Below are 57,671 nucleotides of genomic sequence, written 5' to 3'. Positions count from 1 at the left end.
TTTAGAACAGGATAACAGAGAAGACTGGGTAGAAGATGAGACAATCAGACATGTGATATTAGAAGCCGGTGAAGGTATCGGTCGTGTGACACAGAAAGGACTTGAACAGAGTATCGGAGATCCGGCGATTAATCTGGTGCCACGCAGGATGATCCGTGAGGCAGTAGAAGAAGAACTTCAGAAAGCCGGGATTGACCGTGGAGTCCGGGTGATGATATGGGTGCCGGACGGCGCGGAGATTGCGAAGAAGACATTTAATCCGAAGCTTGGTGTTGAGGGCGGTATTTCAATTCTGGGGACAACCGGAATCGTGGAACCTATGAGCGAGAAAGCTCTGACAGATACGATTTTTGTAGAAATGAAGGTGCGCAGAGAGAATGGCATGGATTATTGTTATGTAGTGCCGGGCAATTATGGATCAGATTTTCTGCATGATACGTTGGGGTATCAGGAAGATGCTGCAGTAAAATGCAGTAATTATGTAGGAGAAGTGATTGATGATGCGGTACGGCTTCAGATGAAAGGAATCCTGCTGGTAGGCCATATTGGCAAATTCATCAAGTTGGCTGCCGGGATCATGAATACACATTCTAGACAGGCAGATGGGCGTATGGAGATTCTTGCAGCGCATGCTGCAATGGCAGGAGGCTCCAGAGAACTGATCCGTCAGTTGATGGAATGTATTACCACCACGGCGGCATTGGAATTGTTGGAAAAAGAAGGTATACTAAAAGAAGTCATGTCTACAGTGATGATTAAGATAGAGGAACATCTGAAGCACCGGGCAGGAGACGGACTGGAGATTGGTGCAGTCATGTTTTCCAAAGAAATGGGAATTCTTGGCAAGACTTCTGATGCAGACAGACTTGCGCAGAAGATTCAGAGCAGAAAGAAGAAAGTATAATGGATAAAGGTATATTATACGGCGTAGGAGTCGGACCGGGGGATCCGGAACTGCTGACGATAAAAGCTTTAAAGGTGATAAAGGAGTGTGATGCAATTGCACTTCCAGTGTCTGGTACAGCAGATAAAACACAGATTACAGCATATCAGATTGTGTGGAAAATATATCCAGAGATTAACAAGAAAAGAATTATATTTCTTTCTATGCCGATGACAAAAGATAAGAAAGCATTACAGCAGGTGCATGCAGAAGGTGCAGAGCAGGTGTGCAGGAAATTAGACAAAGGAGAGAATGTTGCATTTCTTACATTGGGAGATGTAAGTATTTATTCAACGTTCCTGTATATACAGAAACTGGTGGAAGAATCTGGCTATGAGACGCGTGTGATACCGGGAGTACCGTCATTTTGCGCAGCGGCGGCAGTGCTTAAGACAGGACTTGGAGAAATGAGCGATTCAATTCATATTTTTCCGGGTTCTTATGATATCAGTGATGGACTAGAACTTTCAGGTACAAAGATTCTGATGAAGTCGGGAAGTAAGATTGGTCAGGTAAAAGAAGAACTGAAGAAGTATGACGGTCAGATACAGATGGTCACAAACTGTGGAATGAAAGAGGAACAGATATATTATTCACTGGATGAGATTCCGGAACAGGTGGGATATTATTCATTGATTATTGCAAAAGAAGGAGAAAAACGATGATTTGGTTTGTTGGGGCAGGACCGGGAGCAGAAGATCTGATTACTGTCCGGGGGCAGAGATTATTAATGGAAGCAGACCTGGTGATCTATGCAGGATCGCTGGTGAATCCTGAATTGTTAAAGTGCTGCAAAGATACCTGCGAGATTCGTAACAGTGCATTTATGACATTGGAGCAGGTGATTGATGCGATGGTACAGGCTGAGGAAGACGGTAAAAAGGTCGTACGTCTGCATACCGGAGATCCATCACTGTACGGCGCAATCAGAGAACAGATGGATCTGTTGGATGAAAAACGGATTACGTATCAGGTGTGTCCGGGAGTCAGTTCTTTTAGTGGAGCGGCAGCAGCATTACAGGCAGAATATACCCTGCCGGATGTATCCCAGTCGGTGGTTATCACCAGAATGGCGGGACGTACACCGGTTCCGGAGAAGGAATCTGTGAGAAGCTTTGCAGAGCATGGAGCAACCATGGTGTTGTTTTTAAGTACCGGATTGATTGGAAAGCTTACTGAAGAATTACTTGCCGGAGGATATACGGAAGATACCCCGGCAGCGATCGTATATAAAGCGACCTGGCCGGAAGAGAAAGTGTTCCGCTGTACGGTCGGGACGCTGAAGCAGACTGCGGATAAGAATCAGATTACCAGAACGGCATTGATCGTGGTGGGGAATGTATTGGATTGTGAATATCGGAGAAGTGATCTGTATCATCCGGAGTTTTCTACAGGATATCGGAGTGCACATGCGAAAAAAGAGGTATCAGGACATAAGCGGATCTATGTGATCGGTATGGGACCGGGGAATCGGAACAGCATGACCTATGAGGCTGCAGAGGTGATCGAGCGGTGTCAGGTGATTGCGGGCTATACGGTCTATGCAGACTTGTTAAAAAAAGAATATCCGGGCAAAGAATATCTGACAACGCCGATGCGTCAGGAGACACAGAGATGTCAGCTTGCATTTGAAGAGGCTGCAAAAGGAAAAGAAGTGGCAATGGTATGCAGTGGGGATGCCGGGGTATATGGCATGGCTGGTCTGATGTATCAGATTGGTCAGGAATACCCGAATGTCGAGATAGAGGTGGTTCCTGGTGTGACAGCGGCATTGTCCGGTGGTGCAGTACTTGGTGCGCCATTGATGCATGACTTTGCTGTGATCAGTCTGAGTGATCTGCTGACTCCTTGGGAGAAGATTGAGAAGCGTCTGCTTATGGCAGCGAAGGCGGATCTTGTAATCTGTCTCTATAATCCGTCCAGCAGAAAGCGTGCGGATTATCTGCAGAAAGCATGTGATCTGATGATGCAGCAGAAAGCACCGGAGACTGTGTGTGGAATCGTACGCAATATCGGACGTGACGGAGAGTCCGCTGAGATTATGAGTTTAGCGGAACTTAGAAATAAAAAAGTTGACATGTTCACGACTGTATATATTGGAAACCAGGAAACAATAGAATTAAATGGGAAAATGGTAACACCAAGAGGATATCGCAATGTGTGATAAAATATGTGAAAGCAGATGTAGTGCAGTACTTATCGGCGCCGGGATGGGAAATGAAAATATGCTGACTCTGGACGCAAGAACACAGATAGAGAAGGCGGATGCCTGTATCGGAGCAGTGCGCCTTCTGGAAGTATGTCCGAAAGAGAAACCGAAGTTTGCAGAGTATCGATCTGTGGAAATTATAAAGATTATAAAAGGACACCCGGAATACAGCAGATGGGCGGTTGTCTTGTCCGGTGATGTGGGATTCTACAGCGGTGCGAAGGCATTGACGAAGGCATGTAAGGAGGCAGGAATTTTAGTAGATATCGTACCGGGGATTGCATCCGTTGTCTATTTGGCGGCGAAGCTTGGCATATCCTGGGAAGATGCGGCTCTTCGCAGTATCCATGGCAGGAATCAGAATACGATCTATGCTATCGAGCATCATGCGAAGACATTTCTCTTGTTGGACAGGAAAAGCGGAACGGAGTTTTGCGAACAGATCAGGGAATACGCTATGGAAGATCTGATCTGTCATATAGGTGTCCGTCTGTCATATGAGGATGAAATGATACGAACGATATCTGCCGGAGAATTGACACCGGAGGATCTGGGAGAGCTTTCTACCATGTTAATTGAGAATCCGCATCCTGTGGAATCCGTATCGGCTCACTTGCCGGATGATGCATTTATCCGCAGTCAGGAAGGACATGTGGTACCGATGACAAAGGCAGAAGTCCGGGCAGTCAGTATGGCCAAGCTTGGGCTTACCAGAGAGGCAGTTTTTTATGACATCGGCGCGGGCACAGGTTCGGTGTCAATTGAAGCGGCACTTCACGGGGAGCAGGTGCAGGTGTATGCGATTGAACAGCGGGAAGATGCGTGTGATCTGATCCGGGCAAACAGACGGAAGTTTCGGGTGGCACAGGTTCAGGTAATCCATGGAAGTGCGCCGGAGGCAATGGAAGGACTTCCGGTACCTACACATGCATTTATCGGAGGAAGCACAGGACATCTCCATGACATTATCCGTATGTTGAAGGAGAAGAATCCGGAAGTGGCACTGGTGATTAATGCCATTTCCTTAGAGACGATAGAAGAAGTAATGTGTGCAGTCAGATCTGGTCTGCTGAGAGATCCGGAAATCATACAGATGAACGTGGCTGCATCCAGAGTATTGGGAAGATATCATATGATGACCGGACAGAATCCGGTATATATTATTACGGAGAGAAAACGATGACAAAGCTACCGGGAATCCTGCTGGCAGCTCCATCCAGTGGCAGCGGCAAGACAATTGCTGCCTGTGGACTGATGGCAGCATTCAGGCAGATGGGGAAAAATATCCGGGCATGCAAATGCGGACCGGATTATATTGATCCGATGTTTCACCGGACAGTACTTGGGATAGAATCTGAAAATCTGGATCTGTTTTTCAGTAGCAAAGAAGAGCTGCGGGAAATCTATCAGGCTCATGGAAGATGTGCGGATCTGGTTGTGACGGAAGGCGTTATGGGGTATTATGACGGTATTTCATTTGGAAGTATGAATGGCAGTGCATGGGATATTGCCGGGGTACTGGAGCTTCCGGTCATATTGGTTGTTCCATGCCGTGGGATGGCATCTTCTGTATTGGCACTGTTGAAAGGATTTCTGGAATATCAGAAGGACAGCCATATCAGAGGCATTATCCTGAACCGTATTTCGCCAATGCTTTATCCGCGGATGAAAGAGATGCTGGATCATGGACTTGCGGATATGGGACATCCGGAGGTGAAGATACTTGGGTATCTTCCAGAGAAAGAATGCTTTCGACTGGAGAGCAGACATCTGGGACTTGTGACACCGCAGGAGCTGACCGGATTAAAAAGTCAGCTTCAGGAAGTGGGAATGACAATTGCAGAGACAGTCGATCTGTCAGAGATTCTTAAAATTGCAGAACAGGCAGAGTGCCTGGAAGAAGAGAATCCGATAAAAAAAGAAGTGAATGGGAAGCAGAAGGTGCACGTGGCTGTTGCCAGAGACGAAGCATTTTGCTTTTACTATAAAGAGAATATGAAATTACTGGAACAGGCCGGATGTGAACTGGTGCCATTCAGTCCTTTGGAGGATGAGACATTGCCGGAAGGCTGTTGCGGATTGATTCTCGGGGGCGGTTATCCTGAACTATATGGTGCCAGACTGGAGGAAAATGAAGGCTTGCGCAGGGAAATACGGCAGAAGATCACAGACGGCATGCCATGTCTTGCAGAATGTGGTGGGTTTCAGTATTTGCAGGATGGACTGACGGATGCGGAAGGATACAGTTATCGTATGGCAGGAGCTATTCCGTCAGAGAGCAGTAATCAGGGGAGACTTGTGCGTTTCGGATATGCGACTATTGAGGCAGAGCAGGATGGCGCATTTTTAAAGAAAGGCGAACAGATACGGGCGCATGAATTTCATCACTGGGACAGTACAGATAATGGAGATAGCTGTCTGGCAGTGAAGCCGGATGGGAAGAGAAGATGGCAGTGTATACACATGAAAGGGAATCTGATGGCAGGCTATCCACACCTCTATTACCGCTCGCACCCGGAACTGGTGGAACGATATGTGAAAGCCTGCACAGAATATTCCAAAAAAGGAACCAGACGATAAAGGAAGCTAACTATGACATTAGAAGAATTACAAGAAGAGATACAGCCGGCTGATCAGGATGTGGTCAGACTGTCGAAAGAACGATGGATGAAGGTTGGGAAACCGCTGTTCAGCCTGGGTAAGCTGGAACAGCAGATTACCCGGATTGCCGGGATAAAACGGATTGCATGCTATGAAATTAAGAAGAAAGCATTGGTTGTCATGTGTGCCGATAATGGTGTGGTGGCAGAAGGCGTGACACAGACCGGGCAGGAGGTTACGGCAATTGTGGCAGAGAATTTCAGCCGTCATGAGACCAGTACCTGTCTGATGGCAGAGGTGGCTGGCGTGGACATTTATCCGGTAGATATCGGTATGATAACGGATGTAAAGAATGTAACCAGAAAAAATGAAAAGACTGCATATGGAACGAAGAACTTTGCAAAAGAGCCTGCTATGACACGAGAACAGCTCTGGCAGGCAATCGAGACCGGCATTCGTATCGCCGGAGAGAAGAAGCAGGAGGGATATGATATTCTGCTGACAGGCGAGATGGGGATTGGCAATACAACGACCAGCAGTGCAGTGGCATCAGTACTTCTTAACCGTGATCCGGCAGTGATGACCGGGAAGGGAGCCGGTCTGGATGATGAGGGTCTTAAGCGTAAGATTCATGTAATCGAGGATGCAATCGGACGATATAATCTCCGGCAAGCGGATGTGCTTACGGTGATGGCATCGGTTGGTGGATATGATATCGCAGGACTCTGCGGACTTTGTATTGGTGGAGCACGTTATCATATACCGGTCGTGCTGGATGGATTTATATCCGGGGTGGCAGCTCTTTGTGCAGTCCATTTGATTCCAGCTGTGGCGGATTATCTGATCCCATCGCATGTATCCAAAGAGCCGGCAGCTCATTATGTATTAGATGAGCTCGGACTGTCACCGCTTGTCACCTGTGATATGTGTCTTGGAGAAGGAAGCGGTGCAGTTGCTGTGATCCCCCTGTTGGAGATGGGATTGAAAGTCTACGGAGATATGGGGACATTTGAGGATATAAAGGTAGAGCAGTATAAGGTATTGTAATTCAGGAGAAATATATGAGTATTATAAATTCATTTTTTATCGCATTATCTATGTATTCCAGAATACCGGTTCCGAGAGTGGACTGGGAAAAAGAAAATATGCGATATGCCATGTGCTTTTTTCCCATGATTGGAGTTGTCATCGGGGCAGTTATGTATCTGGCAGGTTGGCTGCTGGATAAGACGTCTGTGGGCGGTCTGTTCCGTGGTGTGGTATTTACCTTGATTCCGATCATGATCACCGGAGGCATTCATATGGACGGTTTCATGGATACCATGGATGCGCTCGGATCCTGGGGAGACCGGGAAAAGAAGTTGGAGATTCTGAAGGATTCTCATGCGGGTGCATTTGCTATATTGGGAATGGGTTGTTATCTGATGTGGAGTATGGCAGTATGGAGTGAACTTCCGGCAGAAGTGCTGAGAGTGTGCTGTGTAAGTTTTGTCCTTTCCAGAGCACTCAGTGGGTTCAGCGTAGTTACATTTCCGGCGGCAAGAAATAGTGGGTTGTTGAAGATGTTTCAGGACGGAGCACAGAAAAAAGTTGTCAGGATTACGATGTGTCTGTATGTGGCAGCAGCAGTGATCATGATGGCAGTGATGAACGCACGGGCAATGACAGGAGCTGTTACTGGTGTGATGATCGCATTTCTATATTATATAGTGGTGAGCCGGAAGCAGTTTGGGGGCGTGACAGGAGATCTGGCAGGATTTTTTCTGGAGACGGCAGAGCTTGCAATGTTTACCGGAATTTTAGTGACCTGCATTGGGAGGTAGCAGATGGAGATTATATGGGTACGGCATTTTATGACACCAGGCAACCGTAAGAAACAATATATAGGAAGTACGGATGAACCACTGGATGAGGAAATGATTCCGCAGGATCTGAAAAACTATCCGCAGATTGATGCACTGACCGTCAGCCCGATGCTCCGATGCAGGCAGACAGCAGAAAGGATCTGGCCGAGTATGCCTTTTGAGACAGAACCGCTGATGCGAGAGTTGGATTTTGGCGAGTATGAGCGAAAGACATATGAAGAACTGAAGAACGAGCCGGTATATCAGGCTTGGCTTGATTCCGGTGGTGCAGGTGCATTCCCTGGAGGAGAAGACCGGGAAGATTTTCAGAAGCGCTGCGTACAGGGAGCAGAGAATATGATCAGCAGACTGATTGCGGAAGACTGTAAACGTGCAGGTGTGGTAGTGCACGGTGGGACAATTATGGCGGTGCTGTCTGCATTTGATCCCGAGAAAAGACCGTTTTACCACTGGCAGGTATGTAACGGCAATGGATATATAACTGATATTGATCCGGAAGAGTGGAAAAAGGGCGTACATCTTTTTTACAATGTCCGGATCCTACACGAGATAGATATAACAGATGGAGAAAAATTACGATGAAGATATTATGTGTCTGCCTGATCGGTATGATACTGGACTGGATATTTGGAGATCCGGTATGGCTGTATCATCCGGTGCGGATTATTGGCAAATGGATATCGTTTTTGGAAAAGATACTCCGGAAGTTTGCCGGAGATCAGGAGGGGAATGAGAAGAAACTATTGATCGCAGGAGGAATATTGTGGATACTTGTGATCCTGGCATCAGCAGCAGTGCCAATGGGGATTTTATATCTGGCAGAGAAGTTCAGCCCATGTGCGGCATTTGTGTTGGAGTGTTTCTGGTGCTATCAGCTATTGGCAGCAAGATCACTCGGAAAAGAAAGTAAAAAAGTATATAAGAAATTAATACAGGATGATTTGTCAGAAGCAAGGTTGGCAGTATCGATGATTGTCGGCAGGGATACGGAGAATCTGACAGTGGAAGGCGTGACGAAGGCGGCGGTGGAAACGGTGGCTGAGAATACCAATGATGGGGTGATTGCACCATTAATTTATATGCTGATCGGCGGTCCGATACTTGGATTTGTATATAAGGCAGTCAATACTATGGATTCTATGTTAGGATATAAGAATGAAAAATATTTGTATTTTGGCAGAGTAGCGGCGAAAATGGATGATGTGGCGGGATTTATTCCGGCAAGGATTTCAGCACTGCTTATGATTCTGGCATCCTGTCTGCTTGGGATGGACGGAAAGAATGCACTGTGGATCTGGAAGAGGGATCAAAGAAAACACGCAAGTCCAAATGCAGCGCAGACGGAAGCAGTATGTGCAGGCGCATTGCAGGTGCAGCTTGCGGGAGATGCCTGGTATTTTGGGAAAAAACATGAGAAAGATACAATCGGGGATCCAATCCGGGATATTGAGCCAAGGGATATTCTGCGGTCGGAGAAATTAATGATTGGAACAGAAGTGCTGACATTTTTGCTTTTCAGTGGCATCCGGCTGTTTTTCTAAAGAGTATTTTGACAATAGAGGTATGACATGAAATATACACACGGAGGAGATATCTACACAACTGAATACCGGCTGGATTTTTCAGCAAATATCTGTCCGTTCGGAGCCAATGAAGCAGTTCGCCAGGCAGCAATTCGTGGGATGGAAATGGTGACAGCTTATCCAGACAGTCAGTGTAGGAGATTGCGGCAGAAGCTAGCAGAGACACTGAAGATTCCGGTTGAGTGGATAATTGCGGGAAATGGCGCAGCAGATGTGTTATTTTCTCTGGTGCTGGCAGAGAAGCCGGGAAAGGGCATGATACTTGCTCCGGCATTTCAGGAGTATGAGCAGGCTCTGCGCAGTGTGGACAGTGAGGTGATTGTGTGGAAACGGAATCCGGAACAGGCTTTCAGGCTGGATGAGGAGTTTTTGGTGCGTCTGGAGAAGGAATTAAAAGAAGGGCTTGGAATAGTTTTCTTCTGTACGCCGGATAATCCGTCAGGAGCATTGATTTTAAAAGATATTCTGTTGCAATCGCTGGAACTGTGTGAGAAGTATTATGCACGTATGGTTGTGGATGAAAGCTTCTGGGAATTTGCGTTTGACCGGGAAGAGGAGACGATGCTGCCATATATCAGGCAGTTTCAATCACTTTTTTTGCTTCGTTCGTTTACAAAAATGTATGGCATTCCGGGACTCAGGCTTGGTTATGGATTATGTTCGGATACAGATCTCCTGGAACGCATGGAAGAAGTCAGACAGCCGTGGAGCGTATCGATCCCGGCGCAGGAAGCAGGAATTGCAGCGTTAGATGAGACTGGCTGGCGCAGAAAAGTGAAAAGTTATGTAGCAGAACAGAGAATCTGGCTTGCCGGAGAACTGGAAAGCATGGGATGTAAGGTATATCCGTCGTCAGCCAACTATCTGTTATTCTATCTGGATCAGGAGCTGATGGAACCATTGAAAAGAAAGGGTATCCTGATCCGGAATTGCAGTAATTACCGGGGACTTACAAAAGGTTATTATCGGATCGCAGTAAAGACAGAGGAAGAGAACAGACAGCTGATCGATGCGATACGTGATGTGATAGATAACACGGATTTGAGATAGGAGGATGACAGATGGCAAAGCCGATTATGATACAGGGAACCATGTCAAATGCCGGGAAAAGTGTGCTGACGGGAGGACTTCTGCGGGTGCTTGCGCAGGACGGTGTAAAGGCAGCTCCGTTCAAATCCCAGAACATGGCATTGAATTCATACATTACAGAAGACGGTCTGGAAATGGGAAGGGCGCAGGTAATGCAGGCAGAGGCGGCAGGTATTGAACCAATTGCGGCAATGAATCCAATCCTGTTGAAGCCGACCAATGATACAGGCTCACAGGTGATCATCAATGGAAAAGTGGAAGGCACTATGTCGGCCATGGAATATTACCGGAGAAAGACAGAGTATATTCCAGTGATCATGGAAGCATATGAAAAGCTGTCGAAGCAGTATGATATAATCGTAGTGGAAGGTGCAGGAAGCCCGGCGGAGATTAATCTGAAGACCAATGATATTGTTAATATGGGGTTGGCGAAAATGATCGACGCACCGGTGCTTTTGACCGGAGATATCGACAGAGGAGGTGTGTTTGCGCAGATTGTTGGAACCATTGTGCTGTTAGAGGAGGAAGAAAGGCGACGCATCAAGGGAACTATTATCAATAAATTCCGTGGAGATAAGGAAATCTTACGACCGGGACTGGATATGCTGGTAGAGCGAACTCATGTGCCAGTCTGTGGGGTAGTGCCGTACTTCTATCTGGATATTGACGATGAGGACAGCTTGTCTGAGCGTTTTGCAGGAAAGCAGGGAAATGGACCGATTGATATTGCGGTTATCCGTTTTCCGAGGATTTCGAATTTTACAGATCTGGCTGCGCTTGAATGCAGAGAAGAAGTATCGCTTCGTTATATCAGTCAGTCAGCAGATTTTGGCGAACCGGATCTGGTGATCCTTCCGGGAACTAAGAGTACGATCGCAGATCTTCTGTGGATGCGACAGAATGGATTAGAAGGAAAGATACTCCGCCATGCATCGGCAGGTGGTCTGGTATTTGGCATCTGTGGTGGATATCAGATGCTGGGAGCTGAAGTGCATGATCCTGACGGAGTGGAGGCTGGTGCTGGCAAATGTGTGCGCGGTATGGAACTTCTGCCTGCAAGAACAGTCTTTGAACCGGAAAAGCATCGGACACAGATAACCGGTCATTTTGGTATTGTACAAGGAGCATTTGCGGAACTTACGGATGTGCCGTTTGCCGGATATGAGATTCATATGGGCAAAACCGAATGTATGGGCGAGACGGAGCCACTTCTGCATCTGGACAGTGGTACTGCAGACGGTATGCAGCATGGTAATGTCTATGGCTGCTATATTCATGGCATTTTTGATCAGGCCGAGGTTGTAACGGCAGTTCTTAAGACAATCTTGAAACGTAAAGGATTGGATGCAGATCAGGTGAAGAATATTGACCGAAAACAGTATAAAGAAGAACAGTATGATAAACTGGCAGATATCATCCGAGAGAATTTGGATATGAAGATGGTCTATGAGATCATAGAACGCGGAGGAAAATAATGTTGCATGTAGTAACCGGAGGCAGCGGAAGTGGGAAATCCGCTTATGCGGAAACAGAACTCCTACGCCTGGCGAAACAAAATAATTGCAAAAAATATTATATTGCTACTATGGAACCCTTCGGGAACGAGACACTTAAGAAGATTGCACGTCATCGGGAAATGCGCAAGGATAAAGGTTTTGATACGTTGGAACGTTATGTGGATCTGAAGGGAACGGCAGAAATGTTGACAGACCGTCCGGCGGTTCTGCTGGAGTGCATGTCGAATCTGACGGCAAATGAGATTTATCGCCCGGATGGAGCAGGAGAGCAGACCGCGGACAGCATCGTGGACGGTGTGGAAGAACTCTGTAGCAGATGTGAACATGTGGTGATTGTTACCAATGAAGTGTGTTCGGAGTGTACCAGAGATTCAGCGGATATGATCCGGTATAAGAAGATTCTCTCGGAAGTGAACCGCAGGCTTGCACAGAAGGCAGATTGGGTAACGGAAGTGGTCTATGGAATACCAGTGGAGGTAAAACGATGAAGATGATAATCGGTGGAGCTTATCAGGGACAGCTTGCATGGGCGCAAGCACATTTTCCAGAGATTGCAGATGAAGATTGGATTGATGGAAAAGATTGTAAAGAAACAGATATATTTACATGCAAAGCTATTTATGGTTTCCATGAATATATACGAAATGTAAAAGAAGAACAGAGAGCTGTACTTGCAGACAAGCTGATCTATCAGAATCCGGGGATTGTTCTGGTCAGTGATGAGATTGGATATGGGCTGGTGCCGATTGATGCAGCCGATCGCTGCTACAGAGAACAGGTAGGGCGGATCTGTACAGAGCTGGCTGCTTTTTCGGATGAAGTGGTACGTGTGGTTATGGGGATTGGAACAAAGATAAAGGGGTAACGAAGATGAAGATGATGAAAGAGATTGAACTGGAACAGGTGCTCCCGCAAGAGATTGAGAAGAGGAGCTTCGAAATTATCACAGAAGAACTGGGAGACGTGAAGCTAGTGCCGGGAACCGAACCTGTGGTAAAACGCTGCATTCATACCAGTGCAGATTTTGACTATGCGAAGAACCTGGTGTTTTCCGATGGAGTGATTGAACATGCGCTGAAGGTACTGGGAAGCGGTGCAACCATCGTTACGGATACGCAGATGGCGATGGCGGGTGTTAATAAAAGAAAGCTTGCAGCACTTGGCTGTCAGATTCGGTGCTTCATGTCAGATCCGGATGTGGCAGAAGAAGCAAAAAAGAGAGGCGTTACGCGCGCGGTAGTCAGCATGGAGCATGCTGCGAAGCTTCCGGGTCCGTTGATCTTTGCAATCGGCAATGCTCCGACCGCTTTGGTGCATTTGTACGAACTTGTGAAGTCCGGGGCAGTGAAGCCGGAGCTTATTATCGGTGTGCCGGTAGGATTTGTGAATGTTGTGCCATCGAAGGAACTGATACTGACATTAGAAGATGTGCCGTATATCGTAGCAAGAGGAAGAAAAGGCGGCAGTAATATTGCAGCCTGCATCTGCAATGCGTTGCTGTATATGATGCCGGGAGGACGTTAGGATTGAAGCAGGATGCAAAACATAACACATTAGAACAAATTCATATAGCGGCAAAAAAGGAATTTCTGGAAAAAGGATTTAAGACAGCTTCGCTTCGGAATATTGTGAAAATGGCCGGAGTTACGACCGGTGCATTTTATGGATATTACAAGAGTAAGGAAGAATTGTTTGGAGCGCTGGTAGATGAGCAATATCATTATGTGATGGAACATTTCTGTCAGGCGCAGGATGAATTTGCGGAGCTTCCGGCAGAGGAACAGCCGGATCATGTGGGAGAGATATCCGTGGACTGTATGCTTGACGTGTTGCTCTATGCACAAAATTATCCGGAGGAATTTCAGCTTCTTTTGTGCTGCGCGGAAGGAACAAGATATGCGGGAATGATTGATGAAATGGTGGAAATTGAGGTAGAAGCGACACATCGCTATCAGGAGAGCCTTGACAGTGTGGGCAGACCGTCGCCGGAGATTGATTCTATGCTGGAACATATGCTGGCAACTGGAATGTTTAACACCTATTTTGAAATGTTTATTCATCAGATGCCACTTGATCAGGCGAAGATATATCTGAAAACTATGCACGAATTTTATACAGCTGGCTGGATGAAAATATTAAAACAGTAAGTTAAAACTAACGAAAATGCTTGACAAAAAAGGAATTTCTGGAGTATCTTTATAACAGTGTTATATATGACGACTGCGCTGCATGCAGTCTTTTCTTAAAATCGATAGTTAGTTGCAACTAATTATTGATAAGGAGAAAAATAGCATAATTTAAAGAAGAGGAAAAGAGGTTTTAAGATGAAGAAACAAAGTTCCTTAGCAAGGCTCTTTGCGTATGCAGGCAATTACAAATACCTGACAATTCTGTCATGGATACTGTCTGTGATCAGTGCATGGATTGCGCTCGTACCATTCTATTACATTTGGAAAATCATCAGAGAAGTGCTGAATGCAGCACCGGAGTACAGCCAGGTAGAGCATTTATCCAGCTATGGGTGGTCTGCTGTGCTTTCAGCATTATTATCTATGGTAATCTATATTGGTGCTTTGATGTGCTCTCATATTGCAGCGTTTCGCGTGCAGGCAAATATGAGATCAGAAATGATGCATCATATTGTGACATTGCCATTAGGCTTTATGGATAGTGAAGGAAGCGGAAAAATCCGTAAAACGGTAAATGAATGCAGTGCAGCAACGGAAGCATATCTGGCTCATCAGCTTCCGGATCAGGCAGGGGCCTATGCTACACCGGTGGGACTGCTGGTGTTGCTGCTGGTATTTGACTGGCGGCTTGGATTGTTAAGTCTTATTCCTGTAGGTCTTGCATTTCTTATCATGGGAAGCATGATGGGGAAGAAGATGGAACAGAAGATGAAGGAGTATCAGAATGCACTGGAGGAAATGTCCAGCGAAGCTGTGGAATACGTGCGTGGTATTCCTGTCGTTAAGACGTTTGGGCAGTCTGTGTTTTCGTTTAAACGCTTCCGTACATCCATTGAAAAATATGAAAAATGGACGATTGCATATACAGAGGATCTGAGGATACCGATGGTTGCCTATACAACAATCATCAATGCGGTATTTACCATATTGATCGCGGCTGCATTTTTCTTTACAGCAAGTAATACATTTCTTTTAAATCTATTGTTTTACATTATTATCACACCGATCATTACAGTGACACTGAATAAGATCATGTTCTTCAGTGAGAATAAAATGATCGTGGCAGATGCACTGGCACGTGTGGATGGAATCATGGATTGCAGACCACTGGAAGAGAGTGGACGGGAAGAGCAGCCAAAAGATCATTCGATTATCTTTGAACGTGTATCTTTCCGATATGAAGACACTGCGAAAGATGCATTGCATCAGATCAATCTCAAAATCGGAGAGGGAGAACATGTGGCATTTGTAGGACCGTCCGGCGGAGGGAAGACTACGCTGGCAAGCCTGATTGCAAGGTTCTTTGATGTGACGGAAGGCGCAGTGAAGATCGGCGGTGTGGATGTCAGAGATATTCCGTCAAAGGAGCTGCTGGAGCAGGTTTCATTTGTGTTTCAGGATAGTAAACTGTTGAAAATGTCTATTTATGATAATGTGCGTATGGGTAAGAAAGATGCTTCCAGAGAAGAAGTGATGGAAGCATTAAAGAATGCCCAGTGTGAAGATATTATAGAAAAACTTCCGGATGGTATGGATACGATTATTGGAACAAAAGGTACCTATGTATCCGGTGGTGAGGCACAGCGTCTGTCCATTGCACGGGCAATGCTTAAGAATGCACCGATTCTGATCCTCGATGAGGCGACAGCATTTGCAGATCCTGATAATGAGACAAAAGTACAGGAAGCGTTCAGCAGACTTTCTAAGGGCAAGACGGTTGTCATGATTGCACACAGATTGTCTTCTGTAACCAATGCCGATCGTATCTTCGTATTAAAAGATGGTGAGATCGAAGAATCAGGTACTCATGAAAGTCTGGAAAAAGCAAATGGATTATATGCTCACATGTGGGAAAAATATAATCAGTCTGTATGCTGGAAGGTAGGTGTGTAATATGACATTAAAAGAGAAATTACAACACAGATATGCGCTTTCAGAAAAAGGTGCGCAGGATATGATCCGTGCATTTATTTCTGTAACGATCTCAGATATTGTTCTGATGTTGCCGGTAGGAATGTTATATATGCTGGTGAAATACTATATGGCAGATGATCTGAACGGCAGAGGAGGTTTCTTTGCAATTGGATGTATTGCGTGTCTGATCCTGATTGCTGTGACAACTTATATTCAGTATAATGCAACATTCTTAAATACTTACATAGAAAGTGGAGTGCGAAGAACTACATTGGCAGAAAAGCTTAGAAAGATACCATTATCTTTTTTTGGAAAGAAAGATCTGTCAGACCTTACCAGTGCGATTATGGCAGACTGTGCCACCATGGAGACAGCATCTTCGCATTGGATTCCGGAACTGATCGGTGCGTGTATTTCTACAGTATTAGTGGCTGTGAGCCTTTTCTTTTTGAACTGGAGAATGGCAATCGCAGCTCTTTGGGTACTTCCGGTTTCATTTCTGATCGTGCTCTGTTCCGGTAGAGTACAGAAGAATATGGCAGCCAAACAGATGACTCTGAAGATGGCGTGTGTAGACGGGATTCAGGAGTGTCTGGAAACCGTACGTGATCTGCGCGCCAATAATTCAGAAGACGAGTATCTGAAAGGACTTGATGATAAAATCCATGCAGTGGAAAAGCATGCGATTTTTTCAGAATTAACTACAGCGGTATTTGTGGCAGGTGCACAGATGATCCTGAAGTTTGGTATTGCAACAACTGCTTTGTTGGGGGGTATGCTTCTGGCAAAAGGTGATATTGATGTGCTGACTTTCTTTATGTTTCTGCTGCTGGTATCCAGATTGTATGATCCGATGCAGATCTCATTACAGAATCTGGCAGCGATTATTGCAACTGATGTCCAGTGTGAACGTCTGGATGAGATATTGTCTCATAAAGTACAGAAAGGAAAAACCGAACTTACGAATAAAGGCTATGATATTGAATTTTCGCATGTGGGATTTGCTTATGACAGCGGAGAAACGGTGTTAAAAGATGTTTCATTTACAGCGAAACAGGGTGAGGTTACAGCTTTGATCGGACCTTCCGGTGGTGGAAAGACAACGGTATCCAGACTGGCATCCAGATTCTGGGACGCACAGAAAGGACGAATTACAGTTGGAGGTATGGATATACAGAATGTGGATCCGGAGACGCTGATGTCTCTGTATTCCATTGTCTTTCAGGATGTAACATTATTTAATAATTCGATTATGGAAAATATCCGAATCGGCAGACAGGATGCAACCGATGAAGAAGTTATTGCAGCTGCAAAGCTGGCACATTGTGATGAGTTCGCAGAAAAAATGCCGAATGGCTGGAATACGATGATCGGTGAAAACGGCTCCGAATTGTCTGGCGGTGAGCGGCAGAGAATTTCGATCGCCAGAGCATTCCTGAAGGATGCACCGATCATTCTGCTGGATGAAGCAACAGCATCACTGGATGTGGATAATGAGACGGTTATTCAGGAATCACTTTCAAAACTGATCAGGAATAAGACCGTTATGATTATTGCGCATCGCATGCGTACGGTAGCCGAGGCGGATAAGATTGTTGTATTAAAAGATGGCGTAGTGGCAGAGATTGGTATGCCGAAAGAACTGGAAGAGAAAGGCGGCATCTATCAGCATATGGCAGCAGTACAGATGCAGGCGGCAGGCTGGCAGCTGTAAACGAAATAGTGACTTAATAATGAGTCGTTAAGACAGAGCGTGGCTTAAGACAGAGTCATGGTCTGTCTTTTTATATAGCGTTGACAAGCAAAAATATATGGCTGTAACAGGCAGAAATACGTGGCTGCAACTGTCAGTTGACAAATTGTATGGTATACTTTATGGTAAGCAAAAGAGGAAAATGTTATGCTGTGTTCACAAGAAAAGAAACGTGAGTTTTAGTCAGGAGGATAGATATGATCTTAGCAGATAAAATCATATTATTGCGAAAAAGAAAAGGGTGGTCACAGGAAGAACTTGCAGAACAGCTCGGTGTGACGAGACAGTCTGTATCAAAATGGGAAGGAGCACAGTCAGTACCGGATATTCAGAAAATTATACAAATGAGTGAGATATTTGGAGTTACGACAGACTATCTGTTAAAAGATGAGATAGAAGATACAAAGACAGAAGATAAAGAGGTCATTAATAGAAAAGAATCAGAAGATAATCCGGAAGAACTGCGGGTACTTACAATGAATGAGGCATCAGAATATCTCAGACTCCGCAGGGAAGCGGCACCGAAGATGGCCGGTGCCACATTGTTATGCGTACTGTCTCCGATAGCACTTCTTATGCTCAGTGCACTCAGTGAACGCCCTGAGTTCTCTTTGTCGGAAAATATGGCTGCCGGAATCGGACTGTGCGTGCTGTTGCTTCTGGTTACGATTGCGGTGGTAGAGTTTATGTCCTGTTATCATAAAGTGAAACAGTATGATTATCTGGAAAATGAAGCAATTCAACTGGAGACCGGAGCAGCAGAGATGGTAAAGAAACAGAAAGAAGAGTTTCGACCGGCGTACAGCCGTATGAATATCACAGGAGTGGTGCTGTGCATCCTGTCAGTATTGCCGTTATTCATGTCAGTCTGTGTGGAGGGACCGGATATCCTATATGTTGGCATGGTAAGTCTGCTATTGATCATTGTCGGCTTAGGATGCTATGCATTTGTTTATGCAGGTACGATACAGAATGCCATGGATAAACTGTTGGAAGAGGGAGATTATTCACGAAAAAGTAAGGAAGAGAAAAGCGTGCGCGGAACGGTCAGCGTTGTATACTGGCTGATAGTGACAGCAATTTTTCTTTATTATACATTTGGACCGCAGGGAAATGGCCAGCCACAGTATAGCTGGTTTGTCTGGGCAGTCGCAGGTGTACTCTACGGTGCTTTGATGACGGTGTGGACTCTCTTGGAGAAACGAAATAATATAGAAAACTCCAGTAGAGGAATTCTGTGATGTTATCTCAGTCGAGAAGACTCCCACCTCTTCAGGTAATGAGTAATAGCAAATTTGTCTCAGTGGGAGTCCAATCTCCGACTGAGATAAACGCTCCGCGAGGATGCGCAGTGATTCTGATAGGAATATGTCAGCTTCGCTGACCAGAATCACGCGCCAAGTCTCATGGATGTTCGACTTGAATGTCGGAATAACAGGGAAATGGTATGGCATCTAAGATAGGGATGTGTTATACTAAGAATTACGCAGAAAGGACAGACTATATAAGTAAATGTCTGATCCAATAGTATAATTTAGGAGGTAGTGAAAAATGGAGAGAGCAAATGTATGGTCCTCATATAATCAGGATCAGATTGCTGAGTTAGAAGCTACAAATGCATTGTATAAACATTGCCTGGACGAAGGTAAGACAGAGCGTGAATGTGTGAAAGTCGCAGTTCGTATGGCAAAGGAAAAAGGATATCAGGATATCCGTGATCTGATTAAGAATCAGACACCTGTAAAGGCAGGAGATAAGATCTATGCAGTATGCATGGACAAGAGTGTATCTCTGTTCCAGATTGGTAAGAAGCCACTGGAAGAAGGTATGAATATTCTGGGAGCACACATCGATTCACCACGTATTGATGTAAAGCAGAATCCATTATATGAAAGTGAAGAATTTGCATATCTGGATACGCACTATTATGGTGGAATTAAGAAATATCAGTGGTTGACAATGCCGCTCGCAATTCATGGTGTGGTTGCTAAGACGAACGGAGAAGTCGTAGACGTATGCATCGGTGAGAGCGAGGAAGATCCGGTATTTGCAGTAACAGACCTGTTGCCACATCTGGCTGCCAAGCAGATGGAGCAGAAAGCCAATGCGATCATCGAAGGCGAGAAACTTGACGTGATCATTGGTAACCGTCCGCTCGAAGGAGTATCGGAAGATGAGAAAGAAGCAGTAAAGAAGAATATGCTTGCTATTCTGGAAGAGCGTTATGGAATGACAGAAGAAGATTTTGTTTCAGCAGAGTTAGAGATCGTTCCGGCTGGAAAGTCCAGAGACATGGGATTTGACAGAAGTATGGTAATGGGATACGGACAGGACGACAGAGTATGTGGATTTACATCTCTCTTTGCTATGCTGGATGTTGAAGCAGGAGACAGAACAACATGTTGTATCTTAGTAGATAAAGAAGAAATCGGAAGCGTTGGTGCAACAGGTATGCATTCAAGATTCTTCGAAAATGCAGTAGCAGAGATTCTTGCATTAATGGGTGAGACTGCTGATATTAAAGTAAGAAGAGCACTGCAGAACTCTAAGATGCTTTCTTCAGATGTAAGCGCAGCTTACGATCCGATGTTTGCAGAAGCCTTTGAGAAGAGAAGTTCAGCATTTTTCGGAAAAGGACTTGTATTCAATAAGTTCACAGGAAGCCGCGGAAAGAGCGGATCCAACGATGCCAATGCAGAATATCTTGCACAGATCCGCAAGGCATTAGATACGGATGGAGTAGCATACCAGTTCGCAGAGCTTGGTAAAGTTGATGTCGGTGGCGGTGGAACCATCGCATACATCATGGCAAACTACGGAATGGAAGTCATCGACAGCGGTGTAGCTATTCTGTGCATGCATGCTCCATGGGAAATTGCAAGCAAAGCCGATATCTACGAAGCATATAAAGGATATAAGGCATTTTTGAAAAATATGTAATACCAGGGTATAAAAGACAAGCCGTTCATGCTCGCATGAAACGGCTTGTCCTTTATACCCGCCAAAACATGAGGAAGCGCGGAGCAATCCGAGGTGTTACATAGAAGAGGAGTACATATGATAAAAGCTGTAATTTTTGATATTGATAATACGTTATATAGCTACGAACACAGTCATGAATACGGCATGAGATCATTAGCGGCTTATTGCAATCGCGTGTTTGGAGTATCGGAAGAAGAAACAGAAGAATGTTATAAAAGAGCTAACAAGATCATGATGGGCAGAATTGGCAGTGAGACAGCAGCTATGCACAATCGTCTGATGCGGATGCAGTGTATGTTGGAATTGTGGGACAAGCCATTATTTCCGCATACGGTGAATATGTATGACAGGTACTGGAATGCATCAATCGAGCATTCATTGATTTCGTCAGGAATCATCAGGTTTATGCAGAAATTGAAAGAACGTGGTATTCGTATTGGGATTGGAACGGATATGACTGCACATATTCAATACCGACGACTGGAATTTTTAAATCTTTCGCCATATATTGATTTTATTGTTACCAGTGAAGAAGCAGGAGTGGAGAAACCAACACCGCATCTGTTTGAATTATGTGTTGAAAAAGCAGGCGTACCTGCAGGTGAATGTGCATTTATCGGAGATAATCTTACAAAAGATGTAAAGGGTGCCTGGGATAACGGATTAAAAGGAATTTGGTATACGAAATGGATAGAACAGCAGGAAGAAACAGAATACCCGGTGATTCAGTCATTTGATGAGGTAGATGTAGAAGAGTTTTTGAAATAGAAAGAATGGTATATGTGATATGAAGTTCCTTTTGCGGTAATTAATAACTACAAAAAGGGACTTTTTTAAATGCGTTTATGTGACTTTTGTGGTAGGGCTAGGACATATAAAAAAGGTAAATGATACACAATGGATATATACAAAAATGATAAATTTGAATAAACATAAAAGTATATTGCGGAAGTATTGGAAGTAGGCATAGATATAGTACAAGAGTGGTTGTCTGAAGTCGTATACGAATAAAACAGGATCAAATACATGAAAGGATAGTACTTAATAAGAAAAGAAATGAGTCTAGAAGACGGCTGGTGAGTTGTTGACTTGCCGATCGTCAGATGCTATATTAACTAGGTAATTTTATAAAACGTTCGGTGCTGTTTAGCATGGCTGCGGAATATGCTTCTTTAAGCAGACTATGCCGGAACAGATAAAAGGGAAACAGGTGAGATGCCTGTACGAACTCGTCACTGTGAGTAAATGGCTATGGCTGGAATGCCACTGGGTAACTGGGAAGGCAGACATAGAGATACTTTACAAGTCAGGAAACCTGCCGGTCGTTGGTGCGGGGAATGCAGATTCCAGATCACGAGTAATTGATTGTACCGAAATGATCATGAATTCAAGGCTTCCTGTATTTCAGGTCAGGAAGGTTTGATTTTTGTAGAATTCTTTATTCTGATTATTTCCCCAGATAACAAAGACAACATGATATTGCAGAAGGAATGAGGAGAAAAATGAAGAGATATCATAAGCGTTTTCTTGCTCTTTGCTTGAGTGCGTCTATGCTTGTGTCGCCGCTTAGCTATACGAAAGCTTATGCATCATCGGATGAAGCCGGTGTCACAGAAAACAGCAGTCAGAATGAAACTGTAGCAGAGTCAGAAAACAAATCAGAGAGTCAGAGTCCGGCAGCAGAAGAAGCTGGCAACGCGTCGAGTCAGGAAAATGCGTTAAACAATAATAGCAATACAGCAAACGCAGAAAAATCCGGCAGTGTAGCTGAACAGCAGGAAAGTCAGCAAACAGCAGAGACAGGTCAGGTACAGAGTGAAGCATCAGATGGAGAGAATGTTGTAGTACAGACAGCGAATGCACCGACTGTAACGGGTAATACCGTTCAGGTAGTAAAAGAAGATGGAAAAGTATTTGCGATGTTCAAAATTACCACTTCGACGGTTAAGAAAAACGGAGAACTGTATGATGTGTCATTTACTACAAGCAGCAACAGTTATGATAAGATTTATCTGGGATCCAAAAACGATGAAGCAAAAGAACCTGTAATTAAAAGAAGTGCAGATGGAACCAATACATTCACATTTAAAGTAGATGCATCTAAAGTTGGAAAAGTGCAGTCTGTAGCACTGGGAAAGCCAGATGGAAGCTGGTATACCAAGGCTGATCTGTGGATTTATATTCCGGAGGAAACAGTGACGGAACCGGGAACGAATCCAACACCGGAGCCAGAACCGACTCCGAGACCAGAACCAACTCCGACTACCCCGGAAGATGGAAGCTATAATAACATAGGCGTAACATCCAGTGCGTCCATGTTTAAAGTTGTAGATTGTAAGCTAGTGGTAAAAGATGGAAAACTGACAGCGGTACTTACTTTAAGTGGAACTGGGTATGGATATTTATATAAGGGAACAAAAGAAGAAGCAGCAGTTGCAGATAAGAGCACATGGATTCCATTTGTGGAAGATGTAAATGGAAAGTATACCTATAGCCTGCCATTAAATTCTCTTGCAGAAAACAAAGTTAAGTTAGCGGCGTATTCTACAAAATATGCAAAATGGTATGACCGTGAATTAACATTTGATTTTTCTAACATGGACAGAATATATCCGACAGCAGCGGATGGCATATACTCTATTGAAGTGGAAACTGGCGCGGCTATGTTTAAAGTAGTTGACTGTAAGCTGACAGTTAAGAATGGCTTGATGTCAGCGGTAATTACTTTGAGTGGTACAGGGTATGATTATCTTTATATGGGAACGGGAGCAGATGCTGAGAAAGCAGATCGTAAATCATGGGTTCCATATGTGGTAGATGCAAATGGCAAGTATACCTATACCATTCCGGTAGAGGCGTTGGATAAGGAAATTGCAGTAGCCTCTCATTCTATTAAAAAGAATCAGTGGTATGCTCGTACTCTTACATTCAAATATGACACGTTACAGAAGATAAGTGATGACAGCAATACAAATCCATCCAACCCATCTACTCCGTCTAAGCCGTCGGATAATAATGGTAATGGTAATTCTGGTGCATCAAAGCCAAATGACGGCAAAGCGGACAATGAATCCAAGTGGGAGGCAGATACCAGTGGATCTACATCTGCTGTCAATAGTTCTACTACATTAGCTGATGGCGTATATACGCCAGACAGATTTAGCTGGTCAGGTGGAACCGGTAAGGTAAAGATTACGTGTAATAAGGTTACCATTCAGAATGGTCAGGCATATGCTACGCTGGTATTTGACAGTGATCATTATCAATATGTAAAAGCAGACGGAAAGACTTACTATACGACCAAAGGCGGTGGAATGGCAACAGTTGTAATTCCGATTGCACTGAATCAGAATAATACCATCCTTGGTATGACGGACAAAATGTCAGTGGCACATGAGATTGCATATACAATTTTTGTATATCTGGCGGCAGCCGGTAATGGAAAAGGTGCAGGAACTGTTCAGAATAAGACACTGGATGACAAAGCACCGGAGATCATGGGACTGAATTATGAGTCTGAGACGAAGCTGGAACATGCAGAGTACTTTAAAATCTATCATTATGATAAGGGCATTACACTTCTGGAAGTAGATGTGACAAAGGACACCATTCGTGATCCGGAAAAGAAAGACCCTGATAAAAAAGAAACCGATGCGAACAAAGATTCTGATAAGTCAGAAGAGACTTCGAAGGATCAGAGCTCGGAGGCAGTAGATTCTGCGGAAGATGGTGAGGCTGTAGTCGGTGAAACGGAACAGGCGGCAGAACTTTATAAAGGAAATGTCATCAAATATCTTCTTGTACCGGAGAATACTGTGATTCCTGTGGGACTCAGTGAGGATATGATCGTAGTACAGATGCCAACAGACCAAGCGTATGTATCCGATAATGAGATACTGAAGCAGATGGAAGAGATGGACCTGCTAGATCAGGTGGCAGCAGTCGGTATGAAAAAAAAGAACTGTGAAGTCTCTGATATTGCGGATAAGATGTCAAAGAAAAAAGATGAAAAACAGGCAGAAGTTATCTACGGTGGTAAAGAGAGAGACCCGAAGTATCGAGACCTGGTAAAACAGGAAATAAATCTCGCGCTGGTATCCGGTGATCTGCTTCCGGCAGAGGATAAGACCACGAAGAAGGGCAAGACCATTACGGAAGAAGACCAGATTGAGCAGTGGGAGAAGATTACTGAAAAGTATGCACTTCTTGGAATCCCGATGATCGTGGATCGTTCGGAAGATGAAAAGGATGATCTGGCAAAAGCAGAATGGATCAAGGTGTATGGTGTGATCTTCGGATGCGAGGATCAGGCAAATGCTCTGTATAACAAAGCCGTACAGCAGGCAGGAGAAAAGTAAATGAAGAAAAAGTTATTATATCAGGTGTTTGCGGTAATAATGATGGCGACATTTTTGGTAACAGGATGTGGTCAGAGCGGAAATGACAGTAAAGCTAGTAAAAGCAGTCAGCGAAGCGAGGCAAAAGCTTCTGATAAAGAGAAAGGGGATGCTCCGGAGATTCCGGAGCTGACTTTCGAAAGGGCAATGGATCTGACTTATGCAAAAGAATTTGATGTGTATTATTATAAGGATGGATATAAGCTGATTGATGTACATGAGGACAGACAGCATCTTATTGTTCCAGAGGGCAAGGAAGCACCGGAAGGATTGGATGAGGATATTGTGGTGATCAAACAGCCGGTACAGAACATCTACATGGCAGCAACGGCAACCATGTCGCTTTTTGACAGACTGGATGCATTGGATACTATCAGTTTTTCCGGACTGGAAGCTTCGGGCTGGTATGTGGAGAATGCTAAAGAAGCAATGGAGTCAGGAGATATTACCTATGCTGGTAAATATAGCGAGCCGGATTATGAGAAGATCGTAGACGGAGACTGTAATCTGGCAATTGAGTCTACCATGATCCTGCATACACCAAAGGTACAGGAGATGATCGAAGAACTTGGGATTCCGGTATTTGTGGACTATTCCAGTTATGAAGCACATCCGCTTGGCAGAACAGAGTGGATCAAGCTGTATGGCGCAATGCTGAATAAAGAAGATCTGGCAGAATCATTTTTTGAAGATCAGGCGAAAGTAATCGAAGAACTGAAAGATTTCAAAAATACAGAGAAGACAGTTGCATACTTCTATATGAATTCTGATGGCTCTGTCGTGGTACGTAAGTCAGATGACTACATTCCGTCAATGATCGAGATTGCAGGCGGCAGATACATTTTCACAGACCTGAAGAATGCAGACAGCAATGCACCTTCTGTAAAGCTGACGATGGAAGAATTCTATGCGACAGCAGTAGATACGGATTATCTGATCTATAATGGAACCATTGACGGGCAGGTCAGCAGTATTGCGGATCTGGAGTCCAAGAGTGATCTCTTTGCGGAGTTCAAGGCCGTCAAAGACGGAAATGTATGGTATACTGGAAAAAATCTGTATCAGGCGACAGATACAGTTGGAGAACTGATCGGGGACATTCATCATATGCTGACGGATGGGGATGCGAGTCAGATGACATTTCTTGAGAAAATGAATTAGGTGAGGTACTATGCAGAAAGAACAGAAGCAGACAGAGAGCGTAAGCTTTCACAGTGAAAATTTCAGAAGGCGTTCCAGATATACAGTGGTATTTCTGGGGCTTCTGGCAGCATTTTTCGTGATCATTGTGTTGAATATTAACACGGGAAATGTACATATTTCTGTACCGAAGATATTGAGAATATTATTCATGAGAGATGGGGATGCCGTAGAGTACAGTATTATCTGGAAAATACGGCTGCCCCGCATTCTTATGGCAGCGATACTGGGCGGAGCATTGTCTCTGTCCGGTTTCTTATTACAGACCTTTTTCTCAAATCCTATAGCGGGACCGTTTGTGCTGGGTATTTCTTCAGGAGCCAAGATGGTAGTGGCATTGGCAATGATTATATTTCTGAAACATATCGGACATTTTTCATCAGGGGTGCTTGTGCTGGCGGCATTTACCGGATCTTTGTTATCGACCGGATTTATCTTACTGATGTCGCGAAAGATTCAGCATATGGCAGCACTTCTGGTAGGTGGTATCATGATCGGATATATCTGCTCGGCGATTACTGATTTTGTAGTGACATTTGCAGACGATTCCGATATTGTCAATCTTCACGGCTGGTCATTGGGAAGCTTTTCAGGTTCCAGCTGGAGTAATATCAGGGTGGCAGCAGTCATTGTAGCCGTGGCGGCTATATGGACATTTTTACTTTCCAAGCCTATTGGAGCTTACCAGCTGGGAGAGCATTATGCACAGAGTATGGGTGTTAATATTCAATTGTTCCGTATATTGATTATTTTGTTGTCCAGTATATTGTCTGCATGCGTGACAGCATTTGCGGGGCCGATTTCATTTGTAGGAATCGCGGTTCCATTTCTGACCAGAAAGGCATTTGGGACATCGAAACCTATTGTAATCATACCGGGTACATTTTTTGCGGGAGCTGTATTCTGCATGAGCTGTGACCTGATCGCGAGAATGGCACTGGCACCGGTAGAACTGAATATCAGCACGGTGACATCCATTGTGGGTGCGCCGATTGTCATCTATATGATGGTGAAACGTGAGAAAGGACGATAGAGATATGGCTGAGTATTATTTGCTGACCAAAGACCTGGCCGTGGGTTATCAGGGAAAGGCACTGATCCATGATATTAATTTTGGCATCTGCAAGGGCGAGATCGTAACATTGATAGGACCAAATGGTTCCGGGAAGTCTACAATCCTTAAAAGTATTACCAGGCAGCTCAGACTGGTGGGCGGTAAGGTGTTTTTTGATGATACGTCTCTGACGAACATTTCTTATAAAGAGCTGTCGTCCAGGATGGCAGTGGTATTAACAGAACGAATCCGGACAGAGCTTATGACCTGTCACGATATTGTGGCAACGGGACGGTATCCGTATACCGGAAGACTCGGTATCCTGACCGCAGAGGATGAACGGATCGTAGATGAAGCAATGGCAGCAGTTCACGCACAGGAGATCGGCAATCGGGATTTTAATGCGATCAGCGATGGGCAGAAGCAGCGAATTATGCTGGCGAGAGCCATCTGTCAGGAGCCGGAGATCATTGTGCTGGACGAACCGACTTCATATCTTGACATCCGGTATAAGCTGGAACTTCTGGATATTCTGAAACGTATGGCAAAGAAAAAGGGCATTACGGTGCTTATGTCTTTGCACGAGATTGATCTGGCTCAGAAATGTGCGGATAAGATCGTCTGTGTGCGCGGGGAAGAGATTATGGCGTATGGAACGCCGGAAGAGGTGTTTCACGAAGAGACCATAGAAAAACTATATGATCTGGACAATGGTTCCTATAATCCATTGTCCGGCAGTCTGGAACTTAAGAAGACAGAAGGAGAGCCGGAAGTCTTTGTCATTTCTTCCGGTGGCAATGGAACACCGATCTATCGGAAGCTTCAGCGGGAAGGCAGACCATTTGCGGCAGGTATATTGTATACCAATGATGTGGATTATCAGGCAGCAAGAGTACTGGCATCGAAAATCATTACAGAAGAACCGTTTGAAGAGATTAGCGACAATACATATAAAAATGCAGAAAATATGATTGATCGATGCCAAATTGTCGTGGATGCCGGAGTACATATAGGAAGCTGTAACCACAGAATGAGAAATCTATTGCAGTATGCACAAGAAAAAGGAAAATTAAAACGGGATTATTTATAAAAAACTGACAATTTATGACAGTCAAATACTTGACGTATATGGTCAAAACCATTAAAATTATAAGAGCGACTTGACATGCAAATTATTATTTAGGAGGTCATTTAAAAATGGCAAGAAAATGGGTTTATTTGTTTAGTGAAGGTAACGCAAGCATGCGTGAGCTGCTTGGTGGTAAGGGAGCTAACCTGGCTGAGATGACAAGCCTCGGACTTCCGGTACCGCAGGGATTTACTATCACTACTGAAGCTTGTACTCAGTACTACGAAGATGGCAGAGAGATCAATGAAGAGATCCAGGCACAGATCAATGAGTACATTGTTAAAATGGAAGAGATTACAGGTAAGAAGTTTGGCGACAGCGAGAATCCGCTTCTCGTATCTGTTCGTTCAGGAGCAAGAGCTTCTATGCCTGGTATGATGGATACAATCCTGAACCTTGGATTGAATGAGACAGTTGTTGAGACAATTGCAAAACAGTCTGGTAATCCGCGTTGGGCTTGGGACTGCTACAGAAGATTTATTCAGATGTATTCTGACGTAGTTATGGAAGTAGGCAAGAAGTACTTCGAAGAGCTGATCGACAAGATGAAAGCTGACAGAGGAGTTAAGCAGGATGTAGATCTGACTGCTGACGATCTGAAAGAGCTGGCTAATCAGTTCAAGGCTGAATACAAAGAGAAGATTGGTGCTGACTTCCCGGATGAGCCGAAGGAACAGCTGATGGGAGCTATCAAAGCCGTATTCCGTTCATGGGACAACCCGCGTGCGAATGTATACCGTCGTGACAACGATATCCCATATTCTTGGGGAACAGCTGTTAACGTACAGTCTATGGCATTCGGTAACATGGGTGATGACTGTGGTACAGGTGTTGCATTTACACGTGACCCTGCTACAGGAGAGAACGGACTGTTCGGTGAGTTCCTGACCAATGCACAGGGCGAGGATGTAGTTGCCGGTGTTCGTACACCAATGCACATTTCTGAGATGGAAGACAAGTTCCCGGAAGCATTCGTAGAATTCAAGAAAGTATGCGAGACTCTGGAGAACCACTATAGAGACATGCAGGATATGGAGTTTACTGTAGAGCACGGTAAGCTGTACATGCTTCAGACACGTAACGGTAAGAGAACTGCTCAGGCAGCTCTGAAGATCGCTTGTGATCTGGTAGATGAAGGCATGAGAACAGAAGAAGAAGCAGTTGCTATGATCGATCCACGTAACCTGGATACACTGCTTCACCCACAGTTCGATGCTGCAGCACTGAAAGCTGCTACACCGATGGGTAAAGGTCTTGGAGCTTCTCCGGGAGCAGCCTGCGGTAAGATCGTATTCACAGCTGATGATGCTGTAGAATGGGCAGCTAAGGGAGAAAAGGTTGTTCTGGTTCGTCTGGAGACATCTCCGGAAGATATCACAGGTATGAAGTCTGCGCAGGGTATCCTGACAGTTCGTGGTGGTATGACATCTCACGCAGCCGTAGTTGCCCGTGGTATGGGTACATGCTGTGTATCTGGTTGTGGCGACATCGCAATGGATGAAGAGAATAAGAAGTTTACATTAGCAGGAAAAGAATTCCACGAAGGAGATGCAATCTCTATTGATGGTACTACAGGTAACATCTATGATGGAATCATTCCTACTGTTGATGCTCAGATTGCCGGTGAGTTCGGAAGAATCATGGCTTGGGCTGACAAATACAGAACTATGAAAGTTCGTACTAACGCAGATACACCTGCAGATGCTAAGAAAGCACGTGAGCTTGGTGCAGAAGGTATCGGACTTTGCCGTACAGAGCATATGTTCTTCGAGGAAGACAGAATTGCTGCATTCCGTGAGATGATCTGTGCTGATACTGTAGAAGAAAGAGAAGCTGCACTGGAGAAGATCCTGCCATACCAGCAGGGAGACTTCGAGGCTCTGTATGAAGCACTGGAAGGTAATCCGGTAACTATCCGTTTCCTGGATCCACCGCTTCATGAGTTCGTTCCTACAGAGGAAGAAGATATTAAGAAACTGGCAGAAGCGCAGGGCAAGACTGTAGAAGAGATCAAGACTATTATCGACAGTCTGCATGAGTTCAACCCAATGATGGGACATCGTGGATGCCGTCTTGCAGTTACTTATCCAGAGATTGCCAAGATGCAGACAAAGGCTGTTATCCGTGCAGCTATCAATGTTAAGAAGGCTCATCCGGATTGGGATCTTGTACCAGAGATTATGATTCCGTTGATCGGTGATGTAAAAGAGCTGAAATATGTTAAGAAGTTTGTAGTAGAGACAGCAGATGCTGAGATCGCAGCAGCAGGCGCAGATCTTAAGTACGAAGTTGGTACTATGATCGAGATCCCAAGAGCTGCTCTGACCGCTGATGAGATCGCTGAGGAAGCTGACTTCTTCTGCTTCGGTACGAATGACCTTACACAGATGGCATTCGGCTTCTCTCGTGATGATGCCGGTAAGTTCCTTGATGCTTACTATGATGCTAAGATCTACGAGAACGATCCATTCGCTAAGCTCGACCAGAATGGTGTCGGCAAGCTGATGGAGACTGCTATTAAGTTAGGTAAGCCGGTTAATCCAAAGCTTCACATCGGTATCTGTGGAGAGCACGGTGGAGATCCAAGTTCAGTAGAATTCTGCAACAAGATCGGACTGGACTATGTATCTTGCTCACCATTCCGTGTACCGATTGCTCGACTGGCAGCAGCTCAGGCAGCAATTAACCAGAAATAGTACACTGTAGGTGACTAACATAGAACGTTAATTAGCTTATATAGAAAACCCCTTACATCAATTATGGTGTGAGGGGTTTTTTACGTGAAAAATGTACAAAAGTTCTTGGGTGTGGTAGTATGATGATAAAAATAAATCGGGAGTTGTAGTAAAGGAGGTTTACAATGGGGTTTTGGATTTTTATGTTGATTATGGATTTGCTTCTTCCATTTACGATGATTGGTTTTGGAAGATATTTTATGAAAAAGGCTCCAAAGGAAATAAATTCAGTATTTGGATATCGGACTTCGATGTCTATGAAGAACAAAGACACATGGGAATTTGCTCATAAATATTGTGGTAAAGTCTGGTATGTCTGTGGAATGGTTATGTTGCCGATAACAGTAATATTCATGCTTTTAGTGATTGGAAAAAATGAAGATTGTGTTGGGAGTATAGGAGGAATTATCTGTGGTGTTCAACTTATTCCTTTAATTGGGTCTATTCTCCCAACAGAAATAGCATTAAAAAAGAATTTTGATAAGAATGGAACAAGACGATAAATTCCAGTATGTAGAGAATAAGTAGTAATAAAAATCTGTAAACCCCTTACGCCACCCAAGAGCGTAAGGGGATACAGATTTTTTTGATGGAAAGATAAGAAAGTTTATACAAAAATTGAATAATTTTTTATGAAAATATTATTCGTTCAAACTACATTCCATACGTAATTTTGTGGTTTCAAAATTTGAATTTTTATATAGTGACTGTGCAATTTCGTTATTAGATAATACATATAAAGAGATTTTGGTATAACCTAATTGCTTAGCAGTATTTTTAGCTTCGGATAATAGGTGTTTTCCGATGCCCTTTTGCCGGTAATATTCGTCTACATATAAATAAATTAAACGACATTCATGTTTACTGATTCCTTTGATAACAATAAATCCTCTTTTTTCTGATAATATAAACCAATTAAAATAATTGAAAAAGCTGGTTGCTTCAAACGGAAAAAGTAGCAATTCCTCCGGAACTGTGATATACTGTGATCGTTTGGAAGATTAGTGGACTGAAATGTAAGATCCCCAGAGCATGAAGTATAAAGAGGGCAGAAACGGGGCTCGCAGATATATGGCAGAAGAGCTGTATGTCGAGAACACCGGGTATCCGTATCTGACTTCATGTCCTGGGGATTTTTTATATTCTGTACGCGGATTTTCCAAATGTATGCAAAAGAAAAACAATAAAAAGGATAGGAGAGGAAAAGATGTTTGAATTATTTGAAAATCTGACCAACTGGCTCTGGGGACTGCCGCTGCTGATCACGATTCTCGCTACAGGCGTATATCTGACAGTACGTTCCGGTTTCTTCCAGTTCCGCCATTTTGGTTACATTTTGAAAAACATGTTCAGTAAAGAACGCCGTCAGGAAGGCGGAGACGACGGAAAGAGCCTGACACCGTTCCAGGCTATTTCCATTGCGATCGGCGGTACCGTTGGAGTATCCAACATGTCCGGTGTTGCAACAGCCATTGCAACAGGAGGACCTGGTGCATTATTCTGGCTCTGGATCGCGGCGCTTCTTGCTATGGTCATCAAGATGGCAGAGGTAACACTTGCTGTGTACTACAGAGAAAAACAGCCAAACGGTGAGTACCAGGGAGGCCCGACCTACTACATGCAGAAGGGTCTTGGCGGAGAGAAAAAGCTTCCCTTCTGGAAACTTTTTGCAGTACTGTTCGGCGGCTGTATTTTTATGACATGGTTCATCACCTTACAGAATTATACAGTATCAGAGGCTGTCGGAAGTACCTTCCACCTGCCGTACATCGTGCCGTCACTTCTGTATGTGGCAGCGATCTACCTGATCATCATTGGCGGTGTAAAGAAAGTCGGTGTGATCTCTTCCTATATGACACCGATCATGTGCATGCTTTACATTGTAGGATCTCTTGCAATACTGGTAGTGAATTTTGACAAGCTGCCGGAAACCTTTGGACTGATCTTCAAGGGTGCATTTACAACACAGGCAGCAGTCGGCGGATTTATGGGAGCCGGTGTTGCAACAGCTATGCGTCTTGGATTTGCCCGTTCTGTATACAGCAACGAGGCAGGCTGGGGAACCTCACCTATGATCCATGCTTCCGCAAATACAGACCATCCTGTAAAACAGGGACTGATGGGAGCATTTGAGGTATTTGCAGACACCATCGTAGTCTGCTCCATGACAGGTCTTGTTGTTATCATCACAGGCTACTGGAATTCAGGACTTCAGGGATCAGAGCTGACACTGACAGCATTTGAGTCCGGAATGGGCTCTGTTGCGAGAGCACTGATCGCGATCAGTATTTTCCTTTTCGGACTGACAACATCAACCGGATGGTTCACCTATTACAGCGTGATCCTGAAGCACTGGCTGAAAAACAATCAGAAGGTTCTGAAGATCGCAGAGAAGGTTTTTATTCTTGGAACGCCATTATGGGGTCTTCTGGTCACAGTGCTTACTCTTTACGGAAACGGAACACCGGCACAGCTGTGGGTAATTGCAGACTTTACAACCGTATTCCCTACATTTGTAAATGTTGCCACATTATTTATCTTAAGTGGTACCTTCTTTAAGCTGCTGAAGGATTATAAGGCGCGTTACATGGGAATCGGAAAAGTAGACAAGGATATGGCACTTTTCTACGAGGATAAAAAAGAAAAAGAAAAAGAGGAAAAATAAACAGTGGATACGATTTTTTTTAACGGATGTATAAGAACACTGGATAACAGTGAAAAAGTGGCAGAGGCTGTGGGAATCGAAAATGGCCGGATCGTTTTTGTGGGAACTGATAAAGAGGCGGAAGCTTTTTCCTGCAAAAAACGGATTGACCTTAAGGGAAGGCTGATGCTGCCCGGTTTTGTGGATACACATATGCATATGCTGCATTATGCATTTGTGGAAAGATCTGTGAAACTGTTTGACTGCACAAGTGTTGAGGAAATGCTTGCAGCAGCAAAAAAAAGATTGGAGGAGAGTAAAGGTCAGAAGCTGACCTGGCTCTATTGCAGAGGCTGGAATGAGGAGCATTTTGATAAGCCGCGCTATCCGCATAAGGATGAGCTGGATGCACTCTCAACAGAAATCCCCATCATTATGGTGCGTGTCTGCGGGCATGTGGCTGTGTGCAACAGCTGTGGTCTGGAGCTTCTGAAAAAAATCCCGGAGTTTCCGGAGATTGAGAAGGAGGTTGATCTGGATACCGGACTTCTGAAGGAGAATGCAGTACAGTTTTATTCTTCCGTATTGGAAGCGCCATCCCAGGAAGAAGTGGAAGGCTACATCAGATACAGTGCGAAGAAGCTGAATGAATGTGGATTTACAGGTGTACAGTCCGATGATCTTGCCTCCCTTCCGGGAAAAAACTGGCGTCGGATCATGGCCTCCTACAAGGCACTGGATGCCAGAGGAGAGCTGAGTATCCGCCATTATGAGCAGTGCCTTTTTGAGCGGGCGGAGGATGCGAAGGCTTTTATCGAGGAAGGATATCGTACCGGGCAGAGGGGAGATCACTTTACTGTTGGACCGATGAAGCTGATCCAGGATGGTTCCCTTGGTGCAAGAACAGCGGCCATGAATGAGCCTTACGAGGATTCGCCGGAAAATACCGGGATCATCACATTCAGTCAGGATGAGCTTGACGATCTGTTTGCTTTTTTTGACCGGCATCAGATGCAGGCGGCGGTACACTGTATAGGCGATCGTGCCATGGATATGGTCATTGAGGCAGCTGCGAAATCTCCTTACCGGAAGGATAACAAAAAGGGCAGACATGGTATCGTGCATTGCCAGATCACCAATCCGCGTATTTTGCAGGGGATGAAAGACCAGGATCTGCTGGCATATATCCAGCCGGTATTTATCGATCTGGATATGAACACAGTGGAACCTGCCATCGGCGCACAACGTATGGATAAGGTGTATGCATGGAAGAGTATGCTGGATATGGGAATCCATACGTCCGGCGGCTCGGATGCTCCTGTGGTAAGCTTTGATGCAATGGAGAATATTTATTTTGCAGTTACCCGCAAAAATATCAGCGGTCAGCCACAGGAAGGCTGGATCCCATCCGAAAAAATATCCGTAGACGAAGCGGTGAAGCTTTTCACAAAAAACGCAGCTTACGCTTCCTATACAGAAGACGAGAACGGAACCATCGAAGTGGGAAAAAATGCGGACTTCGTAGTTCTCGAGAAGAATATCTATGAGATCGACCCGGATGAGATCAAGGCCACGAAAGTGGATATGACAGTTCTTGGCGGTGAGATCGTTTATGAGAGAGAAGTAGAAGAATAGAGATCTTATACAATTTTACAAAGGATATTAAAAAATATATTTGGGAAGACTCCTGGAACTTTGGAGAGTAAACTCTGAAGTTCCAAGAGTCTTTTTTTGGGTATATCAGCAGCCTGCAAGGATAAAGTAATCCGCGATATCTGCGGGGAAGCTTACGGTGAACTTGACCCGATGAACCATGTCGACTTAAAGTATTTTCCACCGAAGGTTCACATTGACTAACTTGCATGACAACTGGTAAAATAATTATTAGATTACTGCATCTGATTCATGCATCTGCAGAGCATTTGGTGAAGAAGATAGGGCAGCAATTAATGAGAATGATTTAAGACAAACGAATAAGACAACTCTGACGGCAAGGATGATCCGAGCAGGAATAGTTACGAGATAAGAATTTACAGAACCATTTTTCTGACAGATTGCCGGAAAGATGGTTCTTTTTCTGTTTGTTAATTATATGCCGATTTCAGGAGGAAAGTATGTTAAAGGTAGCGATTTACGGAAAGGGCGGTATCGGAAAGTCCACAGTGACTTCTAATCTGGCAGCCGCTTTTGCAAACATGGGAAAACGTGTCATTCAGATCGGATGTGATCCGAAGGCGGATTCTACGATCAATCTGCTTGGCGGCGAGCCGCTTCGCCCGGTGATGAATTATATGAGGGAGGAAGATGAGGAACCGGATGAGCTGGCACAGATCTCGAAGGAAGGTTATGGAGGAATCCTCTGTATCGAGACCGGCGGACCGACACCGGGACTTGGCTGTGCAGGTCGAGGCATTATTGCAACATTCCAGCTTTTGGAAGATATGGAATTGTTCGAACACTATAAGCCGGATGTGGTGTTGTATGACGTATTGGGCGATGTGGTCTGTGGCGGTTTTGCGGCACCGATCCGTGAGGGATATGCAGAGAAAGTTCTGATCGTTACGTCCGGAGAAAAAATGGCACTGTACGCTGCCAATAATATTTCCAGTGCGGTGCGCAACTTTGAGGATCGCAGCTATGCCCGTGTATTTGGTATCGTGCTGAATCATCGAAATGTGGAAAATGAGACAGAAAAAGTGCAGGCATTTTCTGAAAAAATCGGTGTGCCAATCGTAGGAGAAGTGCCGCGGAGTGATGAAATCATCCGTTGGGAAGATCAGGGAAAAACAGTGATTGAGGGTGATCCGGATTCTGAGATCAGCAGATGTTTCTTTGATCTGGCGGAATTATTATTGAAAGAAGAGGAAAATGCATGAGACAGGAAGCATATTTTTGTACAGTAGAAGAACTGAACAGTCGTGGAAAAGATAATATTCCACAGCAGCTTATTTCCCATACACATCTGATCTACAGTTCGCCGGCGACGCTGGCGTTTAACTCACCGGGAGCGGAGGGCTTTGGTGTCAAACGTGCGGGACTGGCGGTTCCGGATTCCATCATGCTGATCGTGGCACCGGGATGCTGCGGACGTAATACATCGGTTTTGAGTTCTATGCGGGCTTATCACGACCGTTTTTACTATCTGCTGATGGACGAGACAGATATCGTTACAGGACGTCATTTAAAAAAAATTCCAAAGGCGGTGGCAGAGATCTGTGAGGGGTTGGAGAAAAAACCGTCCGTTGTAATGATCTGCATTACCTGTGTGGACGCGCTGCTTGGAACGGATATGGAGCGTATCTGTCGCAAGGCGGAGGAAGCCACTGGACTTCCGGTAAAACCGTGTTATATGTATGCTCTGACGAGAGAAGGACGAAAGCCACCGATGGTGCACGTGCGTCAGTCGATTTATTCTTTGCTTGAGCCGAGAAAGAAAAAAGGAAATGTGGTGAATTTATTAGGGTATTTTTCTCCGCTGGTGGATGACTGTGAGCTGTACGATCTGCTTCATGGTGTTGGCGTAAAGACAATTCATGAGATTTCCAGATGCAAGGATTATGAAGAATATCAGACGATGTCTGAGGCGAATTTTAATCTTGTGCTTCATCCGGAAGCAAGATTTGCGGCAGAGGATTTTCATGATCGGTTGAAGATCCCGTATATCGAGCTGCGCAGACTATATCAGATCGATAAAATTGCCAGTCAGTATCGTGCATTTGGCGTAGCACTTGGTGTGGAATTTGATGATGAGGAACCGCGGAAAACAGCAGAAGCTGCGGTAGCAAAATTTAAAGAACTTCATCCGGATGCATCTTTTGCAGTTGGTGAGTGGATGAACGGAGATCCATTTGAACTGGCGCTTGCTCTTGTGCGTTACGGTTTTCGAGTGCCGGAGATTTACGGAACGTTATCTGGTGAGAATTTTATCTATATAAAACAGCTGGCGGCACTGAGCCCGGAGACGAAAGTATTTTCCAATTTGGAACCGACGATGCTGTATTATGACGGAACGGATTCCGGGGTAAATCTAACCATCGGAAAAGATGCCGGTTATTATCATAAAAACTGTCCAAACGTGCTCTGGAACGGGGAACGGCAGCCGTACGGTTATGCCGGCGTCCGCAGACTGTTTGAGGCACTGGCGGAGGTATAGAGTAATGAGAGGACTGAGAAAATATCTGACACCTTTTGCACCGGATCAGTCCGGCGCGGTGTCTGTGTTATATGAATTTGGCGGGATCATCGTGATCTGTGATGCCGGTGGCTGTACCGGAAATATCTGTGGATTTGATGAGCCGCGCTGGTTTGAGAGCAAAAGTGCACTGTTCAGTGCAGGGCTTCGCGATATGGATGCAATCCTCGGACGGGATGACCGTCTGGTGGCAAAACTTGCGGATGCGGTGACAAAACTGGATGCAAAATTTGCGGCGATCATTGGAACACCGGTTCCGGCTGTCATCGGAACGGATTACCATGCGTTGAAGCGCATGACGGAGAAAAAAGTAGATCTGCCGATTTTGACGGTGGACACCGATGGCATGGAGCTGTATGACAAAGGTGAGGAAAAAGCATGGTTGGAATTGTTCCGGGTGTTTGCAGGAGAAAAGGAAGACGTGATTCCGGGAAATATCGGAATCCTTGGCATGACACCGCAGGATATCAGTGACTTGCGGGCGGCAGACCGAATCCGGGGGCATTTTGCGGCAGAAGGGAAACATGCTATCTGTTATGGCATGGGGAACGGATTGGATGATGTGAAATCTGTATCTAATGTGGAAAAACATATCGTGGTGGCACCGGCAGCACTGGAAGCTGCAAAATATCTGGAGAGAACTTTCGGAACGCCGTATGAGATTGCTTATCCGCTGGTGGATGAATTGGTTTACGATATGGATTACAGCGGGAAAAAGGTACTGGTTGTGCAGCAACAGGTGATCGGAAATGCAATCCGTGAGGAAATTTTGAAAAAAGCGCCGGATGTGCAGGTGACGGTGGCAAGCTGGTTTATGATGAAGTCGGGACTTCGACAGGATGGAGATCTGCATCTGCGGGATGAGGATGATTATATGGAACTTGTGGAAAACGGTGATTTTGATGTGATCTATGCGGATCACTGTATGGAACGGATGACACCGAAATTTGCCGGAATATTCGTGGATACCGTGCATTTTGCAGTGTCGGGACGATTGAAATAAGATCAGGAGAAAATGGGGTATGAGCGAGGTTACGAAGAGGATCAGGGTATACGGTATCGTTCAGGGTGTCGGCTTTCGACCGACGGTGAGCCGCCATGCTGTGTCAAATGGGATTTGCGGAAATGTCTGTAATAAGGGACCATATGTAGAAATTTACGCACAGGGTTCCGGGGCGCAGGTCGATGGATTTCTCAAAGACCTTGAGGAACGTCCACCGAAGCGTGCGGCTATTTTGAAAATAAATACAGAAGATATTCCTGCAGAGAATGCGCCGCAGTTTGGGGCATTTGATATTATCGAGAGTGAGAAAACGAAGGGTGAGATATTTGTTTCCCCGGATATTGCGATCTGTGACGAGTGCAAAGAAGAAATGTACAATTCAAAGGATCGGCGGTATCTGCATCCGTTTATCAACTGCACCTGTTGCGGGCCGCGGATGACGATTCTGGATTCACTGCCTTACGACAGAGAGCGTACCAGCATGAAGGAGTTTCCGATGTGTCCGGATTGTGCGGAGGAATATGACGATCCGAAGACAAGGCGTTACGATGCGCAGCCGGTGTGCTGCAATGCGTGCGGACCGGAGGTGTATCTGATTGGTAGAGGCGAGCGAGGCAGAGATGCTATCACGTATACAAGGAAGGTGATTCATGATGGTGGAATCGTGGCGATCAAAGGTATCGGAGGTTTTCATTTGTGTTGCGATGCAACAAATGAAGAGACAGTGAGCCGTCTGCGGATGTTAAAGCATCGACCGGCAAAACCATTTGCGGTTATGGCGAAAGATGAAACTGTAGTAAAACGGGAATGCATCGTGACACCGGAGCAGGAGCAGATTTTGACCGGGCATCAGAAACCGATCCTGTTATTAGACAGACGGTCAAATGGGGGACAGACAGAGAAACTGGCTCCATCTGTGGCACCGGGAAATCCCAAAGTTGGCGTGATGCTTCCGTATGCACCGGTTCAGTTATTGTTGTTTCAGTATGATGATGGAATCGAAATGCCGGATCTGCTGGTGATGACAAGCGGCAATACTTCCGGTGCGCCGATCTGCCGGGATGATGAGGAAGCAATCACAGAGTTATCCCATTTGTGTGATGCAATTTTATCTCATAATCGAAAAATACGGATTCGAGCCGACGATACGGTGATGGATTTTTATAAAAACGAGCCATATATGATCCGGCGTTCCAGAGGTTACGCACCGCTTCCATTTATGACATCAACAGACTGGAAGGGGCAGGTACTTGCGGTTGGCGGAGAACTTAAAAATACATTCTGTATCGGTGTGGACAGCCGTTTTTATCCGTCACCGTATGTGGGCGATCTGGAAGATCTGCGGACGGTAAAAGCCTTGCAGGAGACGATTCATCGGTTTCAGACGTTATTGGAGGTAGAGCCGCAGGTGGTGGTTTGTGATCTGCATCCGAAATATAATTCCACGGTTGTGGCAGAGAACCTCGGGTTTCCGGTGATTCAGGTGCAGCATCATTATGCGCATGTTTTATCCTGTATGACGGAAAATGACTGTCAGGAACCGGTCATCGGAGTATCATTTGACGGAACCGGATACGGAACAGACGAAACCATCTGGGGCGGCGAGATTCTGCTGGCAGATTATCAGAATTTTATAAGATTTGGCAGCATAACACCGTTTTTGCAGATTGGCGGAGATGCGTCTGCAAAAGAAGGATGGCGTATCGCTGTGTCGATGATCTACGGATATACAAAAAACCGGGAAAAAGCATGGGAGATCATTGAAAAACTGGGACTTTGCAGCGAGCAGGAAAGTAAAGTACAGTTTACTATGGCAGATCGGAAGATCAATGCGGTAATGTCAACCAGTGCAGGACGGCTGTTTGATGCGGTCAGCGCGATTCTTGGAATCCGACGGCAGTCAAGCTTTGAGGGTGAAGCGTCTACAGCATTGCAGTTCGCGGCAGAGGAGTTTGAGCAGAAAGGCAAACTGAAGGGAAATGAGATATGGGATAATGTTCAGCCTGTGATATCAGAATTAGAAGAACGATGCTTGTTGAATACAGAAGCACTGGTGAAGCAGATCGTAGAGGCAAAACTGCAAGGCACTGACAGCGGAGAACTGGCTTATCTGTTTCACCAGACACTGGCGGAACAGATTGTGGTAGCCTGTATAGAAGCGCGTAAGAGCTCTGGCAGGAATAAAACAGCATTGAGTGGCGGCGTATTCCAGAACCGATTACTGCTTCATTTGACAGAAGAACGATTGGGGCAGGAAGGATTTGAAGTGCTGTGTCATCACATGATCCCTCCGAATGACGGGGGAATTGCAATCGGACAGGCGGCTTATGGGATGAACCGATTACAAATAGCGGAAAAAGAGATATAGCATTTGACATAGATTAAGCGTTTTTAGGAGGAAAGATAAATGTGTGTAGGTTTATCAGCAAAGGTAGTAAAGATCAGTAATGGCACAGCGGTGATTGATGCCGGCGGTGCCAAAAGAGAGGTTTCATCTCAGTTGTTGGAAGATCTGGAACCGGGAGATTATGTTATGGTTCACGCCGGTGTGGCAATTGCCAAGATCACAGATGAGGATGACAGCGAGACAGATCAGCTCATGGAGGAATTTTTGTAATGGGGGATACAAACAGCGAAGATAAAAAGAAAACCGCAAGAGAAATTATTGAAAATTATAATGGACCGAAGGTGCGGATCATGGAAGTATGTGGCACGCATACCCATGAGATATTCCGTCTGGGAATCCGTAAATTGCTGCCGGGGCAGGTAGAATTGATCTCGGGACCTGGATGTCCGGTCTGTGTAACACCGGTCAGTTTTATTGATGAGGCGATCTATCTGGCTCTGGAAAAAGGTGTGACCATCTGTACGTTTGGAGATCTGGTGCGCGTGCCGGGGACAAAAATGAGCCTCGCGGGAGCAAGGGAACAGGGCGCAAAAATCCGCATCGTATATTCTCCGGCAGATGCTGAAAAATATGCAAAGGAACATCCGGACGAGCAGGTGACATTTTTGTCGGTTGGATTTGAGACAACGACACCGGCGGGGTGCCTGTCTGTGAAAGCGGCAAAAGAAGATGGACTGGATAATTATTCTTTATTAGTTGCGAATAAAACCATGCCACAGGCTTATGAGGCATTAAAGGGCAGCGCAGATGTATTTTTATATCCGGGACATGTCAATGCCATCACAGGAACACGTTTATGCGAAGCACTGACAGAGGAAGGCGTCAGCGGTGTTGTGGCAGGATTTACCGCAAGGGAACTGATGACAGCACTGGCAGTTGCACTGGTGAAATTCCAGGAAGGGAAGCCGTTTTTTGTAAATTGTTATCCGCGTGTGGTAACACAGGATGGAAGCAAAGAAGCGCAGGAACTGGTAGATGAGATGATGGAAGCGTGCGATTCTGAATGGCGCGGTCTGGGTATGATTCCTGCGTCCGGCCTGCAGTTGAGACCAGAGTGGAAGAACTTTGATGCCCGTATCAAATATCAGGTGCCGAAGATGGAAGGAAAGCCGAATCCGGCCTGTCGCTGCGGGGATGTATTGCAGGGTAAATGTAAGCCGTCCGATTGCAAAGTATTCGGAAAAGGCTGTACACCGCAGCATCCGATCGGAGCCTGCATGGTATCCGGTGAGGGAGCCTGTTCTGCATATTATCAGTATTCATAAGAAAGAAGGAAAACAGCATGGAAAATAAAACAGTAACGATGGCACATGGTGCCGGGGGAAAACAGACTTCCGAATTGATTGATCAGGTGTTTAAGGCACATTTTGCAAACGCAGATCTGACAGCTGACGATGCGGCAGTATTGACTCCACCGGTCGGAAGAATGGCAGTGTCCACAGATGGATTTATCGTGTCACCTGCATTTTTCCCTGGAGGAAATATTGGCAAATTGTCAATCTGCGGAACTGTAAATGACCTTGCCTGCATGGGTGCAAAACCGCTGTATCTGACCTGCGCATTCGTCATTGAAGAAGGATTCCCGATGGAAAAGTTGGAAGAGATTGCATCGGCTATGGAGAAAACGGCAAAAGAGGCTGGTGTACATATTGTATCCGGAGATACGAAGGTCGCCGGAAAAGGACAGGTGGACGGTGTATTTATTACTACCACGGGAATCGGCGAGATTCAGGATGGCGTAACGGTTGGCGGAGAGCTTGCAAAACCGGGCGATGCAATCATTGTGACCGGTGATATCGGACGTCACGGATGCACTATTTTATTAGAAAGAGAAGATTTTGGAATTGAAGCGGATGTAACCAGTGACTGTGCACCGCTGTGGGGAACCGTAAAAGCGGTGATGGATACCACACACAATCTGCATGTGATCCGTGATGCAACAAGAGGCGGTGTCGGAACAGTTCTGTATGAGATTGCAGGGCAGAGCAACGTGGGAATCCGTCTGAATGCTGCAGCAGTTCCGGTACAACCAGAGGTAAAGGGAGTCTGTGGTATGCTCGGATTGGAACCGTTATACCTTGCATGCGAGGGAAGACTTGTGATCATGGCTCCGAAGGAAGAGGCGGAAGATATTGTAGAAACATTACGCAAATGTCCGTATTCCGCAGAGGCAGCTATTATTGGAGAAGTCATTGCAGACGAACCGGGCAGAGTCGTAATGGAGACAGAGATTGGCACACAGGCACTGCTTCCACAGCCGGGCGGAGAACTGCTGCCAAGGATCTGCTAATGTATGAGTGGGGGCTGAATCAATATATCAGCTGGGAGTCAATCCCCCAGCTGATATAGCCTCCGGCAGGATTGCAGAGGTGCGCAGTAGAAGTATGTCATGCAATTGCATGACGCGCACCTCGCAGCAAGAATGCCGAGGCATTCTTGAAATGAAAAAGGAGACAGAACATGGATAACAGAGTGGCAGTTATTTCAATTATTGTAGAGAGGGAAGACGCCATTGAAGAATTGAACAATTTGCTTCATGAAGCGCGTCAGTACATTATCGGAAGAATGGGTATCCCATATCGCTTAAAGGGAATCAGTATTATCAGCATTGCTATTGATGCACCGCAGGATAAGATCAGTGCGCTTTCTGGAAAAATCGGACATTTGAAAGGAATATCTGCGAAGACGGCATATTCCAATGTTATAACTCCGGCAGAAGGGGGAGCAGACGATTGATCAGGATAGCAGTATATGGAAAAGGCGGAATCGGTAAATCTACGACCGTTTCCAATGTGACAGCAGCTTTGGCAGAGACGGGGCTTAAGGTGATGCAGATTGGCTGTGATCCGAAAGCAGATTCTACGATATTGCTCCGTCATGGGGAAGCAGTTCCGGCAGTGCTTGATCTGTATAATGAGAAAAAACAGGCATTGCAGTTGGAGGATATGATCCGCATCGGATATAACGGTGTCATCTGCGTGGAGGCCGGCGGACCGACACCGGGACTTGGCTGTGCCGGCCGCGGGATTATCACGGCACTGGAAAAGCTAAAAGAACTGGGTGCATATGATGTGTATAAGCCGGATGTGGTTATATATGACGTACTCGGTGATGTGGTCTGCGGTGGATTTTCCATGCCGATGCGGAATGGTTACGCTGATAAAGTATTTATCATTACGTCCGGAGAAAATATGGCAATTCACGCAGCTGCGAATATCGCGATGGCAGTGGATAATTTTAAAAACCGTGGATATGCGGAACTTGGCGGATTCATTTTAAACCGCAGAGATGTTCCGAGAGAAGAGGAGAAAGTGGAAGAACTGGCAGAAGACTTCTGTACATCTGTCATTGGCACGTTGTCTTACAGTGAGCAGGTGCCACTTTCTGAGGAACAGAAAAAGACATTAATGGAATGCTATCCGGACAGTGCTATGGCAGGGGAATACCGCACTCTTGCAAAACAGATGTATGCCATCTGCAGGGAGGATGTATAGATGTTGCAACGAGCAGGGGAAAAAATAGATTCAAAAGAGGCTGTGTTAAAAATCAAAGACGCATCATATCCGGCGCCATTTGCTTCGGAACTGGAATATAATTCTCCGGTGCATGGTAACTGGAACATCGTACACACCGGAATGCAGGTACCGGAATCTATTCAGATCTATGTCTGTGCAGACAATTGTATGCGTGGTGTTGTGCTGACAGCGGCGGAGATGAATGCGGCAGATCGTTTTTCATTTGTTATTCTGGAAGAGCAGGACCTGCTGAACAGTAATCTGGAGGATATTACCGTTGAGGGTGTGACGGATGTGTTGAACAAACGTGGAGATCATCCAAAAGCGGTGCTGCTGTTTACGGTATGTCTGCATCATTTTGTGGGAAGCAATCTGGATTATATTTACAGTGAATTGGAGCATCGTTTCCCGGATATCTGCTTTATTCGATGTTATATGGATCCAATCATGCAAAAGCATGGGCTAACGCCGGATCAGAAGCTGCGGAAAGCCGTGTATGATCCATTGCCGGAGTGTGAGCCGGATGAAAGGGCGGTATCCGTATTGGGCAGTGACTTTGCATTGAATGAGAGCAGTGATATCAAGCGTTTATTAAAACGATATGGTTATACTGTGCGGGAACTTCCAACGTGCGACACGTGGCAGGATCTATTGGATATGAGCAAAGGCAAGATATTTCTTGATATTTATCCGGCTGGCAAATACGGGATGGAGACACAGGCGCGCAGGCTGAATCGGGAGCATCTGTATCTGCCGGGAAGTTTCAATTATGAAGAGATCGAGCAACAGTTAAAGCAGCTTACGGATGCATTGGAACTTCCGGAGCTGACAGAAGTGGAACTGACACGCGAGAAGGAATCCTGTGAGGCTGTGTTGACAGCAGCAAAGGATCTGATCGGAGACATGCCGGTCGTGCTGGATTATCTATATCATCCGAGACCCCTTGGACTGGCGAAACTGCTTCTAATACATGGATTTAACGTCAAAGCGGTGTATCTGGACGGTATCAGTCCGGAGGAAAAAGACGCATTTGACTGGCTGCAGGAGTGTGCACCGGAACTGGAACTGATCGCAACAATCCAGGTGAAAATGCGGGTGCTGCCAAGAGGCGGAGAAGAGGAAGTGCTTGCCATCGGACAGAAGGCAGCGTATTTTAGCAGAAGCTGTCATTTTGTTAATCTGGTGCAGGGAGAAGGCCTGTATGGATTTGACGGTATCCGCAGGACAGCAGAACTGATGATGGAGGCATACCGCGAAGAAAAAGATACAGAACAACTTGTAGTACAAAAGGGATGGGGGTGCGAGTGCTGCCTATGAGACAATCATATCGAATCATACCGATTTATACGGCAGATGTGTCCGGCGTATGTTCCGCACTGTACGAGCTGGGTGGAATGACCGTGATGCATGATCCATCCGGATGTAACTCTACTTATAATACGCATGACGAGATCCGCTGGTACGATCAGGACAGCCTGATCTTTATCTCAGGCCTGACAGAGATCGATGCAATCCTTGGAAATGACCGGAAATTCATTGATGATATCGAGCATGCGGTCAGAGAACTGCATCCCAAATTCATCGCACTGGCAGGTTCTCCGATCCCATTTATGAACGGTACGGATTTTCCGGCAATTGCAAAAGTTATTGAGACAGAAACCGGGATCCCCGCATTTTCTGTGCCGACGAATGGCATGCATGACTATGTGTATGGTGCGGGGATTGCGCTGGAAGAAATTGCAAAGCGGTTTGTTGAAGTGCCCGATAGCAAGAAAGACGGTTCTTTCCGCAGTGTTAACCTGTTAGGCGTGACACCACTGGATTTTGGGCCACAGGAAAATGTTGAATCATTAAAAGCTAATCTGGAGCAGTACGGATGGAAGGTTATCTCAACGTGGGCAATGGGAGATGAACTTGAGATGCTGCAGCGATCTGCGGAAGCGGATGTGAACCTGGTGGTATCAGCTGTGGGACTGCGCGCAGCGAAAGTGCTTTGGGAAAAATTCGGAACGCCATATGTAATCGGAACACCGAACCAATGGATGGCAGAAGATATTTCGAACGCACTGGACAAGGCTGTAATCGGAGAGTCAGAACAGCCGGCGGTATATTTGCAGAACCGCATGCAGCAGGATGCAGACATTACACTGATCGGTGAACCTGTTACGATGGGATCTTTAGCAGCGGGTATCGAGAAAAAGTATGGATGTGCAGTCCGCGTCTTGTGTCCGTTGAAAGAATGTGAAGCATTACTTGGTGGAAAAGATAAAGTATTGCTTGGAGAAGAAGCAATGGAAGAGGCATTGAAAGATGCAAAGATCATTGTGGCAGATCCGCTGTATCGCCCGATCTGTCCAAAGAACAGCAGCTTTTATGAACTTCCGCATGTGGCATTTTCCGGAAGGATATATATCAGATGAGAGATTAACGAACCTCTTGATTGCAGTACTGTTTGTAATTGGAATTTATTTCTTCCGCAAAGCGGCAGTATTAGAATAGAAAATAAATAGTTATAAGTATTCTTAAATTGTGTTTTAAAAACTTTGATGCTATACTGACTGCATTGAATATAAGGTGTTAGCGAATCTCCTGCTATCGGCATACCGGGAAAGCCGAGCTTTGGAAAAAGTGTAAGGAAGATTCGTTAACGCCTTTTCTGTTGTTCTGAACAGTTATATCAACAGGGCAGCAGTTCATTTGGCCAGATGAAATAGTAACAAATAATTGTATAAAATGAATGGAGATTACTATGGAAAAGAAAAAAGCATCCCTTGCTCTTTCGTCCCTGGCAATCGTATTGATTGTCGCATTTATTGCGGTAGGGATTGGCGTATTTAATGTAAATATTGCGATACTATTGTTTTTATGCTGGATGATTATGTGGCCATTTGCAGCGCATCTGGGTTACAGCTTCTCAGAAATGGAAGGCTTTGCATATGAGATGGCACAGAAATGTATTGCTCCGGCAGCGATCATCCTTGCGGTTGGCATGATGATCGCGTCATTTATGGCTGCCGGAACGGTTCCGACCATCTTAGTAGCCGGATTGAAACTGATCACTCCTAAATTCTTCCTTGCACTTACATTCGTCATGTGCTGTATCATGTCAGTAATCATGGGAACCTCATGGGGAACCCTTGGAACGGTAGGTATTGCGATGATGGGTGTTGGCGCTGGACTTGGCGTGAATCCTGCAATTACAGCAGGTGCGGTAGTCAGCGGCGCGTGGTTTGGTGATAAGATGTCACCGATGTCAGACAGCACGATTATGTGTTCTACGATTACAGAGACTTACATTATGGATCATATCAAAGCCATGATGCAGACTACAATTCCTGCAGCAGTTGTATCGTTAGTTATTTATCTGGGAATCGGTATCGGTATTTCCGGCGATAGCTACGAGGCAAGTACTGTCGACAGTATTATGAACGGATTAAAGGGAATGTTTCACATCAATTTGATTCCGGTTATTCCGATTGTAGTTGTAATTGTGATGATTCTGATGAAAAAGGGAACCATCGTGTCTATGATGTCAGGAACCGTGGTTGCGATTCTGATCGCAGTGTTCTATCAGGGCTATTCTGTAGCTGATATGGGAACATTTTTATATAGCGGATTTACCTGTGAGACCAAGAATGAGATTTTGATCAGCCTGTTGAACCGTGGCGGTATGACAAGTATGCTGAGTCTGCTTGCAGTATTCGTAGGAGGACTTGGACTTGGTGGAATCCTGGATAAGACAGGAATGCTGGAACCTATTTTCCATTACATTACGGAGAAATACAAATCACCAAGAGGTATTATGCTGATGGCATGGTGTGCAACACTGCTGTGTATTCTGGTTATTGCGGATAATAACTTTGCTTTTGTCATGGTTGCAACCTTATTTGGAAGTGCATTCCAGAAATACAATTTGAAGAGCCAGAACTTATCCAGAATCCTGGAGGATGTAGGTACGCTTGGTAGTGCATTGGTACCATGGAATGTAGGCGCACAGTTTGCAGCAGGAGTATTAGGCGTATCGACACTGGCTTATATGCCGTATGCATTCCTGAACTGGATGACACCGATTCTTTCACTGGCATTTATCATTTTGCAGGTAAAGATAAAGAAGATTGAGGAATAAGAATGAAATATAATTTTGATGAAACAGGGGATCACAGGCAGGATGGATCGATCCGATGGGAACAGCCGAAAGGCAGAGACGATATCATTGGAATGGGAACCGCAGATATGGATTTTACCTGTGCACCGTGTATACGGAAAGTACTGCAGCCAATCTGCGAGGAGAATACATATAATTACCGATTCAAGCCGGAGAGTTATTTTCAGTCTGTGATACGATGGTTTCGAGAAAACTATCAGTTAGATGTGAAGAAAGACTGGATGAGCAATGTGCCGGGAACGATCGGAGCGGTTCGTCTGGTTATGGAGAAATTCAGTGAAAAAGGCGATTATGTATTGATGCATACACCTTACTTCACTCCGCTCAGAAGCGCGATAGAGGCATCCGGAAGAAAGTTTCTGGGAAACGCTATGAAGCTTCAGGGTGGAAGATATGAGATTGACTTTGATGATTTTGAAAAAAAGATCAAGGAGTACAAGCCTTCGATATTTCTGCTTGTGAATCCGCAGAATCCGACTGGGCGTGTATTTACACAGGATGAGCTGAAAATAATGGTAGATATCTGTGCGGCAAATCAGGTGCGGATTATATCCGATGAAGTACATTTTCTGATTACGTATGAAGATTATAAGCACATTCCGATTCTTGCTGTATCAGAGAAAGCCAGAGAGATTGCGATTCAGGTATTCAGCTTCAGTAAAGGCTTTAACATCATGAGCCTTCCACATGGAATTGTGTTTATTGCAAATGAGAAAATGCAGAAGGAATGGATGGATTATCTGATTCCATATAGTTTTGCATATGCATCCAATTCTTATGCGATTGCAGCAGTAACAGCAGTGACTGGTGGAGAAGCGGATGACTGGCTGGAGCAGGTAACCGTATACCTGACTGCCAACAGAGATTACTTTATCGAAGAAGTGAAACGAAGAAAACTGCCGATCACACCATTAAAGCCGGAAGCCAGTTTCCTGTTTTGGATTGATTGTAGAGAATCTGGTATTGATCCGGAGAAAGTAGATGAAGTATTCATGGAGCAGGCAGGAATTCAGCTGAATAATGGTCTGGAACATGGCGAAGAAGGACGTGGATTTGTCCGCATGAATTTTGCAGTGACCAGAGCAACACTGGATGCTGCTCTGGATAGAATAGAAAAAATATTTTTATAGATTCTTATTGGTTCTGCTCCTGGTAAGCAGCAGAGCCATAATGCCGGATGCAGCAGGAATTGTCAGCACGATACCGAAGGTTCCGCAGATTCCCTGTGCAATCTCAATGCTGAGGTAGTTAGAATTGATCAACTGATTGAACTGCACCTGATAGGAGAAAAATACCAGAAGGGTGACAAATGCACTTCCGGTAAATGCCAGGATCAGTGTATTTGTCATGGTTCCGATCATATCTTTACCGATTTCAATGCCGGAATGATAGAGTTCGCCAGCAGAGAGTGCAGGATTGTGCATATATATTTCATACAAGGCAGAGACGATGGACATGCCAACGTCCATGATAGCTCCCAGAGATGCAATTAACACGCTGGCAAATAGGACGTCGTGAATCTGCAGATTGGTATTTTCGTTGATCAGCAGAAGCCCTTCGGTATCGGAACTGCAGAATCCATCGATATGGATCAGGGCAGACATGACACCGAACAGGATCAGTGAGCATAATACGCCTGTTGTAGAAGCAAGGATGGCTCCGGCTGTTTTTTTGCTCTGCCCATTTAATAAAAGTAAGGTGACGGCTGTAGATAATACGGCAGTCAGGATACTTGTCCAGGTAGGTGACCATCCGGAAAAGACTGCAGGAAGTAGGAATTCTATGATGATAAACATCGAATACAGGAGTCCTGCGAGGGATTTCAGACCTTTGCTTCCACTGATACATATAATTGCGGCTATGAGAATTGCCGCGCAGGCAGCCATGGAAAAACGACGGTCATAATTAAATACGGTATAATAGGGCTCTATATCATCAGGAGTATCTACATTAATGATCAGGCGCATGTTTTCTTTAGCATATACGCTGTGTGTTTTGGTCAGATAATTAGTTACTTCTATAATAGAGCCTTTTTCATTGCCTTCTGTCATTTTTACTTTCAGATCCTGTGTACCCAAATATAATTTAAGACCTTCATCATATTCAATGTTTTCATTAGAAATCTCCACTACAATTCCCTGATTGTAGTGGAGAGTATCTGATACATATCGTGAATAAGATTTGTAGCCAAATTTCTGTAAAAAAAGTATCAGGATCAATGAGAGTAAAATGATAGCGAGCACAATGCTGTTATCTTTTATTTTTCTCATAATAAGTATCTGTTAGATTCCTTTCCTTTTTCTAATGTAAACTACGATTACACTTCCGGCCGCAAGCATCACCAGTCCTGCAGATGCAGCGTTTGCAGTATCTCCGGTTCTGACGGTTTTCTTGCCGGAATCAGAAGCAGGTTTAGTATCTGTTGCGGATGGTTTGGTATCTGATACAGGGGTGAATGCAGGCTTCTTGGTATTAGAATCATTGTCAGAACCTGATCCGTTTCCAGGTTTGACAGGAGTTTCAGGGTTCTGTTCTGGATCTTTTTTCTCGGGAGCTTTTAATCCATCCATTGCACTTTTAAGAGCATTGTAGGCATCATCAAGTTCGCTCTGAGAAGCATTTTCATTTTCCAGAACAGACTTGGCATTTGTCAGTGCTGTTTGGAATGTATTCCAGCTTTCTTCTGTATAGTCATTGGAATTCAGTTTTTTTGATTCTGTTTCATTCACCAGATTCTTGAGAGCAGAGGAATCAGTTTTATTAATGGTAAATGTGTCCAACACAGACATATCATCTGCATAGTAGGTAGTCATCGTGTAAGAAGTATCGGTAACATCAATATCCGTTACGGTTCTACGGTATGACTGATCCATCTTTGCAGAATATTCTGCATTCGGAGCCTTGATATCGTAGTATTTACTTCCGCTGGCAGAGTTGGCTGTCAGATAAAGAATGCCGGTTGAGTTGGTCACACTGCTTTGAACACCACGAGAGGTGTCAGGAGTAGATCCATTCATCATATAGGTTCTGGTGTATACATGGTCATGTCCCATTAATACAACATCAATGTCCAGGTCGTCGAATATCTGCGGAAGTTCATTTCTTCTGTTGATGATATCACCATCATTTACATGGGATGCTGTCGAATAAATGGAATGATGAAAGACTACAGTTTTCCATTTTACATTCGGATTGGCAGCAATTGCTTCCTCGATAAATGCTTTGTGTTCAGCAGCAGAACGGTTGTTAGAGTTAATATCAATAAACAATGTATTCTCATATACAAACCAGTAGTCGGAACCAGCTTTGGTAATGCCTTTGTTACGACTTTCATTTGGAAGATTAAAGTGTTCGTTGTAAGCTGCAGAACTGCTGTCGTGGTTACCGATTGTTGTTGCACTTGGAAGAGAAGCAAATGCGTCATTCAGATAACCCACATATTGTGATTCGTTGGAAGCAGTATTCACCTGGTCTCCGGCAGATAACAGGAAATCCGGCCTTAATGTTGAGGTGATGAGACTTACGGTTTCGTTCCAGTTGTTTGCATCAGATGACGCATTACCGCTGGCACCAATCTGTGGGTCACCAACAAACGCAAAACTGTAAGATCCGTCATTTGCACTGGTCTTAAAGCTGTATGTTTTGCTGACCGTCGTTCCATTTACAACACGGTACACGTATTCGCTTCCAGACTGCAGATTAGAAAGGACTGCCTGATTAGAATAGAAACCTGCATCATTAGAAATGAATGCGGTTGCCGGTACAGTCTGATAATTATCCGGGAACGTGTCTCCGTTTTTCGGAGCATACTGCACTTCTCCGGCGTCGGGTGTATCAGCGTACCAGGTGATTCCTTGGCTTGTAGTGTCGCCGCCTACCGTCAGAATGACAGATTTCTGATTCACAGGAGTGACAGCAGGCTCGTTGCCGTCGGTTTCGTTATAATTCAGAGTCAGATTTTGGAATTCAAAGTAAATGTCAGAACTTGCTTCTCTGTCGTTATGAAGTTCTACCGAAAGTACATTATCACCATCTGTAAGGTAATTCTGAATCTCTGCTTTAGATAAATTCAGGTCAGCTTGTTTTGGGGCTCCGGCTGAAACACCTGCATAGAACATGTTACTGCTCTGAGTATTTGTTGGCATATCTACCGATTTTACCGGATGTCCATTGATATATACGGCAACTGCATCATCGTGAAATAATGTTCCGGTGATAGATGTCAGTTGTTCCAGATTGCTGACGTTGAAGGTTGTACGGAAGAAATATGTCGGGATATCAGTTGCAGTTCCGTCGATGTACTGCTGAAGTAAAATGGTTGGTGTAAAACCGTCAAAAGAAGTAAGAGCACCTCGTTTGGCACCGAACTTTCCTGAGGCTGTTTTCCATATTGTGTCATCAAATCCTTTTTCAGTCCAAGCGGTCAGCGAAGCCTGACCTTCAGCAGGGTCTGTGTTGTTGTCAAGATATTTCCACAGGGTTCCTTCGTTGATTACTGTAGAGGTCTGTGAGTTCTGTTCTTCGGCATGTACAACGGCGAGACCTGCAAAAGATGGAACTGCATTTACTGTGGCTCCGGCTGCTAACAGAATTGCCAGAGCAGTCATACCGATTCTGGTTGTACGATTTTTCATGATACGCCTCCTTATGCGAATTTACGTCTGATATTTTCCTTTTTCTCAAAAGTGCTTTCAATATATCATTGATCTTGTGGGTTAACAATAAATCTTACATAGATTTAAAGTTCTTTAAAAAAGATTTGATGTGTATTTTACGGAAAACTGGAAAATGCGAGACAGACATGGAATGAAATGTGCTGTCTTTTATTTTAAACGTAAAATTATGTTGAAAACAAAATTTAATATGATGATATACAAATTACATAACTGATACAACTTTTTTAATACGTAATGCTACGTGATGTAATATAGGGGATACAAAAGATGCCGATGACGCCGAAACAACTAATAAAATATCTGAAAAAAAGTGGCTTTCAAGAGATAAGTCAAAATGGTTCGCATGTCAACATGGTAGCTGCATAGCGGAGGTTATGTATATGAATAAACTATTTTATCCGGCGATATTTCATACTGCTGAAGAAGGAGGTTTTTGGATTACATTTCCGGATTTTCCGGAATGTATTACAGAGGGAGATGATATGGAGGATGCACATTGGATGGATAAGGCTTAAATATTCCTTAACATTTGACCTCTGAATTCTATGGGGTTGTTCTTTTTGAGAAAATGTTATATAATACCTAAGTGTTAACCCCAAAACATTCAGGAAAGGATTATATTTATGAGAATGCATAAAAAACGAATCGCACGGTACGGAACAGCCCTTATCTGTGCATTCGGTGTCGCACTGTCATCTATGCCGGTGCATGCAGAGGACATTAAGAGCCTTGAGAATAAGACCAGTAATCTGCAGGATCAACTGGACGGGATTAATCAGGATATGGTTGAGATCAGTGATAAGATCGCTGAGACCGAGGCACAGATTGAAGAGTCGAACAATGAAGTGTTCCGACTGGAAGCATCACTTCAGATTTCGCGTAACAATGAAGAGAAGCAATATGAAAATATGAAGTCCCGTATTAAGTACATGTACGAGAATGGTTCGGAGAGTATGATCTCCATGCTACTCAGTGCAGACAGCATGGCAGATTTACTGAATAAAGCAGATTTTGTTCAGAATGTCACCGAGTATGACAGGGATATGCTGGAGAACCTGGTGAAAGTACGTGAAGGTATCGAGACACAGGAAGATGACCTGAAGAGCCAGCAGACAGAACTGGCAGATCTGAAGGAACAGCTGAACAGCGAGCAGGCTGAATTGCAGGCGAAGGCTGATGCCACATCGACAGATCTTGCTACATTTAATGCACAGCTTCAGGCAGCACGTGATGCTAAGGCAAAGGAAGAGGAAGCAGCGAAGCAAAAAGCAGCAGAAGCAGCTGCGAACACAACGACTTCTTCTAATAAGAATAATAGTTCGTCAAGTAACACGAATTCCGGAAGCAATAGTTCATCTAACAGCAATTCTGGGAGCAATTCCGGAACTAATCATGGCAACTATGTGATCCCATCAGGTGGCTTGACCCCGTCTAAGGGACGTATCTGGTTTAACGGACATTCTGAGACCTATTATTCACAGAAAGTACTTCCGGGAGGTGGACTGGCGATTCCTGGACGCCATATTGCGAGCGATGGTACGATTCGCGACAAGGATAATTACATCGTAGTTGCAAGTGATGATTATCCGAAAGGCACAGTTGTTCAGACTTCATTAGGAGCCGGCAAAGTGTATGACAGCGGAAGTGGAAAAGGTAATATTGACCTGTATACTGATTGGTAAGATCAGACACAGCGCCCTGTTTTCGGACAGGGCGTATCTTTTATTGTAAAATACTGGTATGATAGACAGAGAAGGGAATTATTGATAAAGGATTCTGAGGGAGTGAGTCAGATTGAAGAAGAATAAATATGAAATAGATATGTGCAATGGCACGATTATGGATAAGTTAATCTCGTTTTCAGTACCGCTTATGGTGTCAGGAATTTTGCAGTTACTGTTTAATGCAGTAGATATTATCGTGGTAGGAAGGTTCAGTGGAAGTTGGGCATTGGCGGCGGTTGGTTCTACAACGGCGCTGATCAATGTATTTACGAATCTGTTTATCGGCGTGTCGCTGGGAGCCAATGTACTTGCGGCCAGATTCTATGCTGCCGGAAGAGACCGGGAGATGTCTGAGACAGTACATACAGCGATCACATTTGCCCTGATCAGCGGTGTTGTAATGGCTTTCGTAGGATTAATCTGTTCCAGATATGCACTGGAGATCATGGGAACGCCGGATGATGTCATTGAGCAGGCAGCATTATATATGAAGATATATTTTATGGGGATGCCATTTTTTATGTTGTACAATTATGGTGCGGCGATACTGAGAGCGGTAGGAGATACAAAGCGTCCATTGATGTTTCTTATTATATCCGGAGTGATCAATGCAATACTGAATCTGATCCTGGTTATTGCATTTCATCTGGATGTGGCGGGAGTGGCGATTGCTACAGCCATTTCCCAGATGATATCCTGTATTTTAATCCTGCGCTGTCTGTACAAGACGGAGAGTAGTTATCAGCTTAGATTTTCTAAATTGACGATCAAAGGTGTGTATTTGAAGCAGATCTTTCAGGTGGGCATTCCGGCCGGCATCCAGAGTATGGTCATCAATCTGTCCAATGCGCTGCTGCAGTCATCAGTAAATTCATTTGGCTCTGTAGCAATGGCAGGTTATACAGCTGCAAACAATATTCTTGGCTTCTTATATATGTCTGCCAATGCAGTGACACAGGCATGCATGAGTTTTACCAGTCAGAATTATGGTGCAGGGAAGCCGAAGCGGATGGATCGCGTACTGATTGACTGTATGATATTGTCCTGCGGGATACTGTTAGTATTAGGAACATGTGCATATATGTTTGGTCCGGAGATTCTGCGGATCTACACATCAGAGGCAGATGTAATAAAAAATGGCATGGCAATATTCTCATGTACCACAATTACGTATTTCCTGTGCGGAATCATGGATCTGTTCCCGGGAGCACTGCGTGGAATGGGATATTCAACAGTACCGATGATATTGTCGGTGCTTGGTACAGTAGGAACCAGAATCGTGTGGATCTTTATGATCTTTCCATCACACAGAGCATTGGATCTGTTGTTCATTTCTTATCCGGCATCCTGGTTTATCACAATTGTTATGCAGGTGATCTGTTACTGGTTTGTACGTAAGAAAGTGAAAATGAAATTTGTGGCAGCAGCCTGAGAAAGGAGAGCAGCATGAATATATTTGAGATCATAGGACCGGTGATGGTTGGACCGTCCAGTTCACATACAGCTGGTGCAGCGCGTATTGGATTTGTGGCGCGTAATCTTCTGGGAGAAGAGGTAAAAGAAGCGGAGATACTGTTATATGGATCGTTTCTGGCTACCGGAAGAGGACATGGTACAGACCGTGCACTGGTAGGCGGTCTGATGGGGATGAAGCCAGATGATTACCGAATCCCGAATAGTATAGAGATTGCAAAAGAGCGGGGAATCAAATTGAGCTTTGGAGAGGCAATCCTAAAAGAAGGACATCCGAATTCCGCACTTCTTCGCCTGAAAGGAGAATCCGGTAAGAAGCTGGAGATTATCGGAGAGTCTCTTGGAGGTGGGAGAATCAATATCGCACAGATTGATGGTATCGAGACGAATTTCTCAGGAGAGAATCCGACGCTGATCGTACACAATCTGGATCAGCCGGGGCATGTATCAGAAGTGACGGCGATGCTTGCGCACAAGTCGGTCAATATTGCTACGATGCAGCTATACCGCTCTGGCAAAGGCGGGCGGGCAGTTATGGTAGTAGAATGTGATCAGGAGATTCCGGAAGAAGGCATACGATGGCTGGAGAGAGTAGAAGGCATCCTGAAAGTAACTTATCTGAAGAAAGCGGAGGACGAGTAAATGGCAGAATATCACAGTATCAGAGAATTGCTGGAGATATGTGAATGTGGAAATCAAAAGATCTGGGAAG

50 protein-coding genes and 1 riboswitch (2 of these 51 cut by a window edge) are annotated in these 57,671 nt (G+C 44.9%); of the genes, 47 read left to right on the top strand and 3 right to left on the bottom strand.

Features of this window, described 5'->3' with window-relative positions; all coding sequences use genetic code 11:
* The 26 genes from cbiD to OCV65_RS06665 form a co-directional block, all read left to right on the top strand.
* A protein-coding gene (cbiD, locus tag OCV65_RS06790; RefSeq protein WP_262581429.1) for a cobalt-precorrin-5B (C(1))-methyltransferase CbiD crosses the window boundary here: on the top strand, positions 1-904 show its 3' portion. It extends 293 nt beyond the left edge of the window; the window shows 904 of its 1,197 coding nt (coding positions 294-1,197); its start codon lies beyond the left edge, outside the window; it ends in the stop codon at positions 902-904.
* Positions 904-1,608 carry a precorrin-2 C(20)-methyltransferase gene (gene cobI, locus OCV65_RS06785; protein WP_262581428.1) on the top strand — a complete coding sequence of 235 codons (705 nt, stop codon included), beginning with the start codon at positions 904-906 and terminating at the stop codon, positions 1,606-1,608. Before cbiD ends, cobI begins: the two co-directional genes overlap by 1 nt.
* A complete protein-coding gene (gene cobM, locus OCV65_RS06780; RefSeq protein ID WP_262581427.1) occupies positions 1,605-3,107 on the top strand; it encodes a precorrin-4 C(11)-methyltransferase in 1,503 nt (500 codons plus the stop codon). Before cobI ends, cobM begins: the two co-directional genes overlap by 4 nt.
* The gene (gene cbiT / locus OCV65_RS06775; protein WP_262581426.1) at positions 3,100-4,335 is read left to right on the top strand and encodes a precorrin-6Y C5,15-methyltransferase (decarboxylating) subunit CbiT; all 1,236 of its coding nucleotides are present in this window, start codon (positions 3,100-3,102) and stop codon (positions 4,333-4,335) included. Before cobM ends, cbiT begins: the two co-directional genes overlap by 8 nt.
* Positions 4,332-5,732, top strand: coding sequence for a cobyrinate a,c-diamide synthase (locus OCV65_RS06770; RefSeq protein WP_262581425.1), 1,401 nt, complete (start codon positions 4,332-4,334; stop codon positions 5,730-5,732). Before cbiT ends, OCV65_RS06770 begins: the two co-directional genes overlap by 4 nt.
* A 12-nt stretch (positions 5,733-5,744) precedes the next feature.
* Positions 5,745-6,800, top strand: a complete 1,056-nt coding sequence (gene cobT / locus OCV65_RS06765) for a nicotinate-nucleotide--dimethylbenzimidazole phosphoribosyltransferase (protein ID WP_262581424.1) — start codon at positions 5,745-5,747, stop codon at positions 6,798-6,800.
* A 14-nt stretch (positions 6,801-6,814) separates the two neighbouring features.
* Positions 6,815-7,576 (top strand): adenosylcobinamide-GDP ribazoletransferase, encoded by a 762-nt coding sequence (locus OCV65_RS06760; protein WP_262581423.1) that lies wholly within the window; start codon positions 6,815-6,817, stop codon positions 7,574-7,576.
* Positions 7,577-7,579: 3 nt separating this feature from the next.
* On the top strand, positions 7,580-8,200 hold the full coding sequence (locus OCV65_RS06755) for a histidine phosphatase family protein (RefSeq protein ID WP_262581422.1): 621 nt from the start codon (positions 7,580-7,582) through the stop codon (positions 8,198-8,200).
* Positions 8,197-9,159, top strand: a complete 963-nt coding sequence (gene cbiB, locus OCV65_RS06750) for an adenosylcobinamide-phosphate synthase CbiB (RefSeq protein ID WP_262581421.1) — start codon at positions 8,197-8,199, stop codon at positions 9,157-9,159. Before OCV65_RS06755 ends, cbiB begins: the two co-directional genes overlap by 4 nt.
* Before the next feature lie 27 nt (positions 9,160-9,186).
* The gene (locus tag OCV65_RS06745; protein WP_262581420.1) at positions 9,187-10,251 is read left to right on the top strand and encodes a pyridoxal phosphate-dependent aminotransferase; all 1,065 of its coding nucleotides are present in this window, start codon (positions 9,187-9,189) and stop codon (positions 10,249-10,251) included.
* A gap of 11 nt (positions 10,252-10,262) precedes the next feature.
* A complete protein-coding gene (locus tag OCV65_RS06740; RefSeq protein ID WP_262581419.1) occupies positions 10,263-11,765 on the top strand; it encodes a cobyric acid synthase in 1,503 nt (500 codons plus the stop codon).
* A complete protein-coding gene (locus tag OCV65_RS06735) occupies positions 11,765-12,295 on the top strand; it encodes a bifunctional adenosylcobinamide kinase/adenosylcobinamide-phosphate guanylyltransferase (RefSeq protein WP_118382723.1) in 531 nt (176 codons plus the stop codon). The genes OCV65_RS06740 and OCV65_RS06735 overlap by 1 nt, the downstream gene beginning before the upstream one ends.
* The gene (locus tag OCV65_RS06730; protein ID WP_262581418.1) at positions 12,292-12,672 is read left to right on the top strand and encodes a bifunctional adenosylcobinamide kinase/adenosylcobinamide-phosphate guanylyltransferase; all 381 of its coding nucleotides are present in this window, start codon (positions 12,292-12,294) and stop codon (positions 12,670-12,672) included. The genes OCV65_RS06735 and OCV65_RS06730 overlap by 4 nt, the downstream gene beginning before the upstream one ends.
* Before the next feature lie 5 nt (positions 12,673-12,677).
* Positions 12,678-13,331 carry a precorrin-8X methylmutase gene (locus OCV65_RS06725; RefSeq protein WP_330666895.1) on the top strand — a complete coding sequence of 218 codons (654 nt, stop codon included), beginning with the start codon at positions 12,678-12,680 and terminating at the stop codon, positions 13,329-13,331.
* Positions 13,332-13,333: 2 nt separating this feature from the next.
* On the top strand, positions 13,334-13,954 hold the full coding sequence (locus OCV65_RS06720) for a TetR/AcrR family transcriptional regulator (RefSeq protein WP_262581417.1): 621 nt from the start codon (positions 13,334-13,336) through the stop codon (positions 13,952-13,954).
* A 177-nt stretch (positions 13,955-14,131) separates the two neighbouring features.
* Positions 14,132-15,889 (top strand): ABC transporter ATP-binding protein, encoded by a 1,758-nt coding sequence (locus OCV65_RS06715; protein WP_262581416.1) that lies wholly within the window; start codon positions 14,132-14,134, stop codon positions 15,887-15,889.
* A gap of 1 nt (position 15,890) precedes the next feature.
* Positions 15,891-17,624, top strand: coding sequence for an ABC transporter ATP-binding protein (locus OCV65_RS06710; RefSeq protein ID WP_262581415.1), 1,734 nt, complete (start codon positions 15,891-15,893; stop codon positions 17,622-17,624).
* A 236-nt stretch (positions 17,625-17,860) separates the two neighbouring features.
* Complete coding sequence (locus tag OCV65_RS06705) at positions 17,861-18,904, top strand: helix-turn-helix domain-containing protein (protein WP_262581414.1); 1,044 nt, start codon at positions 17,861-17,863, stop codon at positions 18,902-18,904.
* Between the two features lie 310 nt (positions 18,905-19,214).
* Entirely contained in the window at positions 19,215-20,603 is a 1,389-nt protein-coding gene (locus OCV65_RS06700) for an aminopeptidase (protein ID WP_118382718.1), read from the top strand.
* A gap of 117 nt (positions 20,604-20,720) precedes the next feature.
* The gene (locus tag OCV65_RS06695) at positions 20,721-21,413 is read left to right on the top strand and encodes an HAD family hydrolase (protein ID WP_262581413.1); all 693 of its coding nucleotides are present in this window, start codon (positions 20,721-20,723) and stop codon (positions 21,411-21,413) included.
* Positions 21,414-21,765: 352 nt separating this feature from the next.
* Positions 21,766-21,982, top strand: a riboswitch (cobalamin riboswitch).
* A gap of 165 nt (positions 21,983-22,147) precedes the next feature.
* Positions 22,148-25,003 carry a hypothetical protein gene (locus OCV65_RS06690; protein ID WP_262581412.1) on the top strand — a complete coding sequence of 952 codons (2,856 nt, stop codon included), beginning with the start codon at positions 22,148-22,150 and terminating at the stop codon, positions 25,001-25,003.
* Entirely contained in the window at positions 25,004-26,203 is a 1,200-nt protein-coding gene (locus OCV65_RS06685; protein WP_262581411.1) for an ABC transporter substrate-binding protein, read from the top strand.
* Positions 26,204-26,213: 10 nt separating this feature from the next.
* On the top strand, positions 26,214-27,275 hold the full coding sequence (locus OCV65_RS06680) for a FecCD family ABC transporter permease (RefSeq protein ID WP_262581410.1): 1,062 nt from the start codon (positions 26,214-26,216) through the stop codon (positions 27,273-27,275).
* A 4-nt stretch (positions 27,276-27,279) separates the two neighbouring features.
* Positions 27,280-28,386: an ABC transporter ATP-binding protein gene (locus OCV65_RS06675; RefSeq protein ID WP_262581409.1), complete on the top strand. Its 1,107-nt coding sequence runs from the start codon at positions 27,280-27,282 to the stop codon at positions 28,384-28,386.
* 107 nt (positions 28,387-28,493) lie between these two features.
* Entirely contained in the window at positions 28,494-31,121 is a 2,628-nt protein-coding gene (ppdK, locus tag OCV65_RS06670; RefSeq protein ID WP_262581408.1) for a pyruvate, phosphate dikinase, read from the top strand.
* A gap of 164 nt (positions 31,122-31,285) precedes the next feature.
* Positions 31,286-31,663: an SdpI family protein gene (locus OCV65_RS06665; protein WP_003864540.1), complete on the top strand. Its 378-nt coding sequence runs from the start codon at positions 31,286-31,288 to the stop codon at positions 31,661-31,663.
* A 138-nt stretch (positions 31,664-31,801) separates the two neighbouring features.
* Here the strand turns inward: OCV65_RS06665 and OCV65_RS13510 are convergent, their stop codons facing one another.
* Complete coding sequence (locus OCV65_RS13510) at positions 31,802-32,122, bottom strand: GNAT family N-acetyltransferase (RefSeq protein ID WP_416810577.1); 321 nt, start codon at positions 32,120-32,122, stop codon at positions 31,802-31,804.
* A 245-nt stretch (positions 32,123-32,367) separates the two neighbouring features.
* On the opposite strand from OCV65_RS13510, the gene OCV65_RS06660 reads away from it, so the two are divergent.
* From OCV65_RS06660 to OCV65_RS06585, 16 genes are all read left to right on the top strand, one after another.
* Positions 32,368-33,825, top strand: a complete 1,458-nt coding sequence (locus OCV65_RS06660) for an alanine/glycine:cation symporter family protein (RefSeq protein WP_262581407.1) — start codon at positions 32,368-32,370, stop codon at positions 33,823-33,825.
* A gap of 3 nt (positions 33,826-33,828) precedes the next feature.
* On the top strand, positions 33,829-35,439 hold the full coding sequence (locus tag OCV65_RS06655) for an amidohydrolase (RefSeq protein ID WP_066559186.1): 1,611 nt from the start codon (positions 33,829-33,831) through the stop codon (positions 35,437-35,439).
* A 96-nt stretch (positions 35,440-35,535) separates the two neighbouring features.
* Positions 35,536-35,661, top strand: a complete 126-nt coding sequence (locus OCV65_RS06650) for a hypothetical protein (RefSeq protein ID WP_262581406.1) — start codon at positions 35,536-35,538, stop codon at positions 35,659-35,661.
* A gap of 257 nt (positions 35,662-35,918) precedes the next feature.
* A complete protein-coding gene (locus OCV65_RS06645; RefSeq protein WP_262581405.1) occupies positions 35,919-36,680 on the top strand; it encodes a nitrogenase iron protein NifH in 762 nt (253 codons plus the stop codon).
* Positions 36,677-37,957 (top strand): nitrogenase component 1, encoded by a 1,281-nt coding sequence (locus tag OCV65_RS06640; RefSeq protein ID WP_262581404.1) that lies wholly within the window; start codon positions 36,677-36,679, stop codon positions 37,955-37,957. The genes OCV65_RS06645 and OCV65_RS06640 overlap by 4 nt, the downstream gene beginning before the upstream one ends.
* A 4-nt stretch (positions 37,958-37,961) precedes the next feature.
* A complete protein-coding gene (locus tag OCV65_RS06635) occupies positions 37,962-38,999 on the top strand; it encodes a nitrogenase component 1 (RefSeq protein WP_262581403.1) in 1,038 nt (345 codons plus the stop codon).
* Between the two features lie 19 nt (positions 39,000-39,018).
* Positions 39,019-41,367, top strand: a complete 2,349-nt coding sequence (gene hypF / locus OCV65_RS06630; protein WP_262581402.1) for a carbamoyltransferase HypF — start codon at positions 39,019-39,021, stop codon at positions 41,365-41,367.
* A 39-nt stretch (positions 41,368-41,406) separates the two neighbouring features.
* Positions 41,407-41,616, top strand: coding sequence for a HypC/HybG/HupF family hydrogenase formation chaperone (locus OCV65_RS06625; RefSeq protein ID WP_021738051.1), 210 nt, complete (start codon positions 41,407-41,409; stop codon positions 41,614-41,616).
* Positions 41,616-42,671 carry a hydrogenase formation protein HypD gene (gene hypD / locus OCV65_RS06620; protein ID WP_262581401.1) on the top strand — a complete coding sequence of 352 codons (1,056 nt, stop codon included), beginning with the start codon at positions 41,616-41,618 and terminating at the stop codon, positions 42,669-42,671. The genes OCV65_RS06625 and hypD overlap by 1 nt, the downstream gene beginning before the upstream one ends.
* A 17-nt stretch (positions 42,672-42,688) precedes the next feature.
* Positions 42,689-43,696, top strand: coding sequence for a hydrogenase expression/formation protein HypE (hypE, locus tag OCV65_RS06615; protein WP_262581400.1), 1,008 nt, complete (start codon positions 42,689-42,691; stop codon positions 43,694-43,696).
* A gap of 170 nt (positions 43,697-43,866) precedes the next feature.
* Entirely contained in the window at positions 43,867-44,142 is a 276-nt protein-coding gene (locus OCV65_RS06610; protein ID WP_262581399.1) for a TM1266 family iron-only hydrogenase system putative regulator, read from the top strand.
* On the top strand, positions 44,139-44,900 hold the full coding sequence (locus OCV65_RS06605; protein ID WP_262581398.1) for a nitrogenase iron protein NifH: 762 nt from the start codon (positions 44,139-44,141) through the stop codon (positions 44,898-44,900). The genes OCV65_RS06610 and OCV65_RS06605 overlap by 4 nt, the downstream gene beginning before the upstream one ends.
* On the top strand, positions 44,901-46,238 hold the full coding sequence (locus tag OCV65_RS06600) for a nitrogenase component 1 (protein WP_262581397.1): 1,338 nt from the start codon (positions 44,901-44,903) through the stop codon (positions 46,236-46,238). It abuts the gene before it with no gap.
* A complete protein-coding gene (locus OCV65_RS06595; RefSeq protein ID WP_262581396.1) occupies positions 46,235-47,341 on the top strand; it encodes a nitrogenase component 1 in 1,107 nt (368 codons plus the stop codon). Before OCV65_RS06600 ends, OCV65_RS06595 begins: the two co-directional genes overlap by 4 nt.
* A gap of 329 nt (positions 47,342-47,670) precedes the next feature.
* Positions 47,671-49,047 (top strand): Na+/H+ antiporter NhaC family protein, encoded by a 1,377-nt coding sequence (locus OCV65_RS06590; RefSeq protein WP_262581395.1) that lies wholly within the window; start codon positions 47,671-47,673, stop codon positions 49,045-49,047.
* A gap of 2 nt (positions 49,048-49,049) precedes the next feature.
* Complete coding sequence (locus OCV65_RS06585) at positions 49,050-50,216, top strand: MalY/PatB family protein (protein WP_262581394.1); 1,167 nt, start codon at positions 49,050-49,052, stop codon at positions 50,214-50,216.
* On the opposite strand, the gene OCV65_RS06580 is transcribed toward OCV65_RS06585, so the two are convergent.
* Both OCV65_RS06580 and OCV65_RS06575 read right to left on the bottom strand, forming a co-directional pair.
* On the bottom strand, positions 50,211-51,356 hold the full coding sequence (locus OCV65_RS06580; protein WP_262581393.1) for a YibE/F family protein: 1,146 nt from the start codon (positions 51,354-51,356) through the stop codon (positions 50,211-50,213). The genes OCV65_RS06585 and OCV65_RS06580 overlap by 6 nt on opposite strands.
* A gap of 12 nt (positions 51,357-51,368) precedes the next feature.
* On the bottom strand, positions 51,369-53,720 hold the full coding sequence (locus OCV65_RS06575) for a metallophosphoesterase (RefSeq protein WP_262581392.1): 2,352 nt from the start codon (positions 53,718-53,720) through the stop codon (positions 51,369-51,371).
* Positions 53,721-54,142: 422 nt separating this feature from the next.
* Here OCV65_RS06575 and OCV65_RS06570 point away from each other — a divergent pair, with 422 nt between their 5' ends.
* The 5 genes from OCV65_RS06570 to sdaAA all read left to right on the top strand — a co-directional run.
* The gene (locus OCV65_RS06570; RefSeq protein ID WP_330666894.1) at positions 54,143-54,277 is read left to right on the top strand and encodes a type II toxin-antitoxin system HicB family antitoxin; all 135 of its coding nucleotides are present in this window, start codon (positions 54,143-54,145) and stop codon (positions 54,275-54,277) included.
* Between the two features lie 108 nt (positions 54,278-54,385).
* Positions 54,386-55,444, top strand: coding sequence for a coiled-coil domain-containing protein (locus OCV65_RS06565; RefSeq protein WP_262581391.1), 1,059 nt, complete (start codon positions 54,386-54,388; stop codon positions 55,442-55,444).
* A gap of 139 nt (positions 55,445-55,583) precedes the next feature.
* A complete protein-coding gene (locus tag OCV65_RS06560) occupies positions 55,584-56,918 on the top strand; it encodes an MATE family efflux transporter (RefSeq protein ID WP_262581456.1) in 1,335 nt (444 codons plus the stop codon).
* A gap of 14 nt (positions 56,919-56,932) precedes the next feature.
* Positions 56,933-57,601: an L-serine ammonia-lyase, iron-sulfur-dependent subunit beta gene (gene sdaAB, locus OCV65_RS06555; RefSeq protein WP_262581390.1), complete on the top strand. Its 669-nt coding sequence runs from the start codon at positions 56,933-56,935 to the stop codon at positions 57,599-57,601.
* Positions 57,602-57,671 carry the 5' portion of an L-serine ammonia-lyase, iron-sulfur-dependent, subunit alpha gene (gene sdaAA, locus OCV65_RS06550; RefSeq protein ID WP_262581389.1) on the top strand. Its footprint extends 812 nt past the window's final position, so 70 of the gene's 882 nt are visible here — the first part of the coding sequence; it begins with the start codon at positions 57,602-57,604; its stop codon lies off the right edge, out of view. It abuts the gene before it with no gap.

Source organism: Dorea ammoniilytica, assembly GCF_025567415.1.
Lineage (GTDB): Bacteria > Bacillota > Clostridia > Lachnospirales > Lachnospiraceae > Claveliimonas > Claveliimonas ammoniilytica.
This window is presented reverse-complemented; position numbering and strand designations above follow the sequence as displayed.

Coding starts and splice junctions, on each gene's coding strand:
- cobI (WP_262581428.1), top strand. CDS start 904: ATGGATAAAGGTATATTATACGGCGTAGGAGTCGGACCGGGGGATCCG.
- cobM (WP_262581427.1), top strand. CDS start 1,605: ATGATTTGGTTTGTTGGGGCAGGACCGGGAGCAGAAGATCTGATTACT.
- cbiT (WP_262581426.1), top strand. CDS start 3,100: ATGTGTGATAAAATATGTGAAAGCAGATGTAGTGCAGTACTTATCGGC.
- OCV65_RS06770 (WP_262581425.1), top strand. CDS start 4,332: ATGACAAAGCTACCGGGAATCCTGCTGGCAGCTCCATCCAGTGGCAGC.
- cobT (WP_262581424.1), top strand. CDS start 5,745: ATGACATTAGAAGAATTACAAGAAGAGATACAGCCGGCTGATCAGGAT.
- OCV65_RS06760 (WP_262581423.1), top strand. CDS start 6,815: ATGAGTATTATAAATTCATTTTTTATCGCATTATCTATGTATTCCAGA.
- OCV65_RS06755 (WP_262581422.1), top strand. CDS start 7,580: ATGGAGATTATATGGGTACGGCATTTTATGACACCAGGCAACCGTAAG.
- cbiB (WP_262581421.1), top strand. CDS start 8,197: ATGAAGATATTATGTGTCTGCCTGATCGGTATGATACTGGACTGGATA.
- OCV65_RS06745 (WP_262581420.1), top strand. CDS start 9,187: ATGAAATATACACACGGAGGAGATATCTACACAACTGAATACCGGCTG.
- OCV65_RS06740 (WP_262581419.1), top strand. CDS start 10,263: ATGGCAAAGCCGATTATGATACAGGGAACCATGTCAAATGCCGGGAAA.
- OCV65_RS06735 (WP_118382723.1), top strand. CDS start 11,765: ATGTTGCATGTAGTAACCGGAGGCAGCGGAAGTGGGAAATCCGCTTAT.
- OCV65_RS06730 (WP_262581418.1), top strand. CDS start 12,292: ATGAAGATGATAATCGGTGGAGCTTATCAGGGACAGCTTGCATGGGCG.
- OCV65_RS06725 (WP_330666895.1), top strand. CDS start 12,678: ATGAAGATGATGAAAGAGATTGAACTGGAACAGGTGCTCCCGCAAGAG.
- OCV65_RS06715 (WP_262581416.1), top strand. CDS start 14,132: ATGAAGAAACAAAGTTCCTTAGCAAGGCTCTTTGCGTATGCAGGCAAT.
- OCV65_RS06710 (WP_262581415.1), top strand. CDS start 15,891: ATGACATTAAAAGAGAAATTACAACACAGATATGCGCTTTCAGAAAAA.
- OCV65_RS06705 (WP_262581414.1), top strand. CDS start 17,861: ATGATCTTAGCAGATAAAATCATATTATTGCGAAAAAGAAAAGGGTGG.
- OCV65_RS06700 (WP_118382718.1), top strand. CDS start 19,215: ATGGAGAGAGCAAATGTATGGTCCTCATATAATCAGGATCAGATTGCT.
- OCV65_RS06695 (WP_262581413.1), top strand. CDS start 20,721: ATGATAAAAGCTGTAATTTTTGATATTGATAATACGTTATATAGCTAC.
- OCV65_RS06690 (WP_262581412.1), top strand. CDS start 22,148: ATGAAGAGATATCATAAGCGTTTTCTTGCTCTTTGCTTGAGTGCGTCT.
- OCV65_RS06685 (WP_262581411.1), top strand. CDS start 25,004: ATGAAGAAAAAGTTATTATATCAGGTGTTTGCGGTAATAATGATGGCG.
- OCV65_RS06680 (WP_262581410.1), top strand. CDS start 26,214: ATGCAGAAAGAACAGAAGCAGACAGAGAGCGTAAGCTTTCACAGTGAA.
- OCV65_RS06675 (WP_262581409.1), top strand. CDS start 27,280: ATGGCTGAGTATTATTTGCTGACCAAAGACCTGGCCGTGGGTTATCAG.
- ppdK (WP_262581408.1), top strand. CDS start 28,494: ATGGCAAGAAAATGGGTTTATTTGTTTAGTGAAGGTAACGCAAGCATG.
- OCV65_RS06665 (WP_003864540.1), top strand. CDS start 31,286: ATGGGGTTTTGGATTTTTATGTTGATTATGGATTTGCTTCTTCCATTT.
- OCV65_RS06660 (WP_262581407.1), top strand. CDS start 32,368: ATGTTTGAATTATTTGAAAATCTGACCAACTGGCTCTGGGGACTGCCG.
- OCV65_RS06645 (WP_262581405.1), top strand. CDS start 35,919: ATGTTAAAGGTAGCGATTTACGGAAAGGGCGGTATCGGAAAGTCCACA.
- OCV65_RS06640 (WP_262581404.1), top strand. CDS start 36,677: ATGAGACAGGAAGCATATTTTTGTACAGTAGAAGAACTGAACAGTCGT.
- OCV65_RS06635 (WP_262581403.1), top strand. CDS start 37,962: ATGAGAGGACTGAGAAAATATCTGACACCTTTTGCACCGGATCAGTCC.
- hypF (WP_262581402.1), top strand. CDS start 39,019: ATGAGCGAGGTTACGAAGAGGATCAGGGTATACGGTATCGTTCAGGGT.
- OCV65_RS06625 (WP_021738051.1), top strand. CDS start 41,407: ATGTGTGTAGGTTTATCAGCAAAGGTAGTAAAGATCAGTAATGGCACA.
- hypD (WP_262581401.1), top strand. CDS start 41,616: ATGGGGGATACAAACAGCGAAGATAAAAAGAAAACCGCAAGAGAAATT.
- hypE (WP_262581400.1), top strand. CDS start 42,689: ATGGAAAATAAAACAGTAACGATGGCACATGGTGCCGGGGGAAAACAG.
- OCV65_RS06610 (WP_262581399.1), top strand. CDS start 43,867: ATGGATAACAGAGTGGCAGTTATTTCAATTATTGTAGAGAGGGAAGAC.
- OCV65_RS06600 (WP_262581397.1), top strand. CDS start 44,901: ATGTTGCAACGAGCAGGGGAAAAAATAGATTCAAAAGAGGCTGTGTTA.
- OCV65_RS06595 (WP_262581396.1), top strand. CDS start 46,235: ATGAGACAATCATATCGAATCATACCGATTTATACGGCAGATGTGTCC.
- OCV65_RS06590 (WP_262581395.1), top strand. CDS start 47,671: ATGGAAAAGAAAAAAGCATCCCTTGCTCTTTCGTCCCTGGCAATCGTA.
- OCV65_RS06585 (WP_262581394.1), top strand. CDS start 49,050: ATGAAATATAATTTTGATGAAACAGGGGATCACAGGCAGGATGGATCG.
- OCV65_RS06580 (WP_262581393.1), bottom strand. CDS start 51,356: ATGAGAAAAATAAAAGATAACAGCATTGTGCTCGCTATCATTTTACTC.
- OCV65_RS06575 (WP_262581392.1), bottom strand. CDS start 53,720: ATGAAAAATCGTACAACCAGAATCGGTATGACTGCTCTGGCAATTCTG.
- OCV65_RS06570 (WP_330666894.1), top strand. CDS start 54,143: ATGAATAAACTATTTTATCCGGCGATATTTCATACTGCTGAAGAAGGA.
- OCV65_RS06565 (WP_262581391.1), top strand. CDS start 54,386: ATGAGAATGCATAAAAAACGAATCGCACGGTACGGAACAGCCCTTATC.
- OCV65_RS06560 (WP_262581456.1), top strand. CDS start 55,584: ATGTGCAATGGCACGATTATGGATAAGTTAATCTCGTTTTCAGTACCG.
- sdaAB (WP_262581390.1), top strand. CDS start 56,933: ATGAATATATTTGAGATCATAGGACCGGTGATGGTTGGACCGTCCAGT.